47 protein-coding genes and 2 pseudogenes (1 of these 49 running past the window's edge) are annotated in these 57,671 nt (G+C 48.5%); 20 read left to right on the top strand and 29 right to left on the bottom strand.

Going from position 1 to position 57,671, the window contains the following annotated elements; all coding sequences use genetic code 11:
* The 5 genes and pseudogenes from G5S52_RS20440 to G5S52_RS20420 all read right to left on the bottom strand — a co-directional run.
* Window positions 1–461 carry the 5' portion of a DUF4136 domain-containing protein gene (locus tag G5S52_RS20440; RefSeq protein ID WP_165018089.1) on the bottom strand. The gene continues 70 nt to the left of window position 1, outside the view, so the window shows 461 of its 531 coding nt (coding positions 1–461); its start codon is at window positions 459–461; its stop codon lies beyond the left edge, outside the window.
* A gap of 348 nt (window positions 462–809) precedes the next feature.
* Window positions 810–1,469: a hypothetical protein gene (locus tag G5S52_RS20435; RefSeq protein WP_165018088.1), complete on the bottom strand. Its 660-nt coding sequence runs from the start codon at window positions 1,467–1,469 to the stop codon at window positions 810–812.
* A gap of 200 nt (window positions 1,470–1,669) precedes the next feature.
* Window positions 1,670–2,418: pseudogene (locus tag G5S52_RS20430) on the bottom strand (LytR/AlgR family response regulator transcription factor).
* Window positions 2,406–3,425, bottom strand: a complete 1,020-nt coding sequence (locus G5S52_RS20425; protein WP_165018086.1) for a sensor histidine kinase — start codon at window positions 3,423–3,425, stop codon at window positions 2,406–2,408. Before G5S52_RS20425 ends, G5S52_RS20430 begins: the two are co-directional and overlap by 13 nt.
* A gap of 350 nt (window positions 3,426–3,775) precedes the next feature.
* Window positions 3,776–5,584, bottom strand: a complete 1,809-nt coding sequence (locus tag G5S52_RS20420) for a GGDEF domain-containing protein (RefSeq protein WP_165018084.1) — start codon at window positions 5,582–5,584, stop codon at window positions 3,776–3,778.
* Between the two features lie 257 nt (window positions 5,585–5,841).
* Here G5S52_RS20420 and G5S52_RS20415 point away from each other — a divergent pair, with 257 nt between their 5' ends.
* The gene (locus tag G5S52_RS20415) at window positions 5,842–7,434 is read left to right on the top strand and encodes an ABC-F family ATPase (RefSeq protein WP_165018082.1); all 1,593 of its coding nucleotides are present in this window, start codon (window positions 5,842–5,844) and stop codon (window positions 7,432–7,434) included.
* 67 nt (window positions 7,435–7,501) lie between these two features.
* Here the strand turns inward: G5S52_RS20415 and G5S52_RS20410 are convergent, their stop codons facing one another.
* Both G5S52_RS20410 and G5S52_RS20405 read right to left on the bottom strand, forming a co-directional pair.
* Window positions 7,502–9,298: a M3 family oligoendopeptidase gene (locus G5S52_RS20410; RefSeq protein ID WP_165018080.1), complete on the bottom strand. Its 1,797-nt coding sequence runs from the start codon at window positions 9,296–9,298 to the stop codon at window positions 7,502–7,504.
* 122 nt (window positions 9,299–9,420) lie between these two features.
* The gene (locus tag G5S52_RS20405; RefSeq protein ID WP_002541141.1) at window positions 9,421–9,600 is read right to left on the bottom strand and encodes a DUF2986 domain-containing protein; all 180 of its coding nucleotides are present in this window, start codon (window positions 9,598–9,600) and stop codon (window positions 9,421–9,423) included.
* 350 nt (window positions 9,601–9,950) lie between these two features.
* Here G5S52_RS20405 and G5S52_RS20400 point away from each other — a divergent pair, with 350 nt between their 5' ends.
* Together G5S52_RS20400 and G5S52_RS20395 are read left to right on the top strand one after the other, a co-directional pair.
* On the top strand, window positions 9,951–10,472 hold the full coding sequence (locus G5S52_RS20400; protein WP_165018078.1) for a DUF3332 domain-containing protein: 522 nt from the start codon (window positions 9,951–9,953) through the stop codon (window positions 10,470–10,472).
* Window positions 10,473–10,592: 120 nt separating this feature from the next.
* Window positions 10,593–10,943 carry a DMT family transporter gene (locus G5S52_RS20395; protein WP_165018076.1) on the top strand — a complete coding sequence of 117 codons (351 nt, stop codon included), beginning with the start codon at window positions 10,593–10,595 and terminating at the stop codon, window positions 10,941–10,943.
* Between the two features lie 46 nt (window positions 10,944–10,989).
* Here the strand turns inward: G5S52_RS20395 and G5S52_RS20390 are convergent, their stop codons facing one another.
* Together G5S52_RS20390 and G5S52_RS20385 are read right to left on the bottom strand one after the other, a co-directional pair.
* A complete protein-coding gene (locus G5S52_RS20390; protein WP_165018074.1) occupies window positions 10,990–11,937 on the bottom strand; it encodes a GGDEF domain-containing protein in 948 nt (315 codons plus the stop codon).
* Window positions 11,938–12,059: 122 nt separating this feature from the next.
* Window positions 12,060–14,015: a methyl-accepting chemotaxis protein gene (locus G5S52_RS20385; protein WP_165018072.1), complete on the bottom strand. Its 1,956-nt coding sequence runs from the start codon at window positions 14,013–14,015 to the stop codon at window positions 12,060–12,062.
* 326 nt (window positions 14,016–14,341) lie between these two features.
* Here G5S52_RS20385 and G5S52_RS20380 point away from each other — a divergent pair, with 326 nt between their 5' ends.
* Window positions 14,342–14,659, top strand: a complete 318-nt coding sequence (locus tag G5S52_RS20380; protein WP_165018070.1) for a hypothetical protein — start codon at window positions 14,342–14,344, stop codon at window positions 14,657–14,659.
* Window positions 14,660–14,734: 75 nt separating this feature from the next.
* On the opposite strand, the gene G5S52_RS20375 is transcribed toward G5S52_RS20380, so the two are convergent.
* A complete protein-coding gene (locus G5S52_RS20375; protein WP_165018067.1) occupies window positions 14,735–15,028 on the bottom strand; it encodes a hypothetical protein in 294 nt (97 codons plus the stop codon).
* Window positions 15,029–15,393: 365 nt separating this feature from the next.
* On the opposite strand from G5S52_RS20375, the gene G5S52_RS20370 reads away from it, so the two are divergent.
* Together G5S52_RS20370 and G5S52_RS20365 are read left to right on the top strand one after the other, a co-directional pair.
* Window positions 15,394–16,218, top strand: a complete 825-nt coding sequence (locus G5S52_RS20370; protein ID WP_235956436.1) for an alpha/beta fold hydrolase — start codon at window positions 15,394–15,396, stop codon at window positions 16,216–16,218.
* 92 nt (window positions 16,219–16,310) lie between these two features.
* Window positions 16,311–16,577, top strand: a complete 267-nt coding sequence (locus tag G5S52_RS20365; RefSeq protein WP_165018064.1) for a hypothetical protein — start codon at window positions 16,311–16,313, stop codon at window positions 16,575–16,577.
* Between the two features lie 69 nt (window positions 16,578–16,646).
* Here G5S52_RS20365 and G5S52_RS20360 read toward each other — a convergent pair whose 3' ends face one another.
* The 5 genes from G5S52_RS20360 to G5S52_RS20340 form a co-directional block, all read right to left on the bottom strand.
* Complete coding sequence (locus G5S52_RS20360) at window positions 16,647–17,420, bottom strand: substrate-binding periplasmic protein (protein WP_165018061.1); 774 nt, start codon at window positions 17,418–17,420, stop codon at window positions 16,647–16,649.
* Window positions 17,421–17,569: 149 nt separating this feature from the next.
* Entirely contained in the window at window positions 17,570–18,616 is a 1,047-nt protein-coding gene (locus tag G5S52_RS20355) for an endonuclease/exonuclease/phosphatase family protein (protein ID WP_165018058.1), read from the bottom strand.
* 145 nt (window positions 18,617–18,761) lie between these two features.
* Window positions 18,762–20,018: a quaternary amine ABC transporter ATP-binding protein gene (locus G5S52_RS20350; RefSeq protein WP_165018055.1), complete on the bottom strand. Its 1,257-nt coding sequence runs from the start codon at window positions 20,016–20,018 to the stop codon at window positions 18,762–18,764.
* Entirely contained in the window at window positions 20,011–20,910 is a 900-nt protein-coding gene (locus G5S52_RS20345) for an ABC transporter permease (protein WP_165018051.1), read from the bottom strand. The genes G5S52_RS20350 and G5S52_RS20345 overlap by 8 nt, the downstream gene beginning before the upstream one ends.
* A gap of 167 nt (window positions 20,911–21,077) precedes the next feature.
* Complete coding sequence (locus G5S52_RS20340) at window positions 21,078–22,070, bottom strand: ABC transporter substrate-binding protein (RefSeq protein WP_165018048.1); 993 nt, start codon at window positions 22,068–22,070, stop codon at window positions 21,078–21,080.
* 438 nt (window positions 22,071–22,508) lie between these two features.
* Between G5S52_RS20340 and G5S52_RS20335 the strand changes: the two genes are divergently transcribed.
* Both G5S52_RS20335 and G5S52_RS20330 read left to right on the top strand, forming a co-directional pair.
* The gene (locus tag G5S52_RS20335; RefSeq protein ID WP_165018045.1) at window positions 22,509–23,285 is read left to right on the top strand and encodes a response regulator transcription factor; all 777 of its coding nucleotides are present in this window, start codon (window positions 22,509–22,511) and stop codon (window positions 23,283–23,285) included.
* A 24-nt stretch (window positions 23,286–23,309) separates the two neighbouring features.
* Entirely contained in the window at window positions 23,310–24,941 is a 1,632-nt protein-coding gene (locus tag G5S52_RS20330) for a sensor histidine kinase (RefSeq protein ID WP_165018042.1), read from the top strand.
* A 90-nt stretch (window positions 24,942–25,031) separates the two neighbouring features.
* On the opposite strand, the gene tnaA is transcribed toward G5S52_RS20330, so the two are convergent.
* The 7 genes from tnaA to nhaC form a co-directional block, all read right to left on the bottom strand.
* On the bottom strand, window positions 25,032–26,498 hold the full coding sequence (gene tnaA, locus G5S52_RS20325; protein WP_165018039.1) for a tryptophanase: 1,467 nt from the start codon (window positions 26,496–26,498) through the stop codon (window positions 25,032–25,034).
* A gap of 399 nt (window positions 26,499–26,897) precedes the next feature.
* Entirely contained in the window at window positions 26,898–27,896 is a 999-nt protein-coding gene (locus tag G5S52_RS20320; protein ID WP_165018036.1) for a DUF2955 domain-containing protein, read from the bottom strand.
* A 17-nt stretch (window positions 27,897–27,913) separates the two neighbouring features.
* Window positions 27,914–29,038: an HlyD family secretion protein gene (locus G5S52_RS20315; protein ID WP_165018033.1), complete on the bottom strand. Its 1,125-nt coding sequence runs from the start codon at window positions 29,036–29,038 to the stop codon at window positions 27,914–27,916.
* A 188-nt stretch (window positions 29,039–29,226) separates the two neighbouring features.
* Window positions 29,227–29,991 carry an enoyl-CoA hydratase-related protein gene (locus tag G5S52_RS20310; protein ID WP_165018030.1) on the bottom strand — a complete coding sequence of 255 codons (765 nt, stop codon included), beginning with the start codon at window positions 29,989–29,991 and terminating at the stop codon, window positions 29,227–29,229.
* Window positions 29,992–30,006: 15 nt separating this feature from the next.
* On the bottom strand, window positions 30,007–31,344 hold the full coding sequence (locus G5S52_RS20305) for an FNR domain-containing protein (protein WP_165018027.1): 1,338 nt from the start codon (window positions 31,342–31,344) through the stop codon (window positions 30,007–30,009).
* On the bottom strand, window positions 31,341–32,969 hold the full coding sequence (locus G5S52_RS20300) for an amino acid adenylation domain-containing protein (protein ID WP_165018024.1): 1,629 nt from the start codon (window positions 32,967–32,969) through the stop codon (window positions 31,341–31,343). Before G5S52_RS20300 ends, G5S52_RS20305 begins: the two co-directional genes overlap by 4 nt.
* Window positions 32,970–33,204: 235 nt before the next feature.
* On the bottom strand, window positions 33,205–34,638 hold the full coding sequence (gene nhaC / locus G5S52_RS20295; RefSeq protein ID WP_165018021.1) for a Na+/H+ antiporter NhaC: 1,434 nt from the start codon (window positions 34,636–34,638) through the stop codon (window positions 33,205–33,207).
* Between the two features lie 641 nt (window positions 34,639–35,279).
* Between nhaC and rbsD the strand changes: the two genes are divergently transcribed.
* From rbsD to G5S52_RS20260, 7 genes are all read left to right on the top strand, one after another.
* Window positions 35,280–35,699 (top strand): D-ribose pyranase, encoded by a 420-nt coding sequence (gene rbsD, locus G5S52_RS20290; RefSeq protein ID WP_165018018.1) that lies wholly within the window; start codon window positions 35,280–35,282, stop codon window positions 35,697–35,699.
* 15 nt (window positions 35,700–35,714) lie between these two features.
* Entirely contained in the window at window positions 35,715–37,238 is a 1,524-nt protein-coding gene (gene rbsA / locus G5S52_RS20285) for a ribose ABC transporter ATP-binding protein RbsA (RefSeq protein ID WP_165018016.1), read from the top strand.
* Complete coding sequence (gene rbsC, locus G5S52_RS20280; protein ID WP_165018013.1) at window positions 37,235–38,215, top strand: ribose ABC transporter permease; 981 nt, start codon at window positions 37,235–37,237, stop codon at window positions 38,213–38,215. Before rbsA ends, rbsC begins: the two co-directional genes overlap by 4 nt.
* A gap of 91 nt (window positions 38,216–38,306) precedes the next feature.
* Window positions 38,307–39,185 (top strand): ribose ABC transporter substrate-binding protein RbsB, encoded by an 879-nt coding sequence (rbsB, locus tag G5S52_RS20275; RefSeq protein WP_165018010.1) that lies wholly within the window; start codon window positions 38,307–38,309, stop codon window positions 39,183–39,185.
* Between the two features lie 176 nt (window positions 39,186–39,361).
* Window positions 39,362–40,282, top strand: a complete 921-nt coding sequence (gene rbsK, locus G5S52_RS20270) for a ribokinase (protein WP_165018007.1) — start codon at window positions 39,362–39,364, stop codon at window positions 40,280–40,282.
* A gap of 13 nt (window positions 40,283–40,295) precedes the next feature.
* Window positions 40,296–41,312 carry a substrate-binding domain-containing protein gene (locus tag G5S52_RS20265; protein ID WP_165018004.1) on the top strand — a complete coding sequence of 339 codons (1,017 nt, stop codon included), beginning with the start codon at window positions 40,296–40,298 and terminating at the stop codon, window positions 41,310–41,312.
* Window positions 41,313–42,176 carry a patatin-like phospholipase family protein gene (locus tag G5S52_RS20260; protein ID WP_165018001.1) on the top strand — a complete coding sequence of 288 codons (864 nt, stop codon included), beginning with the start codon at window positions 41,313–41,315 and terminating at the stop codon, window positions 42,174–42,176.
* Between the two features lies 1 nt (window position 42,177).
* Here the strand turns inward: G5S52_RS20260 and G5S52_RS20255 are convergent, their stop codons facing one another.
* The 3 genes from G5S52_RS20255 to G5S52_RS20245 form a co-directional block, all read right to left on the bottom strand.
* Window positions 42,178–42,420: a hypothetical protein gene (locus G5S52_RS20255; protein ID WP_165017998.1), complete on the bottom strand. Its 243-nt coding sequence runs from the start codon at window positions 42,418–42,420 to the stop codon at window positions 42,178–42,180.
* 70 nt (window positions 42,421–42,490) lie between these two features.
* Window positions 42,491–43,261, bottom strand: coding sequence for a nuclear transport factor 2 family protein (locus G5S52_RS20250; RefSeq protein ID WP_165017995.1), 771 nt, complete (start codon window positions 43,259–43,261; stop codon window positions 42,491–42,493).
* A gap of 86 nt (window positions 43,262–43,347) precedes the next feature.
* On the bottom strand, window positions 43,348–44,271 hold the full coding sequence (locus G5S52_RS20245) for a LysR family transcriptional regulator (protein ID WP_165017992.1): 924 nt from the start codon (window positions 44,269–44,271) through the stop codon (window positions 43,348–43,350).
* Window positions 44,272–44,355: 84 nt separating this feature from the next.
* Here G5S52_RS20245 and G5S52_RS20240 point away from each other — a divergent pair, with 84 nt between their 5' ends.
* From G5S52_RS20240 to G5S52_RS20230, 3 genes are all read left to right on the top strand, one after another.
* The gene (locus G5S52_RS20240; protein WP_165017989.1) at window positions 44,356–44,577 is read left to right on the top strand and encodes a DUF2798 domain-containing protein; all 222 of its coding nucleotides are present in this window, start codon (window positions 44,356–44,358) and stop codon (window positions 44,575–44,577) included.
* Between the two features lie 87 nt (window positions 44,578–44,664).
* Window positions 44,665–45,774, top strand: coding sequence for an agmatine deiminase family protein (locus G5S52_RS20235; protein ID WP_165017986.1), 1,110 nt, complete (start codon window positions 44,665–44,667; stop codon window positions 45,772–45,774).
* Window positions 45,775–45,984: 210 nt separating this feature from the next.
* Window positions 45,985–46,344 carry a hypothetical protein gene (locus tag G5S52_RS20230; RefSeq protein WP_165017983.1) on the top strand — a complete coding sequence of 120 codons (360 nt, stop codon included), beginning with the start codon at window positions 45,985–45,987 and terminating at the stop codon, window positions 46,342–46,344.
* Window positions 46,345–46,394: 50 nt separating this feature from the next.
* Here the strand turns inward: G5S52_RS20230 and G5S52_RS20225 are convergent, their stop codons facing one another.
* The 4 genes from G5S52_RS20225 to G5S52_RS20210 all read right to left on the bottom strand — a co-directional run bounded on the left by G5S52_RS20225 (window position 46,395) and on the right by G5S52_RS20210 (window position 50,818).
* Window positions 46,395–46,745: a hypothetical protein gene (locus G5S52_RS20225; protein WP_165017980.1), complete on the bottom strand. Its 351-nt coding sequence runs from the start codon at window positions 46,743–46,745 to the stop codon at window positions 46,395–46,397.
* 73 nt (window positions 46,746–46,818) lie between these two features.
* Complete coding sequence (locus G5S52_RS20220; protein ID WP_165017977.1) at window positions 46,819–47,541, bottom strand: YebC/PmpR family DNA-binding transcriptional regulator; 723 nt, start codon at window positions 47,539–47,541, stop codon at window positions 46,819–46,821.
* A gap of 193 nt (window positions 47,542–47,734) precedes the next feature.
* Window positions 47,735–49,303 (bottom strand): glycoside hydrolase family 16 protein, encoded by a 1,569-nt coding sequence (locus G5S52_RS20215; RefSeq protein ID WP_165017973.1) that lies wholly within the window; start codon window positions 49,301–49,303, stop codon window positions 47,735–47,737.
* Between the two features lie 96 nt (window positions 49,304–49,399).
* Complete coding sequence (locus G5S52_RS20210; RefSeq protein ID WP_165017970.1) at window positions 49,400–50,818, bottom strand: carbohydrate porin; 1,419 nt, start codon at window positions 50,816–50,818, stop codon at window positions 49,400–49,402.
* 629 nt (window positions 50,819–51,447) lie between these two features.
* On the opposite strand from G5S52_RS20210, the gene G5S52_RS24070 reads away from it, so the two are divergent.
* Together G5S52_RS24070 and G5S52_RS23640 are read left to right on the top strand one after the other, a co-directional pair.
* A complete protein-coding gene (locus tag G5S52_RS24070; protein WP_235956433.1) occupies window positions 51,448–56,766 on the top strand; it encodes a glycoside hydrolase family 17 protein in 5,319 nt (1,772 codons plus the stop codon).
* Window positions 56,705–57,671: pseudogene (locus G5S52_RS23640) on the top strand (hypothetical protein); the annotation flags it as partial. The gene G5S52_RS24070 and the pseudogene G5S52_RS23640, both read left to right, overlap by 62 nt.

Genomic DNA, 57,671 nt, shown 5'->3' with positions numbered 1-57,671 from the left:
TTACTTGAAGGGGTCATGCTATCCGTCAGTTTGCGGTTTGATACTGCACGCCAAATGACTTGATTGCTCTGATTGTCCACCATTTCTACGACCAGTTGACCGTAATCTCGCTCTTCAATGCGAATTGGGGTCTCATATCTTGCGCCAAATCGGCGTGAACCGTAACCGAAGCTGATTGAAGGGCCATGTGCAATGGCTTCCGTTTTTGGCTGAACGAAATAGCGAAGCGTCACGTTGGGGGAAGTGTCGGTTTCTTTAATGCCTTTGGTGGCCATTTCACGTTCCAATGCGCGCTCAATGCGGCTGTCGTCCAGTGATACGGGAGAAGTTGAAGGTTTGACGGCGATATCGTAGGTCTGAATATCTTGATAAGCGAACTGCTGGTCAAAGTCAGTGTAAACACTTTTGGCACAGCCGCTTAGGAACAGGACTATGGCAACAGAAAATAAACGTATGGACATGACTTCGCCTCATCGTGGAATCGTGGAGATAATGCTATATACCCAAATAACTTGAAGATACTCGAATTCAGAGGCCATCAATGCGTTCAATTCGAGACAAATATCTCGAGGAATAGTGGTTCTATTTCCGTGGAATTTAACGAAGAAGTGGGCGCATTGAGGGCCTCCCTTCGGGCGAGTTGACTGACGTCGTGCTCTTTGTTGTTCCTTTTTGATGGAGATGACTACACCTGCAAAGGAACGCCGCGATCACAACGCCAGTCAAACTCGCTGAATCCTGCATCTTCAAGTTGTTTGGGTATAGACATCATTGATGGGCAGAAAGTTGCGTAAGCAAGGTGTGCTTGGTTAGTTTGTCACCAATTCCAGCGCTTGTTGGGTATAAGGATGGGTAGGTGCAAGGCGCTGCATTTCATTTGCCCATTGGGTCGCTGTGCTTGTTTCTTCCATATCAATAGCGGCTTTTACCGCTTCAATGTGTATCCAAGCACGTGGCCCGAAAGGGTAGTAACCGAGTTCTTCAGACGCCATCATGGTTTTCAGCATTTCAAAACCACGATCTCGTTGTTCGAAAGATTCAGGCAGACTAATGAAGGTGATGGCAGCAAGCGACTGTATGTAAAGCCCTTCATTGAGCCCGTAATAAGGTTTGTTAAACGACTCGTCCGATAGTCTTTTGAGTGATTTATTTAACGACTCGACACCAATTTCTGAATACTTCTGGCGGTTCCAAGGTAGCCACGCATCACGTCCTTTCATCGACATAGTACTGCCGTAATAGGCGGTCAACAGGGCATCTTCGGGATACTGGATAAGCAGGTTTTCGACGGCGCTCAGTACGTGATCCCCTGCGCTACGGTCGCCCGTGCTGGCATCTACAAAGGCGTCTTGAAGCGTCTTTTGCATCGGGCCGGCGTTAACTTGCTTAAACCACAAAACGGAAACGACAACGAATCCGACAATAGCTAACAGCGCTATGCGACTCAGCCAATTGTCCTTGATGTACATTGTCCTTCTCCTTGAGTGTTTCCTTGTCCTTTCACGACGCCAAGCTACAACAGGTTAGAGAAAAGAAAAGTGCGATGAGACCAAATGCATTTTTCGCCGATAAACCGCATTTGGACGATTTGAACCGAAAACGAGGTGATAGACACCCAAACACTCTGAAGATGCTGAATGCGAGCGTCTTCAGAGTGTTTGGGTATCGGTTACATTTGCTTGAACAAAGCGTGCGCATTTCGGCTCACGGGAAGTTGGCTCTGATTGGAAGCTACTTCAACCACCATTTGCCGGTCATGTCCTTAAATACACGATTTATCGCGGACACTTTCACGATGACAGAGCGGTGAATTTGCCAGAAGGTTTCTTCACACAGCATCTGAGAAAGGTTGCGGAGCGGAGTGCGGATGATGTATTCAGCGTCGTTAGTTACGACGGTGACGTATTTGTCTTCTGCCCGAAAGTATTCGACATCATCAACATGAATAAGATGGATATCTTCACCTTTTGCCGCTTTTAACCAAGTGAGTGGTTGTGCTGCTTTCTCCTTTGTCTGAGAAAGAATTTGGGTCAGCTCGTCAGCATTTAGCGTGGGTTTGGAGCGCGTTTTTAAGCGAGAACATGTTTTGGTTAGGCGTTTTTCATCAATGGGCTTGATAAGGTAATCAATGGCACCTTGCTCAAAGGCCTCGATGGCATAGTGATCATATGCCGTTACGAAAACGATGCGGGGTGGCTTTTTCATATCGCTGATCAGGTTTGCCACTTCCAGTCCATCCAGCCCCGGCATTCTGATATCAAGAAATACCACGTCGGGTTGAAGTTTTTTGATGAGGTCTAGCGCCTCAATACCGTCTTTCGCGCTAGCTACAACGTCAATCTCAGAAGATACGGCCCCGAGAAGCCGACTTAAGTGATGACGGAGAATCGGCTCGTCGTCCGCAATTATTGCTCGCATTGAAATGAAATCCTTGTGGTGAATCCCCCTCCATGATGGGGAATGAGTTTCAGCTGGCCTTTTTCACCATAGAGGGTTGAAAGGCGTTCCTTCACGTTCTTCATGCTGACACCATTTCCTTTGGATCCGTCATTGAAACCGATACCGTTGTCGCACACTTCAACAGTGAGCATGTCTTCCTGCTTCGAAAAACTGATTTGGATGTAGCCCCCTTTTACTGCAGGCTCAATACCATGAACCACTGCATTCTCTACGGCTGGTTGGATCAGAAAGGGTGGAATACGGGTTTGTTTTGAAATAGAAGGGTCAACCTTGATTTCAAACCCCATGCGATCTGACAGACGGATTTGTTGAATAGAGAGGTAGCTATCTAGAAGCTTTAACTCGTCGTTAAGTGAAACAGTGTCTTTGCGCTGCTGTTTGAGGCTGGCACGAAGCAAATCTGTGATTTTCTCGAGCAGCAGCTTGGCTTTTGGGGCATCGATATCTATCAGCACCTGAATGTTAGCAAGCGTATTGAATAGAAAGTGGGGTTCCATCTGACCTTGTAGGCTTTTGAGCTGACTGTTTATCAGAGCTTTTTCCTGCTCGGTTTGCTGGAGTTTTGAATCTTTTAGTTCATTCTCGGCCCTTCTTGCCCGCTCCCGCATGATAAAGAAACAAGCTGTGAATATAGCTACTGAAACCGTAAAGATAAGCGTAGGAAGCAAGACTTCAGGGCGCCAAAATCCACGATATTGGTATATCCACAGCTGCATGTTCATGGTGCCAATGATCGATCCTGTCGCAATAGCAATTGCGGTGCGTACCGGGTTTGACCATTGGGGGAAGTTTCGCAGCAGAAAAACGTGGAGAAAGTTGAAGGTGATACCGTAGCCAAGTGAAATGGCTAGATGATAGAAAAATGCGCCGCCGAAAAGAAAGCCTGTAATGTATGCAATTACAGAACAAATTCCGATGACGACGAGAACGCGCGTGCGCTCTAGGTATGCGATTGTAGGGTTCATTGTGCTCTATCTTTCCTAACAAATGCGATGTTAGTTTTTATTGTTTTACCGTGAAATACCTATCTGTCCTTATATTGGTGAAGATGCTCGAGAATTTTGATTCTCGATTCATTGTTATGGGTAGAGATGTTCTAGTTGTTGGGCTAAAAAAGAGGCGCAGCATAATTCATGCGCGCCTTTCGATAAGGTATTTCGGATGCACAGTAGCTTTTCCGTAAAATAATTAAGGAAAAACAACCAACACGCTCACACTAACCCATTTTGTGAAGACTGTTAGGCCAATGCGATAAAAGCACCGATATGAAGATGATCGGTGCTATTTGGGAGTGAAGGGAAGTTGCAGCGGACGCTTAACCGTTGCTTGAGGAACCCGGCTCAGAGTGAGTGGCGATAACGTCTGATCGGGTGTCGTTTCCGCCTTGCCTCTCCGCATCTATTCTCATCATTTCGCTGGTATTGAACATGTGCTGTGGGTTTATACGCTCACCACTGGCTTCGAGAGATGACAAGCCGATGCTAAGGGTGACAGCACCTGTTTGGGACAGGACGAAAGGCAGATTTTTGACCTTCAGTTGATCATGTAGCTTTTGACAGACTATGTGCGAGTTTTCTCGGCTCGTATGGGGAAGAATGATGGCGAATTTTTCATCCACCAAATGGGCAAGTACATCGGATGAACGCTGGCAGGTTTCGGAGATCACTTTGCTGATGTCTGTCAGTACAGTATTCGCGGCTTCTTCTCCTTGGGCTGATTTGTATTCCTCAAATTTATCGACGGAAATCATCAGCAAGCTGAGAGGGGTTTTGTAGCGGCTGGCTCTGCGAAGCTCTTTATCGAGCATGTCATTGAAGTGACGGAAATTGCTCAATCCTGTCAGTTCATCAATCGGATTTACTTCTTCTAGTTGGTGCGTGACATCGTCCAGCGCCTCCTGATTCAAATCCAGTGCGTGTGTCAGCTCTACATTCTCATCACTGATCTGGTGGATGGTTTCACTTTGTCTTTTGGTCAGTAAAGAGAAGGCAAGCACCAGTGAGGCTAAACCGAAGATAATCACCAAAGTAGTCAAGGCTTCGGTTTTGTATTCCTGCCAGATCGGCGGTTGGTAGTTAATGAAGCGGGTGCCCTCTGGTAGGTCGTCGCGAGATACCTTGTGCTTCTCCATGGATTCAAGGTCAAAAAACAGTGAGGCAGGTGCTGACATGGCGGAAGGAAGGGGCGTTGCAACATCCTTTGAAAGCACTTCGAGTGCCAGCTGAGCCGCAGCTTTACCCTGGCTATAACCTGTGACTATCTGACCGCCTATCGCACCGTGACCGATATGGGAATGCCAATAGGTATAAACAGGGAACGGAGCGATAGACGAAAGGAGTCTTGCCGTTTCTGCTGGGCTGTATTCGGAACCATCGGATTTAGGCAGGGTATTGCTCAAAAGGAAAATCAGCGAGTGTGCTGGAAACTGGCTTAACTCTGCGTCCAATGCTTCTATAGACTTGTCGACGATGATCTCAGTATCAAGGATATCGGCGTAAGCAGGAAGCACGCTCTCCCTCACGATGTCGACAACACGTTTGTTATGGCCTTCGTTTGTGGTTCCCACAAACACAATAGAGCGGGCGTCAGTGTGCTGGGACAAGGCGAGGTCCACGGCATTTTTATAATCGGTGTACTCGGAAATCCCTGTGGTATTGATAGCGGTGTTTAATCCATCGGCTGGGTAGTCTTTCAGAGCGGTATAGAGGATGGGTTGTTTCGGGAACAGCTCCTTTTGATGGAGAAGCGCAAAATCTAACGCGGCATTGTCAGAAGTGATGACCAAATCGGTGGCATCGGCAACTTGTTTGATTGCCAAAAGCTCGGCGACTTTTTCACTGACGGTTTCCTCTTGATATCTTAATGTGTCGAGATAGACCACGGAAAGATCGATCTCTGTCCCCATTGCATCGAAGGTGTCGCGAATGCCACTTTCGATTTCGTCACTCCAACCATAACCGCGGTGAAAGGCGTTGATATGCAGCACCTGCTTGGCACCAGCGTCTGCTGAGGCATTGGAAGACGCAACGGCAACCAACAAAGTGGAGAGAAAAGCCCCCAAAACCACACCAAGCACGGGCAGGGTATTCAAGCGGAAGAATGTCGAGATGATCTTTGTATTCATAGCGCTCTCAAAAGTGTTCAGGACTGCCAACGGTTGTATTTAATTTGAGACAGAGTAATCCAGTAAGTGTAGTTACAAATTCTCTGAATTTGGGGCCTTGCAGGCCGAATGTGGGAGCTTGGGACTTGGCGCAAACTTTTGTTGTTAAACCGGGCTGTGAATGACAGAAATGTGACTTGTTTCGCTGTTTGCTTGAAGTACTGGAGCGAACTCTGTACCCTTGCGGCGTTTTCCATTCTCAGTTCAGGATTATTGCCTTGCTTAGTACAGCTAATATCACCCAGCAATTCGGCGCCAAGCCACTTTTCGAAAACATTTCCGTAAAGTTCGGTGAAGGTAACCGTTACGGCCTTATCGGCGCGAACGGCTGTGGTAAATCAACGTTTATGAAGATCCTGAGCCGTGAATTGGAACCAACCAGCGGTAATATCAGCGTTGATCCTAATGAGCGTGTTGCCAAGCTGAACCAGGATCAGTTTGCCTACGAGAACTTTACAGTTATCGACACGGTTATCATGGGCCATAAAGAGCTTTGGGCTGTGAAACAAGAACGTGACCGTATCTATTCTCTGCCAGAAATGAGCGAAGAAGACGGCATGCGTGTAGCTGACCTGGAAGTGGAATTCGCGGAGATGGACGGCTACATGGCAGAGTCCAAAGCGGGTGAACTGCTGCTGGCGGTAGGTATTCCTGTTGAGCAACATTACGGCTTGATGAGCGCGGTAGCGCCGGGCTGGAAACTGCGTGTGCTTCTGGCGCAGGTACTGTTTGCAGACCCAGACATCATGCTGCTTGACGAACCAACGAACAACCTGGATATCGATACCATTCGTTGGCTGGAAGATACGCTGAACGAGCGTAACTGCACCATGATCATTATCTCGCACGACCGTCACTTCCTGAACTCAGTGTGTACCCACATGGCTGACCTGGACTACGGTGAACTTCGCATTTATCCAGGTAACTACGACGAATACATGACAGCAGCGACACAAGCGCGTGAGCGTTTGCTGGCAGACAATGCGAAGAAGAAAGCACAGATTGCTGAGCTGCAAACCTTCGTTGCGCGTTTCTCTGCAAACGCCTCTAAAGCAAAACAAGCGACTTCACGTGCGAAGCAAATCGACAAGATCCAGCTGAGTGAAGTGAAGGCATCAAGCCGTCAGAACCCATTCATTCGTTTTGAGCAGTCAAAAGAGCTGTTCCGTAACGCACTGGAAGTCGAGAATCTGAGCCAAGGTTTTGAGGCTGATTTGTTCGCGAACTTCAGCGGCATTTTTGAAGTGGGCGAGCGCGTTGCGATCATTGGTGAGAACGGCGTGGGTAAAACCACTCTTCTGAATACGCTGGCAGGTGTGCTAGAGCCACGTACCGGTGAATACAAGTGGTCTGAGAATTCAAACATCGGTTACTACGCGCAGGATCATGCTCATGACTTTGAAAAAGACATGAACCTGATGGAGTGGATGAGCCAGTGGCAGCAAGAAGGTGATGACGAGCAAACCGTTCGTGGCTTCCTTGGCCGTATGCTGTTCTCTCAAGATGACATCAAGAAGTCTGTCAAAGTGCTGTCTGGTGGTGAGCAAGGACGTATGTTGCTTGGCAAAATCATGATGCACAAGCCAAACATGTTGCTGATGGACGAACCAACCAACCACATGGACATGGAATCTATCGAATCGTTGAACACGGCATTGGAGCAATTCAAAGGCACATTGTTCTTCGTATCGCATGACCGTGTGTTCGTAGACTCGCTGGCGACCCGCATTATCGAAATCCGTGATGGTAAGATCACTGACTTCAAAGGAACATATTCTGAGTTCCTGAAATCACGTGGTATTGAAGGTTAATCCCACCTTCATTCACGCAAAGAAATACACCCGCTTCGGCGGGTGTTTTTGTATCTGGAATCAAGTGCTAGATTTTTTCGACCAGCGCTTCAAACGCTTCGATACGTTTTTCAGCAATCTGGATGCTTTGCTGCCAGAACTCCGGCTTAGTCAAATCCACGTCCAAATGGGCTTTTGCTACGTCTTCTGCACTCATTCTGCCTGTGTCTCTTAGCAGGGCTTTGTAATCACCGTAGAATGCAGCACCTTTCTCTGCGCGTCTTGCGTACACACCGGTACTGAACAGATAACCGAACAGATACGGATAGTTGTAGAAACTGATTTCTGCGATGCTGAAATGCAGCTTGGTTGCCCAGAAGAGGTCGTTAGGCTCTGACATGGCATCGCCATACCATTCATTCCAGGTATCTGCCATCAGCGAGCGAAGTTGTGCTGGTGAGCATTCGCCTTGTTGTCTTTTCTCATAGAAGGCTTTTTCAAACCCATATCGGACCGGAATGTTGAGCATGAGCGCAACGGCGGTTTGGGCTTCTTCCCACAGCATCAACAGCTTGTCGTGGTCGCTTTCTGCCTGCTCGAGCAGCGCATCACGCACCACGTTTTCTGCAAAAATGGAGGCGGTTTCTGCCAGTGTCATTGGGTATTCGGTTTCAACAAATGGCATGTCGCGCATCACCCAGTTATGGAATGCGTGGCCCAGCTCATGGGCAAGCGTCAATACATCAGACATGCTGCCGCCAAAACTCATAAACACCAGTGGGGTGCGGGTTTTGGCAATCTTAGTGCAGTAGGCACCCATGCTCTTGTTAGGTTGAGGCGCAGCATCAATCAGGTTTTGTTCAACCATCATGTCAACGAATTTCGCCATTTCAGGGTCGACGCTGTCGAAGGCTTTGCGGATGATCGCAATCGCGTCATCAAAAGAATAGTTTGCTGGCTTGGATGCACCGAATGATGGCATTGCTGCCATTTCATCCCAAGGTTTTAGCTGCTCTGTGCCGAACACTTTTGCCATCGCTTTTGCAGCGCGACGGGAAAGATCCTGGCTAGCTTTGGTGACATCCAGCATGGCGTCCAGTGTCGGTTGCTCTATACGGGCTTCTTCAAGCGCAGGGGCGAGGAAATGCAGTGGCTTGGTGTGGCTGCGTTTTTCGTACTCGGTGAGTCGATTGCCTGCGAGGGCATTCAGGATAGCCGCAAAGGTCACTTCCTGTTTTCCCATCGCTTCGCGAATGGCATGCCAGGCTGGCTCGCGTCGATAGGTATCTCCGCCGTAAAGCAGGCTTGCTGCCTGTGACAGCCCCATCTCTTCTTCGCTGCCATCTGGGAATTTCAGGCTGACTTTCAGTGTGCCTGTGATGTCGTCGTAGAGACGGCCCCAAGCGTTTTTCCCGTCGACCTGCATGGCTGAAAGCAATTGCTCCTCGGGAACGGAAAGACGGAAAGCTTGCTGCGCGCGCAGTCGGGAAAGACGAAACGCATGGCGCTGATAGCTACCTGTGGCATCGGAGCCCGCCAATACATCTTCAAAGAACACATCGTCGCAGGAGGATAGCTTGTCTTCAAATGGGCTGAACGCTTGATTGAGGCTGGAATCCATCACATCGGTTTTCACCACGACAGCCTTGGCTTCTGCATTAGTGGCATCCACGGTTGAGAGGCATCCTGCATAGCTTGAGACAGATTGAAGCAATGTAGAGGCTTCATCCAACAAAGTCAGCGCATGCTGACAGTTTTCAATGGTATCCGGTGAGAGGTTCTTCAGTGCTGCAATGTTATCGCTGCAGCGCGCGAGATCGTTTTGTAGTGTAGTGTCTTGAAGGCTTTGGTAGACGAACGAAAAGTCCCAACTTGGTGCTGACATGCCTTTCTCCTTTTCATTTTGGCGCGATCACTCTATCGCAATATTCTATGTCATGAACAGGAGAGGGCAGGGATCAGGTTGCATTCCATTGCATGGGGGAAGAAAAACGCGCGTGGTATCACTTACTCAGAGGTTTGTGCTTGCTCTTGATTCTCGGTTGACTCGGCTTGCACTTCCTCTGCCGCCAGCTTTTCACGCTCTGCTTTGGAAATGTAGCGCGGCTTATTACTTTTGTTCAGCTTGGCTTTTTGTTTCTTATCTTTCTTTTTCAGCGTTTGGATGATTTTCTTTTTACGGTTCATGACGGCATCTCAGAGATCGAAGGTGGAGGATTGTATAAGAAAGTCTGACGGCTTGCACTTGACTTGAAGGCTGTGAGGGGAAATTCACTGGTTAAAATATAAGCAAACGAACGAATCCGGATTTCCTTTTGTTAATATTTGTCGTGTGAATAAGTGAGATTCGCTCCGTTAATGAAAACAGACGGATACGCTCAGCCATTAACGACGAATTAACCGCGCTGACATTGCTCTTACAAACGTCTGTAAATCAGTTGTTGCCAGACTAGTGAAGGTGTTCATTTTCGCCTCTTTTCTTCGTAAAAATACACTGTATACTTCGCCGACTTTTTAAACTCGCAGTGTGTAAAACGATGAAAAAATTTGCAATCAAAGCTGTTGCGGCAGCAGTTCTGACAGTGTCTCTGACAGGTTGTATTGGTCAAATGGCAACGTCAGGTGCAGTGATGAAACTGAACCTGTCTGCAGTAGACAACCGCTATGCTCGTGCAGGTCTGTACGTACTGATGAGCCCAGTTTACGGCGTAGCTGCAGCAGCTGACCTGTTCATCTTCAACTCAATTGAGTTCTGGACAGGCACCAACCCAATCTCTGGCAAATCACCAGCGGTTGCTGATACGCCAATGAGCGCTGTTATCAAGATCAACCAGAAGCTGGACAAAGATCTGACCACCGCGCCAATCAAGATTTCTGCTGCTGACGTTAAGCAAATCAACGACAAGTCTCTGGAAATGTCTGTTGCATACGCAGATGGCTCGACGCAAGTTCTGCGTGGCGAGAAAGAAGGCGAGATGGTGAACTTCTTCCTGAACGACGAATTCATCACTGCAGTTTCTGTAGAAGAGCTTAACGAATACGCTGCGAACCGCGTATAATCGCAAGCTTATCGTTACCCATGCTGCTAGCTAGGTATGGGTGTAACGGGCCCCGCATCGTCGGGGCTCCGTTATTTGTGAGGCAGGAAGCCAAAACAATCGCAACCTGCTTGAGACATTATGCTGAAACTCCTCACCACATTACCGCCGCTCGTCACTTTATCCGTTGCTATTCTGTTTGAGATTGTTGCAACCTCGATGATGCCGAAAACCCAGTCTTTCACTCAACCCATTGCAACGACCACCGTGCTGCTTTGCTACACGATTTCATTCTATATGTTGTCGATTACTGTGAAGACAATGCCTCTGGGCGTGGCCTACGCTATCTGGAGTGCAGCGGGCATTCTCTTGGTTTCGCTGGTGGCGTGGATGTTTTATGGGCAGCAACTGGATTTGGCTGCAATATTGGGAATGTCACTCATCGTTGCAGGTGTGGTTATCATCAACCTGTTTTCGACCGTGATGCACTGATCAACGTTGAGAAACCAAATGTGAGCGTTTTCGGCTGTAGGCACAGCTAACCTTTAGCCTTGAGCGCCAGATTGCGGGCTATATCCAACAGTTGTCCAAAATCATAATCGCCTTCAGGCTCTGCCCAAGAGACACCGACATAGTAATCCAGCGTGTAGGGCAGGCTGTTTTCCACTGAATAGCGGTCAACGCGCTCTTTAAACCTGTCCAAAATATCCTGAGTGTTTGCGATAGGGGTGTTGCTCATCAGCACGGCAAACTTGTCGCTTTCCAGCCTTGCCAAGACGTCTGAATCGCGAAAGCCAAATCTCAGCAACTCGGCAAAAAAGACCAAAGCCCGGTCACCTTCTAAATTGCCCTGAAGCTGGTTAATTATTTTCAAACCACGTAAATCGAAAAACACGAGTGACGCTGGCGCATTCAGGCGTTCGCACATGTTGAGGCTGTTTTGGCATAGGACTTCAAAACCGTGCTCATTGAGCAGGCCGGTCAGTTGGTCCTGCGTGGTTAGTTGCATTGCGGCCAATTCATTCTCAACCAGATCGACGATATCTTTCATACAGCGTAAATCGTCGCCGTCAAATCCTCTTGGCTCGTCATCAGCAATGCTCAAAGTGCCAAGTAATGAGCCACTCACATGTCGAATAGGGTAGCCTGCGTAGAAGCGGATTTTTGGGTCGCCAAGCACCAGTGGATTATCTGAAAATCGCGGGTCTGCATGGGTATCGTCAATCACCATGGGATCGTTATCCAGAATGGTGTGAGCACAGAATGTGATGTCTCGAGGGTATTCTCTTGAAAGGCCAATCCCCGATTTTACCCACTGGCGATTGGTGTCAATAAAGCTGATGGCGGCGATTTTTGTACCGAACATCTGTTTGGCGAGTCGGGTGAGCCTGTCAAAGCGCTCTTCATTACCGGTATCAAGAATATTGAGGTGATGCAGCACCTGCAGGCGGTACGTTTCATCGACTGGCAATTCTGGCTTTTTCATAGTGAACCCGATGTTTGAGTGTTTTCATTAATATAGCAGTAGTTTGTTGATGGCAGAGGGAAGGCTTGGTGCAAAGAAGCAGGGGCGCCGAAGCGCCCTGCTAGGGTGAACAGACCCTAGTGTTATGCGCGCGCCAGTTCCAAGTCGACTTGTTCGCCGGTCTCTTTTTCCTGACGTGGTTGAGGTTGGGATTGCCCTGTAAAGGTCCCCACCAGCTTATCCAGCTCGTTGGCGAGTTGCTCTATAGCCGACGCTGAGAGGTTTGATTTCTTCGCTGCATTGGCGGTGTGTTCTGCCAGTTCAACAATCGCCACAATATTTCTGTCGACGCTCTCTGTCACCACTGTCTGTTCTTCGGAAGCCGTGGCGATTTGTAGGTTCTGACCGGCAATATCTTCAATTTGCGAAACCATGGCAGCCATGACTGATGCACCTTCACGCGCTTGTTCAACGCTGATTGATGCCATTTCACTGCTTTGGTTCATTAAGTCGACACTATGGCGGATCCCATTTTGCAGCTGTTCGATGATTTTGGTGATTTCGTCTGTGGATTGATGGGTTTTCATCGCGAGCTCGCGAACTTGGTCGGCGACAACAGCAAAGCCGCGACCCTGATCGCCCGCGCGAGCCGCTTCAATGGCGGCGTTCAATGCCAGAAGATTGGTTTGTTCCGTGATAGAGCGGATAACATCAATCACCGAGCCAATTTCTTCGCTGTCGGCGTTAAGCCTCTGCATGTTGTCGCTGGCGCTGCGCATACTTTCCGAGAGCTGGTTTGCTTTGGCTGAGGTTTCGCTGTTCACCGCCCGTCCTGTTTGCGCTGAATCCTGGAGTTCTTTTGCTACGTTTGCCGCTGTTGATACGCTTTCCGCAATCTCGCGGCTGGTAGCTGTCATTTCCGTCATGGCTGTCGACACTGAATCCGATTCTGAACGTTGCTTTTCTGCATTAGTGGCGGTATCACTCGCCATGGTCAGGCTGCGTCTTGCATTGCTTGAAAGTTCTGAAGAGATACCTGCAATCTTCTCCATCGTATGCTGGAGACTACCGATAAATTGATTGAAGTAAGATGCCATTTCAGACAACTCATCTTTACCACGGAGGTTCATGCGGACCCGCAGTGAGCTTTCGCCTTCGGCGATCTTTTTCATTAAGGCATTCGCAACGGAAACTTTGTGCGTGACCAAACGGGTAATCAGTCCAAGTGTCAGGCAGACAACAATCGCCAACGCGCCGCCGATCAGCGTCAATCGCTTGGTAACACTTTTCTCCCGGATATCGATGGCGGTAACCAAGTCTTCACTGAGCGCTTTCATTTGTCTCTCAGCTTCTTGAACCGAGGCACGCAAACTTCCATGCAAACCACTCTGCGGTGTTAAGCCTATGTCTTCCATGCCAGCTGCCAATGTATTGAAGGTTTTGTGATATTCACGCAGTGCGGTTTCTATAATAAGACGGTTGCTGGCGGGCATATTACTCGTCGCGATGGCAGGAGATAGTTCATCCATCAGGGCGTTGAATTTATCGACATACTGAGTGTCAGAGCGCAGTAGGAAATCTTTTTCGTGGCGTCTTAACATCAAAAGCTTGTTGTAGAGCATGTCGTTATCCACTTTCTGGATTTCTCTTTCAACCCGATGGGAAGCAGCACGAGCAGTGCCTTTCAACCCTAAGTCGAAAGAGGCGCCAATCTCCATACGCTGGTCCACCAAGGCTTCAAAGTCTCTGTGGTACTTCTCCAGTTTGTACAACATGGCATCAATGGCTTCATGGCCTTCCATATCGAGAGCGTTGAGTTTCGCTTTCGCAGTAAGCAACTTCTGGGTCAGCGCGCTGTATTCGTTTTCAAACCTTTCTTTGTACTTGGCTTCTTTGCGGGCCATGAAGTCTTTCTCATGGCGTCGAAGCATTAATACCGAGGTTTGGCTTTTTAGAATTTCTACGGATGCGCCATCCAATGTCTCCAGCTCACTGAATGATCGCTGGAAAGAAATGGCGAATACGGCAACAGAAAAGAGTATGAGTAAAACGACACTCGAGAGTTGTGCTTTGATAGTTTGTGGTAATGCCAATCGCATGATTTCTCCTGTCTTTTTTCTCGTTCCAGCTCGATATGGGTGAAATGGCCTATATAAGTTGTCTTAAATATAGGACAGCTCTGGCTAACTTCACGGAAAATGTTGCAAAAATATTACACATCACATTTTCGCTGCGATTCTATTCACGCCTATCGGATGCCGAATGAGGAAAAGTCGGGATGAGATGAAGTTTCGTGTATGACGTATGTGCTTTAAATATCGAAATTTTTGTTGGAGTTTTTCGAATCTGTCATCTGGCTTAATGTGGGATGCAGTTCTATCTTTAGGTTGAGTGACGTGTGAAAAGAAATGACGGAGAGGTCATCATGAAAAAAACAATGATTGCGTTAAGCCTGTTTGCTGTTTCATCTGCTGCGAGCGCAGGGATGATGAACGATGATGTCAGTATGAGAGTGGTCGCTGCGGGACAAGGTGCATGGGTGAAAGTGCTGCAAAACGGCGAACCTGTTGAAGGGGCGACGGTGATATTGAAAGGCGCTTCGGGTGAGTATGTAACGCCTGAAAATGGCCTCGTCTTTGTTATTTCTGATGAGCCATATAGCCGCAGTGCAGTCTTTACCGCCAAACTTTCAAACGGCGAAGAAGTGCAGAAGCGCGTGTTGCTCCCTCGTGATCACGATTAATAATCCGGGTCAGACAGAAAACAAAAATCCTGCTTAATAGCAGGATTTTTTTTGCCTAGAAAGCGGGATTACGTATTAATAAAATTCTTTATTGGCAACGAAGCACTGCTCATAACCATCATTCCAGCCGTTGGCATAGCGTGGCTCTTTGAACATACGCTCAGGGTCCTGGCGGTAGCCGTCTTTGTTGGTTCGTGCCGCTGTGACTTTGCTGTGGCACCCGTCGTCATAGCCTTCCATATATGGCGTACTGAAGCCTAAATCTGCTAGTTGCTCATGGCGTGATGTTGAGCAGCCGATCAAACTGGTTGCTGCGACCATGAGCAATGTGGCCTTGAGAGCCATAATGATTTTTTTGTGAGTTTGCATGTCATACTTCCTCTTATTGACATGGGAATAGACAGCCTACCTTCACAGTGTGTTCTCAAGCTGTCTCATAAGTAACTATCTGCACATGAGGAAGTGAAAAGGTCAGCGAAGTCTTGTTTTTAATACCGAAAACTGGACGCAAAGAAGGTCGAGGTTGGAGAAAAAAACGGATTGAAGCGGTCTATACCCAAACGACCTGAAGATGCTTGAGGCCCTCCCTTCGGGCGAGTTGACTGACGTCGTGCTCTTTGTTGTTCCTTTTTGATGGAGGTGACTACACCGGCAAAGGAACGCCGCGATCACAACACCAGTCAATCTCGCTGAATCCTGCATTTTCAGGTTGTTTGGGTATACAACGAAAACGGATGATAGTCGAATCCGGCTATCGTGTAACAAGGAGTATTTCTACCATGGTGAAAAAGCCGTTACTCAATGCCTTTCTTATTCTAATGTTTGTGGCTTCCCCAGGCGTTGCAACGGCAGAGAAAATTGAAGTTGGTGCGTCAAACATCGCTGACGCTTCGATAAAAGTGTCGGGTAGTCCCAATGCTGAAAGTCGAGTGGTGTTTATTCATGGTTCACCGGGAAGCAAAGAAGCGTATGACGACTACTTGTCACACCCCGCATTACAGCATCTGGAACTTGTTTCGGTTGATCGCCCCGGTTTTGGTGAGTCTGGTCGTCCGGTAGAAACGTCCATTCAGAGACAAGCGGAAGCGCTGATGGGATTGCTAGAGGATGGCAAAGAAAACTGGGTGGTAGGCCATTCTTTAGGCGGGCCTATAGCGTTGCAACTGGCCTTGTTATCACCAGACAGTGTGAATGGCTTGTTGTTGATCGCATCGGCGTTTGATCCGCAATTGGAATCCCCTAAATGGTATAACCACTTAACAAACACCCTGGTGGCGAACTGGATACTGCCGGACGATTTGCTCAAGTCGAACCGAGAAATGATGGTATTGGATAAAGAGTTGGAAAAGTTAGCAGCGAAAGACTGGTCGCCACTTAACATGCCGGTTGTTTTGGTGCATGGGGCGGAAGATGATTTGGCCGATCCCGGCAATTCGCTATTTGCGAAGGCAAAACTGCCAGAGGCAGAATTAAAAATGATGCCAGATGAAGGACACTTCATTTTGTGGGAAAATGTGCCGCTGTTGGTGGACCAGATAAACAACCTGGTCAGTAAATAAATGTAAAGGCCCCTTGATATTTCACCCCTTAAGCCGCATGTTAGGGAGGAGTGATACGAAGCCAACACGATTTTAATCCACGGGAAATTACTATGAGACAAATCCTGACCGGTGTGGTTACCCTTATTCTTGGCTTCTTTACTTTGGTGTTTGCAGCAGTATTTGGCCTTCTGATCTCAGTGAGCGCATTAATTGCAAAACCATTCGTCATGAAGAAACTGCGCAAAGCGCAAGAGCAACAAGCTGCTCAGTTTGAGCAGGCATATAGCGAAACACGTGAAACGCCGTTCGGCCCTAAACAACGCCACCAAGGGCAGACGATTGATGGTGATTACCAAGACGTCACCAATAACCGATAGACACCAATGAACACTAAAACGCCGCCCAGTGGGCGGCGTTTTTTGATGTCTAGTTAGGGTCAGCAGCCCCTATGGCGATGGATTGACGGAAAACGGAAAGTACTCCCATTCATATTCATCGTAGAGCCTTTTTATCTCGCCCTTGTTCAGTAGCTCTTCGAAACGCTCATCATATATCCGGCGTAATTCCTGACCTTTCTCTGTGTCGGCAAACCCTGGATAGAGCTTGAGATCCATGATGTTGGCCATCTCAAACTCATCACGATTCAAATAGCCAAGTTCAAACTCTTCAATCAGTTCTTCTCTCGCATCCAGTAAGACATCCAGTCTGTCTGAATAAACCATTGAAAGACCTTGACGCCGGGATTTGACTTCGTGGATGGTAAATTTGGTGTCGATGTAATCATTGTAGTCATAGCCCTTTACCCAGCCGACCGTTCTATTTTCCAGCGTTTCTTCGCCTTTCCAGGCCGGTATCACCGAAGCTTTGTAGGCAGCTGAGACTTGTTCGGCATCAAAATGCCAGTAGGGGTAGAGGACCTGTTCTTGCTCATCGATATAAGACCCTAGAAAGGCGTCCATTCTTTTTGTTTGCACGAGGTAGATACTGCGAGAGTAGGTGGTGGTGATGGTTTTGATGCTGTAACCAAGCGGCTCGAAAACGCGGCGCATGATCTCGAAATATAGGCCAGAGCCGTCTTTTTCTGTCGCATCCTCCCAAGCCTCACTCACTAGAATAATTTCTTTGTCGCCGTGTGTGTTAGCTGTGCTGGGAAGGGCGATAAAGGCAGCGAGTGTAAAGGCAAAAACGCAGGCCAGTTTCCTAGCGAATAGAGAAGTCATTACGAGCTCCTTTAAATGCAGTATCGACAACGAGACATTCTTATAAGCTTAATCAAGATGATGATTTTCGCGAGAAATCATGGCGGATTTGAAGTGAGAAACTGCGCCCTCCTGAAGTAAAGCACGGTCTAGGGTAGAGTTTGAAAAAGCTACTGGCGAAGAGAGATAGTGACGCTGACAATGGCGTGGTCACTGCTGTAAGTATCCTGATCGAACTTGGGGTTCACCAGATGGGTGTCTTCGCAGTGAAAATCACCGACTTCAGCGATGCTTGCGGGATCACCACTGTTGAATTCACTGGAAAGCAAAATGTAATCCAGCACCGATCCTTTGGCGTGGAAGTAATGGGTTGGAGGACGCTCTAACCCTGTCTCTCCGGTACTTTTTACGTACAAGTCCCAACTGTCGTGAAGTTGGTAGTGTGAGAGAGGCATGTCGGCCATGTCATCCGTGATGGAACGCAAACCGGAAACGTGGAAGGCGCGCAGCACTTCTGAACGGAGGTCATCGTTGAAATCGCCCATCAAAATCGCAGGATTATTGGTGTGAGATCGGCGCTCGATGATGCTGTTCATCAAGTGACAGGCTTCTGAGCCACGCTGAATCGCGGATGCCCATGAGCCTGTCATTTCCGCCTGCATGGATTGAGCGAGCTTTTTCGATTCACCCTCATCCGCCGTGTCTTCCATGATTGGACGCTTAGACTTCAGGTGAACGACGTATATATCGGTCTGACCAAGAGATGGCAGCTCCAAGGTCGCAAACAGAGGCAAACGGCTGTATTCGAAATCCTGTTGGATCCCCATACGTTGAGATACTTCTGGGTCTGCTTGAAGGGGAAGGGCACTCAGGATCGGATAACGGGATGCCAGACACACAACGGGACTTTTGTAGATGTAATCTTCAAGCGGTTCTGGCTCATCCACCACTGAAAAGAAGCGATAGCCCAGAGGTTCTAGCAGCGCTTTGAGCGCAGACGCACTGAAGACTTCCTGAAAGGCAATGATGTCAGGTTGGTAACTGCCAATATAACGATTCAGCCAAGCACGCTTCTGACGCCATTGGTCTTCGCTGTAAATATTGCTGAATTCGTAAAATGCGCCCGGTGGCTCGATAAAGTTGAACAGGTTTATCGTCGCTAGCTTTAGGCCGAAGGCGCTGTGTGCGTATGAGCTTTTGCTATTGGTTGCGAACACGATACCGTCTCAGGAATGATAAATATTCTTCTAGTATAGCGAAGTCTGACGTGGGACAGAGGTTGATATGTTGAATAGTAGACACGTGCTGGAATAAAAAAAGCGCTTCAAATTGAAGCGCTTTTTAGGTGGGAAAGAGAATAAGTTAGGCGGATGCCGCCTCAGGCTTTTTTGCTTCCGCGTCGCTATCCTCCGAGTGACTTGCCGATTGATCGGAAAGTACTTCGACCAAACTCGCTCTTGATAGCTCGCCTTGAATTTCGCCATCCTGATCCAGTACTGGCAATGGAAGCTCATGTTCCAGCGTGTCTGGGATCACTGCTTCAATCAGTGCATCACTCTGGATGCCTGGCACCTCTTCAAGAACGGCTTCATCAATAGCGTCACCGTGGCGGGCTGAATCTACCGATTCCAGTTTCTCCATGCTCAGAGCACCTTGGTAACCGTCATCATTCACGTAATAACCGTGTTCCGCTTTGGCCTTGCGCATTTCAGCCAGCGCTTCACCAATAGTTTCAGAGCTAATACGCAGACTTTGCGGTTGCATCACCGTATCTACCGTGAGTGCACGTGCTCGGTTGACGTCTTTAACGAATGCTTCGACATAGTCGTCAGCAGGGTTGAGCAGGATATCGACCGGACGCCCTTGCTGAACAAGTTTACCATCACGCAGGATGGCAATGCGGTCGCCCAAACGAAGTGCTTCATCCAAGTCATGGGTGATGAAGATAATGGTCTTGTGGAGCTTTTCCTGAAGGCCAATCAACTGATCCTGCATTTCACTTCGAATCAGGGGGTCGAGTGCGGAGAAAGCTTCATCCATCAGCAGGATTTCAGCATCAGTACACAGTGCGCGGGCCAGGCCCACACGTTGTTGCTGACCACCGGACAGTTGAGACGGATACTGCTGTTCGTACCCACCCAAACCAACAGTATCAAGCCAATCAGTCGCTTTCTTCTCTCGTTCAGCCTTGTCGACACCTTGCACCTGCAAGCCGTAAGCGACGTTTTGCAGCACTGTGCGGTGAGGCATCAAACCAAAGCGTTGGAAAACCATCGACATTTTATGACGGCGGAAATTCTGAAGGCCTTTCTCATCCAGCTTCATCACGTCTTCACCTTCAACGATGATCTGGCCTTCAGTTGGCTCAATCAAACGGTTGAAGTGGCGGATCATAGTGGATTTACCCGATCCGGAAAGGCCCATAATTACGAAGATTTCACCGCGTGCGATGTCCAGATTGATGTCCTGAAGACCTACCGTATGGCCAGTGTCTGCCAGAATATCGTCTTTGGATTTACCGGCTTTCACATCCGGCAACACCTTTTGAGGATTGTTGCCGAAGATCTTGTAGAGGCCTTTAATCTGGATCAGCGGTGTGCTGTTTTCAGTGTTACTCATTGTGGCCTCCGCTCAGGTGCTGCTGTGAACGTTTTGCGTAGCTTTGAGATACGCGGTCGAAGATGATTGCCAGTGCGACAATCGCGAGGCCGTTAATCAGACCTAAGGTGAAGTATTGGTTAGTGATCGACTTCAGTACAGGTTGGCCTAGGCCTTTCACACCGATCATTGAAGCGATAACTACCATAGCCAGTGCCATCATGATGGTTTGGTTGATACCCGCCATGATGGTTGGCATCGCCAGCGGTAACTGAACACCAAACAGGCGCTGCATTGGGCTTGCACCGTATGCTGTGGCGGCCTCAAGCACCTCTTTGTCGACCAACCGAATACCGAGGTTGGTCAGGCGTATAACTGGTGGAATGGCGTAGATAACCACCGCAATTACGCCAGGGATTTTACCGATGCCCAGCAACATCACGACAGGGATCAGATAAACGAAGGCTGGCATGGTCTGCATGACATCAAGCAGCGGTGTGACCATGGATTGCACGCGGTTTGAGCGAGCCATCGCGATACCGATAGGGATGCCAAGGAATATGGCGAGCATGGTACACACTAATATGATGCTCATTGTGCGCATGGTGTCTTCCCACATGCCGAAATAACCGATAGCGAGGAAAGAAAAAATAACAGCAACACCGAGCTTCCAGGAACGGCTGGCCATATAAGAAACACCCGCGAGAATAGCGATCATCAGCCACCAAGGGGTGCCGAGAAGCAGTTTTTCGAACCAGATGAGAAATTGGAGCAGCGGGTCGAAGAAAGATTCGATGGTTTCACCATAGTTCCGCGAAAATTCGCGATAGGCGCCATCAAGTGTTTTACGAATCGTCAGAAGATCGGAGCGTGACATCTCCGGAAATTCTGTCAGCCAAGAATTGTCTGCCATAACAGTACAGCGTCCTCTGCGTCTTTAGAATATTAGAAACTATATACCCATCGTCAGTGGGTAAGTGCGGACGTACATAGAGAGCCAAAAGATACGTCGCATTTATAGATTAGGTTGTCGCTAAAAATTGCGGGCTGAAAAAGCAGCCCGCAAACAGTGTGGTGCGATTACAGTGAAGATTTGATTTTCTTTGCCACTTCAGGTGTTACCCATGCGCCCCAGATGTCTTCATGGTTTTCAAGGAAGTACAGGGCAGCGATTTCACCGTCAGCCTGATTCTCTTCCATCCATGCAAGCAGGCTATTTAGCTGTGCGTTGGTGAATGAACGGTTGGAGAGGTAACTAACCGCTTCTGGGGAGTTCTGTGCAAAGCTCTCGGTGATCACCGTGTCTACCGCTGATGGCGGGTACATGGTCACTTTTGGCTCGAGACAGTCTGCATTGGTAGTACAGGTTTTAAAGTGGTCTTCGTCAATGCCTGATCCGAAGTCAACTTTCACCATTTCGTACTTACCCAGAACCGCCGTTGGTGCCCAGTAGTAACCAAACCAGCCTTCTCCACGCTCGTAAGCTTTCGCGATTGAGCCAGACAGACCAGCGCCTGAACCTGGATCAATCAGTTCGAAGCCTTTGTCTTCCAGACCCATTGCATTGAACAGGTTGCCAGATGAAATTTGACAGTTCCAGCCAGCAGGGCAGCCATAGAAAGCGGATTTTGATGGATCTTCTGGATGTTCAAACAATTCGCGGTTCGCAATCACACCTTCAATAGTTCCAAGGCTAGGATCTTTTTCTACCAGATACTTAGGTACCCAAAAACCTTCTTCGCCACCGTCAGAAAGTACGGCACCCGCGAAACGGAGTCGGCCTTCCTCAACACCGCGATCAAGCGCGGCTTTCAGGGAGTTACTCCAAAATTCAGGTGCGATATCTGGTTCGCCTTTTTCGATCATTGAAGTGCCGGTAGGCATGGTGTCGCCTGGAACCAGCTCTGCGTCACAGTCGTAGCCTTCAGCAAGAATGATGCGGTCAACATTAGCGATGAGGCTTGCGGAGTTCCAGTTCATATCTGCGATGGTGACTTTGCCGCACTCTGCCGCAAAGCTGCTCATTGGCATAGCTGAAAGCAGCAAGCAGGACGAGGCTAAAAGTTTTTTCATGGAAGTTCCCTCTCATTTTAAATGACATGATAAATGAATATAGCTCTAATCATTTATCCGGCTGATATTGCACTACGTTACATATCCTTTCTTGGTTTAAATAACTGAAAAATATGAATGCAATGAAACTAATCATAACAAGTTTGTATCAAAAATTCTTTAGTGCTGTTACCTATTTGGTGTCAATTCGCTCGCGTTCTAAGGATATTTCGGCAGATAAAACTAGTTTGGCAATGCGATAACTTGATGATTTGAATGTGTAAATGTCAGCACCAAAAGAGTCTGATGTAAGAAATGTAAGAATCAGTGTTCAGATTGAAGAAATGTGCGAGTGTTATCCGATTTTCAACGAAAATCGTGAAATTTATCTGCCTATTCTAGGTTCATTGGGAGTGATGATCACCAAAGGTCAACAGACCCTAAGAATGGGAGCTCCCTATGCAACAATCAGTTTTGGTTCTGGAAGATGACGCTGATATCGCAGGCCTTATTGCCTTGCACCTCAAAGTGATGGGCTTTGAAGTCATTAAAGGCTCTTCATTAGAGGAGGGATATCGTGCGTTGGCTAACGAAAACATCGCCGCTATTGTTTTGGATAGAGGTCTGGATGATGGAGACGGTAAAACGTTCTGTGAGTTTCTCCGCCAGCAAGAAAACGGTATTCCCGTATTGATGTTGACCGCGTTGGATTCTGAATCTGACATGGTGGAAGGCTTTGAAGCCGGTGCAGATGATTATCTTGCCAAGCCTTTCAGTGTGATTGAGTTTCAGGCAAGGGTAAGGGCACTGATGCGCCGCGTTTCCCTTCATAGCCAGTGGCAGTCTGGATCAGTAAAAGAATTGAAGTCTAACAGTTGTGAGATGAGCAGCGAGCATTCTACTGCGCTACTTTTCCAGCATCTGGAAATCTGTCCTGAAACCCATAGCGTCAAGTTAGAAGGTCGTGAAATCGACCTGACACCAACAGAATTCTCCTTGTTATGCTGCCTGGCAAAGCGCCCCGATCGCGTCTTCAGTAAAGACGAATTGCTTAGCCGGGTATGGAACACCGATTACGACGGATATCGACACACTGTGTGTTGCGCTATCAACAGGCTACGTAGCAAATTGGAAAGTAACCCTGCGGCACCTAAATACATTCACACGGTTTGGGGAGTCGGCTACAAGTTCCGTGAAGCCTCCGATCCGTCCATGATCCAACGGGCGACCATTTAACCGATGAGGGACGGGAGGTAAATATTGGCGTTTAAAAACCGTCTGCTGTTATTCACCTTGATTTGGTTCTTGTGCAGCGCAGCACTTTTAACCCTGCTAAGTGTGTCGGTGTGGCAGCAAAATGAACAGCGCTCGCGGCAACTGCTGCATAAAGATCTTGCGATGCACATGCGGGATGATAATCCCTTGATGGTCGGTGATGACTATAGTCCGGAGGCGCTGTCCTCTATCTTTCACACTTTGATGTTGCTGGGCCCTGACTTTGAAATCTACTTTCTTGACCCTCAGGGCAATATCACTACCTCTGGTCCTCCTATAGAAGATGTCATTCGTTTGCAGGTAGATGTTGAGCCTATTAAACAGTTTCTTCGCGGAGAGCCGTTCCCTGTTTTAGGAGAAGATCCCTTATCTCAACAAGGTGAGAAGGTGTTCTCTGCGGCACAAATTGATGCTGACGGACAGGTGGCGGGTTACCTCTATGTTCTTATTGGCAGTCAGGGTTACAACGCCTTTGCCGATACCGAAAATTTGCTTCAGTACGCACCGGTTGTTGCTGCTGCGTTGGTCGCGATTTTGCTCTTCGCTTTAGTGGTTTATCGCATGGTTCATCGTGGAATCATCACGCCGGGAAGGCTGATGGTGAAGCAGATAGAAGAATCAGCGAAAACCGAATTTCGAGTTTCTCCCCCGCTGTATCTACGGTCACCGGAACTTCAGGATCTGGCGAATCAATACCGCAGAATGATGGCGGTTATCCAACAGCAATTTATTCAGCTTAGGGTGCAAGAAGCACAACGACGCGAGCATTTGGTGCAACTGAGTCACGACCTGAAAACGCCTTTGGCGAATATTCTCGGGTATCTCGAAACCTGGCGAATCCAGCATGATGAAGGTCGGGGCATGATCGACACGGCTTACCACAATGCCCAGCGCCTGCAGGGACATTTAAAAAGTCAGCTTGAAGCTGCGAGATCACCATCCGCAAAGATTGTGCTTTCTTATCGAGAGATTGATGTGCGCGAGCTATTTGAGGATGTTCGCCACCGTTTCGAACTTCAATTGAAAAAGAAACAGGTCGATTTAGTGATAACGGTTTCCGAACCCTTAAATGTGTTCGCAGATGAAGTGCTGATAAATCGAGTGTTCGACAACTTAATGGAAAATGCCATTCGACATAGCCCTGCACGCGCTTCCATTCTGATGGACGCGGCCAAGGCCAAGGGAGCGAACATTAGCTTTTGCATTGAAAACGCCGTCGATGAAACCAGTGACACTGGCTCATTGGGTATGGGAAGCAAGATCGTGGATGCCATTCTCAGTCTGCACCAAAGTCAGCGCCAAGTGTCACCACCACAAGTCGCTGAAATACCGCGTTACCGCGTCTGTTTTGTATTGTCCTCCGTCATGGCGAAACCGAGAGCCCAGATCAGAGCGGTGCCAACAGCAATGGACTTTGAAGAGGATTCTCCGCCCTTACAATCGGATTATCCGCCAGTCAAAGCGGAAACCTCTGACGAGGAGGAAGGCACACAAAGTGAAGACATGCACCTCTCTACCAAAGAAAGGAACGGGCACCCGGTGACATTACCTTCATTCAGTGCGGTTTCCAAAGATGACGACGAAGGGACGGCGTCAGGAAACAATAAGGCCGAGTAATCGGCCTTATTGCGTTACCGGTGATTCAACCGATTAATGAGGGTAACTTGCCTGCCATGGCGAGGAAATGGAAAATTGCGGTGAGCACACCTACGACACACTTTCCAGCTCAGCAGCGTTGTGCTTTTTTACTTCCGCTGGCCCCACTTCTTTGAGTCTTGCCGTAAAGTGACGGAGGACGGAAGGTTCATACGTAAAGTCGAGTCCTTTCACATTGTGCGCATTTTTCTTCACTTCACCGAACGCTTCAATGATGAAGTCCATGTGTGATTGGGTGTAAGTCGCACGCGGGATGGTCAGACGAAGCAACTCAGCCGGACATGGATGTTGTTTGCCAGTGGCAGGGTCGCGACCCAGAAGCAGTGAACCGATTTCCACTGCCCGGATGCCGGCAACTTTGTAAAGCTCACACGCCAATGCATGTGCCGGGAATTGGTCAGAAGGAATGTGTGGGAGCAACTTACCAGCATCGACAAACGCCGCATGACCGCCAGCTTGTTGGCAAACAATGCCAATCGCTTCCAAGCCATCAACCAGATATTGAACCTGCTTGATGCGGTATTCCAGCCATTCCTGACGCATACCGTCATAAAGGCCCACAGCTAAGCGCTCCATCGCGCCACCTTCCAGTCCGCCATAAGTTGGGAAGCCTTCCTGCACCACGCAAAGGGTGCGGCATTCCTGATACACGTCCATGAAAGCGTCGTCTTTGAAGCACAGCAGTCCGCCCATTTGAACCATGGCATCTTTCTTCGCTGACATCGCCAGGCCATCCGCATATTTGTAAGCTTCGCGGGTGATTTCAGCAATCGTCCAATCTTTGAATCCGGGTTCGCGTTGCTGGACGAAATAGGCGTTTTCCGCAAAGCGCGCCGAGTCCATGATCACCGGAATGTCGTAGCGTTTGGCAATCTCATACACCGCTTTCAGGTTAGCAATAGAAACCGGCTGACCGCCCGCGGAGTTACAGGTAATGGTGCTCACAATGTATGGCACGTTGGCAGCGCCAGCGTCGAGGATAGCTGCTTCCAGCTTTTGCAGATCAAAGTTGCCTTTGAAGTCAGCGGTGACTGAGGTATCAAACGCATCTTTGGTATAAACGTTTTTAGCAACACAGCAGTTTACCTGAGTATGGCCTTGTGTGGTGTCGAAGAAGTAGTTCGATAGCGCCACCATTTTGCTGCGATCCAAACCTTTCTCTAGCTCGCGCTTTTTGATCAACACAGGAATGTAGATTTGCTCTGCACCACGCCCTTGGTGGGTTGGAATGGTGAGGTCATAGCCGAAGATGTCCTTTACCGCGTTGGACAGCGCATAGTAGCTACGGCTACCGCTGTAGGCTTCATCACCGCGCAGCATAGCTGCCTGCATTTCCTGAGTGAGAGCGCCTGTACCACTGTCCGTCAGCAGGTCGATAAACACGTCTTCACTGTCCAACAGGAAGGGGTTCATACCCGCTTTTAAAATGGCTTCTTCGCGATACGCACGGGTGGTGCGTTTTACTGGCTCAATCACACGGATACGGAATGGTTCTGGGAGGTGTTTGAAGTTTTCCATTTTTTCTACCTTAAATTTTTATCTGACGGAAAACTTGCCAATTATTCATTTTATTTAGGCACTAGGCTTCCGTCAGGAAATTAATCTGATTTCGAATTTTTGCATTAGGTTTAATTATCGAAGCAGTAAGCGTGACAATACGAAAACACTATTAAGTGAATCGGGTTATTGATACGACTTTTCGATAAGTGCGCGCAGGGACTGCGCAAAAGGAATGCTTATGCAGGGAAGAAAAAAGCGATTTTGTAGTCCTGAGTACACCAGCGATTTAATTTATTCACATTCATCATTTTGACCAACCTGAAACTCATTAATTCAAGCTAACGATAATACTGTCGTTTAGAAAGTTATAACTGTCATCAATAAAAAAATCAAATTGAGAAGACGTCGACAAATCTTTTATCCAAGCTGCCTTTGGTAAGGCTGAAGCAAAATTAAAACACCGGTTCCCAGCAGCACGGCAGCCATGATGGACAACAACCTCTTGCCGTCTTCGACAAAAGCACTTCCGGCGTTTTGGGTAATACCATAATAAATCAGGACGACGAAGCCAGAATATAAAAGCTGAATGGTGTTGAAGTTGGCGCGCTTGGTGGCGGCATGGATTCCCATCAACAAGGCACAGATGATGGTCACACTGACGTGCCCGACAAGGTTGGTTTGAAGCAGATTCATTAGAAGTACTGGAAGGGCGTAGAGAAAGCCAGCATATGTCGCCAATAACCTCCGAACGCCGTAATTGTGGCCAGCGGAGGGATCCGGATCTTTGATGATTAGCGCAACAGTAATGGTGACTATGGTGCTCTGAACTAAATCAAAGCTGATCGCATTCACCAGCACAATGAGTACCACGGCAGCTTTGAAAGCGATATGCCAGATTTCCGTGTGAATCGGCTGGTGGGGAGCAGGAACAGGATCGGGTGCAATAGGGTCGCCGCCCGGCACCAGAAAATAGCCGAGGTAGGCAGTAAAACCCGCAATCAGTATGTTCTTCATTAAAGCCAGCGGGATCTGACTGACATCGAGGCCTTTCTGACGGGAAAACACGGCAATCATCGCGGTCGATACAATCAAGAGCGTTGCCAGTAAATCCTGAGGGTTTTCACGTGCGCGCTGCATGCACCAGTAAAATACTACAAACAGTACACAGTAATAGACCAAGGGCTGGTCTATCAGAAGGTTACTCAAGGCCCCCTGAAACCAGGCGGTGGCAAACAAGATGGCTGCCATCAGAAACACCATGATAAGAGGCGGAGGCTTGGATGATGTCGTCAGGAATACCGCACAAATCGCAGGTGCAAGAAGCGGAATGTCTGTGCCAAAAACATGCTGCCAGAACAGAAGCAGCACAGGAAAAACAGCAACACGGATGATTCCGTTACCACTGTTTCTAAACATGGCTTGATGAGGCATAACTAAGAGACATAGCTCAGGTAGCTCCAGAGCCAGGTCCAGGCATCCAGTAGCAACTCACCAATGGTGGACTGCCCAGGGAAGAAGCTGACTGTAGCGCGACCGCCGTAGCGAAGCTGGATATCTGCCGGCAAATCAAAGTAGCGGATATTGACGGGAAACCGCTGCGAATGCTGTATGCCAGTAGGGGAGTCAAACAAACCACTGTTGCCATCGACTTGCAGGCTGCCATTACCGCTGCTTCCCCAGCCAACGGAAGTGACTTCTCCATGGAAAATCTCGCCGGGGTAGGCGTCAAACACAATCTTAACCACGGTACCTTTCTTCACGTAAGCCAAAGAGTTCTCCGTGACCATGGCAGTGAGCCAAAAATGACGATTATTGATAAACGTCAGGAGCGGTTTACCTGTCGCCGCAAAGTCACCCGCAGACAGGTTCATGTTGGTGATCACCCCCGCGGCGGGCGCTCGGATATCTGTATAGGAAAGGTTGAGCAGTGCTTGGTCCAAATTGTTCAAGGCGGTTTTTACTTGTGGGTTGTTTTCTCCTTTGGGGCCCAGTTCCTGTTGGGCTTTAGCGAGATCAGCCGTGGCCTGAGCCAGACTCGCTTTAGCGGCATCAAGAGAAGCCAAACTGTCATCCAGTGTTGCCTGACTGACGACGCCAAGTCTTGCCAGTGCCATGTTTCGCTCCGCATGTTGTTTGGCATTACTGACCTTAACGCGGGCGGCAACTTCATTGGCTTTCGCAGCATCAATGGCGGCGGAATCGGCATTCACGGATTGTGTGGATTGTTGAAGCGCCAGTCTTGCTGCGTTGACATTTAACTCGAAAGGTTGCTTGTCGATGGACATCAAAAGTTGGCCACGTTTGACCTCTGCATTATTGAGGATAGAAATGGCAGAAATTGGCCCTGAAATCTGCGGACTGATCCGTATCAATTGTCCATTAACGCGGCCATGATCTGTCATGGGCGTGACGCGATCTGCCCACAGCGAATAGCACCAAATAACCAGCGCAGCCGCGATCAGGTAGTAAGTGAATCTGCGTGCGCTGCTGGCGGCTTTGGGCTCATTGGCATTTGTGGGTGGTTTGTTCGCCTCCTGCGGCGGATTGCTTTCATTCATTGAAAACGCCTCGAATACAGATCAGAAAGGGCTGCTGAGGATACTCAACAGCCCCTAATAACAAAAAGTTGCATAGGAGAGTGTATCGAGACGCGAAATAGGAAGTTGTCTAAAGTTAGATACTCGGTGCTAACCCAGGTTAAATAAAAAAGCGCCCAGGACAGGCGCCAAAAAACAGAAGCGAGATGTCAGTTTCCAATGAATTGCGGTTGTCGTTTTTCGATGAAAGCGTGCATGCCTTCTTTTTGATCTTCCGTAGCAAACAGCCCATGAAACGCGCGGCGTTCCATTCGAACCCCATCTTCCACGGACAGTTTTTCTGCGTTTAGCACGCACTCTTTTGCCAGTAGAACCGCGGGCTTGCTATATCGCGCGATGGTTTTAGCGGCTTCGAGCGTTTCTTGCATTAATTGTTCATCTGGCACCACACGGGAAACCAGTCCTGCGCGTTCTGCTTCAACGGCATCCATCATTCTGCCAGTCAGGATCATGTCCGTGGCTTTGGACTTTCCGACCAGTTTGGTGAGGCGCTGGGAGCCACCCATGCCGGGAATGACACCGATAGTCAGTTCAGGCTGACCAAACAGTGCAGACTCAGCAGCGAATATGGTGTCGCACATCATGGCGAGCTCACAACCTCCTCCCAGTGCATACCCAGACACGGCAGCAATGATTGGCGTGCGGATACGGGTAAACGCCTCCCAGCCTCCAAAGTAATCCGTCGCTGTCATTTCCTGATAGCTCATATCTGCCATTTCACTGATATCAGCACCGGCCGCGAAGACTTGCTCAGAGCCCGTCACTACGAAACATCCGACATTTGGGTCAGCGTCATAGCGTGTTAATGTTTCCATCAGCTCTTCGAGCAGTGGCGTACAGAGTGCGTTGCGTTTCTCTGGGCGGTGCAGCCGGATGATGACTACATTGCCATCGACTTCTGTTTTGATGTTCATCGTCAAAGCCTCTTATTAAGAATCCCAAATGGCGCCGTAAGCAGGAATGCCGCGGCTTTCCATGCCATACACCACTTGTCTGGTCAGTTTCTGGTTAGAGATACAAATCACAGCTTCCGCATCAAATGCCTGATAGGCGGCATAAGCGAGTTGCACCATATCCGGTTTGCCAAGCTCGTCGGTATCCCATATCAGAGCGTCTGGCTGTGCAGCGAGAATTTCATCGACGAGGGCATCGCCGTAGGTTTTTCTCGGATTACGCGTTGACCACACCAACTGCATCGGAAGCTTTTGGGCTAACAGGTGAGGGAGACATGGCCCAATGCCGCTGCCTGTTGCCACGTACACCACACGTTTGAACAGCACTTCAATGTTCGCCACACCCGCCGTCGGAATGCCTTTCACCCAAACGTGGGAAGGTTTGTCGTCAATCAGCTTACCTGTCCAATCTCCGGCGCGTGACACGGTCAGGCGATAGCCAGGTTCATCCGGTGAAGGAACGTTCGCAAAGTGGTGCCATTCCATCAGAGGTGAACGGCTTATTGCCATGGAAGAGCCAGCAAATGGCGTGACTCCATAATTGAACTTCAACAGCGCAACATGGTTAGACGGCGTGGTGATCTCAACGGGCACCCTGCGAAGTCGAAGCCAGGGCAGAAGAATGCTGAAGGTCATGATACTGAGCAGCCAGACTGAAGGGGTTTGCAGGGCAAAGTCCCACAGTGGTTGCGTTGGATTCTGGTCACTGGCTATCGACAAAGTTTGCACCCAGAACAGGATAAGCACGGACCACCCCGCAAAGCGGTGAGAGGCTTCAAAGGCATTGTGATATTTCTTGCGAATGTTTGGCATTGCCATCGCAATCATCACCACTAGCAAGCCAATGATACCGAGCGTCGACCACAGGCTGAGATCTGACACTGGGCTGAGGGCGTGCATTTTTTGGTAGATGATGGCACCTGTAAACAGCGCAAACCAAAGGCTACCGTTGATAGCACAGCCAGAATGCAGACCACCGTGGTGATAGATCTTGCCCAGATGCCACCTGATAGAAAGCGGCCAGGTCACAGGCGCACGGGTTGCCAGCCAGAACAAAAAGTTGATCGTGTATTGCTGGCGAACCAGCACCGCCACAAAGAAATTGCCGATCACCATGTTACTCAGGCTGGTAAGGTCGAGATGGTTTCGGTCAAACCAGTTTCCTTCCGTCATCCCATAAACCAGCCAACCAAGGTTGACCAGTGAAATGATAATCACCAGACGAACATAGTGTTCCAATGCAGGATATTTCCACATGCGTTGCAGTAACCCCTGCTTTGCCGGTAATTCGGTTTCTGAGTAGGGAGCCATCATGCGTCACCTTCCTTGGCTGATTTCATGGCGTTGTCAAAAAGAGATAGCAGTTTGCGTTTGTCGATTTTTCCCCGATCAGTGAGGGGCAACTCGTCACATACAATCACTCGGATAGGAACGGCGTAGTAAGGAAGATGGGCAGCTACATGGTCGATTGCAGTTTGCTCATCCACACTTGATGGCACCACGAAAGACGCTAAGTGCCTGTCGTCGACTTTTAGAGTGACAGCCAGTCGGCATTCAGGCAGGTTTTCCAGATGGGAGGAGACTGAATCCAACTCGACACGGAAACCTCTGACTTTGACCTGATCGTCGGTGCGCCCAAAGTGTTCCAGCTCTCCCTCGTGGTTCCAGCGCCCCAAATCGCGAGTGCGGAACATCACATGTCCATCACCAAGGAAGGGGTCAGGGCGATAACGCGCCTGACTCAGTTCGACATTGGCGAGATAACCTTTGGTTACACATATGCCGCCTGCCCACATCTCGCCCACTTCACCAATGCTGCAGGGCTCGAGGTTATCGTTCAGCACATACACAGTGTTGTTCGGGGTCGGTTTACCGATGGTGAGTCGGTCACCGGGCTTGAACAGTTTTGCCGTATTAATGATGGTTGTTTCGGTCGGGCCGCAGGAGTTGTAGAAATCGCATTTCGCCCCCCAGGTTTCTGCCAGTGGCACTGGGCAAGGTTCGCCCGCTACGGCGACCGTTCTTACGTCGGGGCATGCCTCCGGGTTTATCTGTCCCAGAATCGAAGGTGTCGCAATAATCACGTCAGCGTTGCTGGCAGCTTGTTGAATGGAGCTGTCTCGGATGAGGAGGGTCGCGCCATGACACAATGCAACATAGATTTCCCATGCAGACATATCAAAAGCAATGCTCAGGATTTGCCCGACTCGCATGCCCGGTTTCACACCAAGGTTTCCCGGTGATGTCATGACGATATTGGCGACATTTTTGTGTGTCACCTGAACGCCATTGGGCCTTCCGGTCGTGCCAGAGGTGAACAAGACAAAACAGACGTCATTGGGCTTGGTAATACGCTTTCCACCTGCTTCCATAGACTTAAATTCAGGCGATTTAAGTAGGGTATCCAGTTCTAAGCGGATGGTGCCGTCGGCTTCGGGCAGGTCGTGCTTATGTTTGGAAAGGGTAAAGACGACCCGGATTCTGGCGACATCAATGATATGTGAAAGCTGGGATTTCGGCGCGACACTGGCATGTTGGGGCACATAATTGGCGCCAATCTTCAAACAAGCCAGCATGCCTACCAACATGGGAATTGAGCGTGAAAGGAAAATGCCGACTGAGTCGCCGGATTTTACTTTCAATCGTTGCAATAAGGTGGCGAGCTTTTCGGCCTCTGCGTCCAGCTCACGATAAGAAATCGTTTGTCTGCCATCAATTGCGGCAATTGCAAAAGGAGTTTCCCTAGCATGGTGTTCGATTGCCATGCTCAAAGTGGGAAACGACGGTTTAACTGAAGGACCTCGGCCAAAAGAGACAAACTGCAGGCGCTCTTGCTGACTGAGCTTTCCAAGTGGTGATAGGTTGAAGAACTGTCCTGGCTCGTTGGTATTGCTGCCAGGTGTTGGCGGACAAAATACCGAATTAACAAGAACTGTCATGGATTTACACTCCCTAGAGCTTGTTTGGCTGAATACCTTCAGCGCTGTTTCACGTTGCTTTAGGAAAGGTTAAGGAACAAATCTCGCGAAATTCTCACAGAGAAATAGCAAATCACTCTTCGTTCGAAATTTTTGATGAGGAAGGCAGGCATTGGTGTTGATAGGAGAGACATTTTTATATTTATAATGATAAAAAGGCTGCCCATGGCAGCCTTAAAGGTATATTGGAACTACATCATATATTTCGATCAACTGAAGCTTCTGGTGCTTCTTGCTGATCGTCAATCTTCCACATGGTCCAACCCATTACACCAAACAAAATGGTCACGAGTGGGGAAATCCAACAGAAGAAATTGAATGGCAAGTAGGCCAAAGTAGCAACGCCCAAGGTGGCTGCCTGATATGCACCGCCTGAGTTCCAAGGAACTAGGTTTGCCGTGACGGTTGCGGAGTCCTCCACCGCTCGGGAAAGGTTTTCCGGTGCCAAGCCACGTTCCCTGTAGGCTTCCGCATAGCTACGCGCACTCATAACAATTGCCATGTATTGGTCACACAAAATCAGGTTGGCACCAATACCGGTGAGTACAGTAGAGACAACAAGCGAGCCCGTCGATTTAGCCGCAGCAAGGATCTTGTCTGCAATCACGCGAAGCTGGTTAGTCCGTTCCATCACACCACCAAACATCATGGCAACGATAATCAGGCTGATGGTGTACATCATGGAATCCAGGCCACCGCGTGACAGTAGCGAATCCACGTCGCCGATACCGGTTTCAGAGGTATATCCACCAAAGGCCACGCTCGCAATAGCATTGTAATCAGCACCCTGCAGACCAGCCGCGCATATCGCACCAGCAATTACACCCAGTGCAATTCCCGGAATAGCGGGCATCTTCTTGTACGACACAAACAGCACCAGAAAGAGAGGAAGGAATAAAACGGGGTTAATGAAGAAGGTACTGTCCAGTGTCGTCAGAATACTATTGATGCGTTCAATGTCGCCGCCTGATGCGCTGTATTTCAAACCCAACACCGCTTCGATAACCAGCGTGATCGAAATGCTCACGCCCGTGGTGTAAGACATGTGTTTGATGTGAGTGAACAGATCCGTGCCCGCCATGGCTGGTGCCAGATTGGTGGTGTCAGACAGAGGAGACATTTTGTCGCCGAAGTAAGCGCCGGAAAGTACCGCACCAGCAACCAATGGAAGCGGAAAGCCAAGTCCGCCACCCACGCCCATTAAAGCCACACCGATGGTCCCAGTGGTACCCCAGCTAGTACCAGTCGCGAGCGAAGTGACAGCACAGATAATCACACAGGCAGGAAGGAAGATCTCCGGTGCCAGTATTTGCAGACCATAGTAAATCAGTGTTGGAACCACACCGGCGAGGATCCAGACACCGATGAGGGCGCCAACAATCATCAGAATGATCATCGCTGGCAGGGCGTTGTAGATGCCATTCACCATGCCAGATTGAATATCTTTCCACGAAAAGCCACAGCGAAGCGCGACGACACTGGCGACGACCACACCCAACAACATGGGAACTTGTGGGTCGAGTCCGTAAATGACGATGGAAACGCTGATGCCAATAACAAGGGAAAGGAGTGAGACGATAGCCTCCCAGAACATGGGCGCGCGGGCGCCCTCTGGAATATCAGTCTTCATGTTACCTCCAGATGTTTACATATATAGACTGAGGGTGCGGTGGTTTCTTATTGGAATTCACCGCGAAGTTTGAGGGTCAGTAGTGTTGCGTTACTTATCTGGGACGAGTGAGTAGCGGTTTCGGCGGGTGATCGTATCCGTCTTCAGTGGGCATGGGTTTCGTCCTGTTGCTCACTGTGAAACATTGTGCTGCGCATTGACCTTTTATGGGTAAAGCCTTACTGCCTCAAGGTTCATCGTAAGGCGCTGCCAGCGGCTTCGGAGTTCTATAAGTGAGATGCGTTAATAAAATGTTTAACTTTTTTGATGCTATGTATTCGCTTTCTGTTGAAAGCGCTATCTAAGGCTTCTTTCCCTTTTAGCCGATTCAACCCCCCGTTCTTTGGCATCGTTTTTACTGTGTTCAACTTTGGACAACACGGCGTTTTCCGAGAGTACTGCTGACAGTGAGTCAGCTCAAATTTCCCTGCCCAAAAACCTAAAGATCAGAGATCAAAATCACGCCTGAATATTTATTGTAGAGACGCATCGAAACGTTTCGATTATTGTCAGCGAAACGTTTCGATGGCCGCTTTTTCAGCTTGATTCCCAAGAAAAGCTGGTGACCCATCGACAATTAGCCGCTGTTAGAAGGTTAAAGAATGAAAAAAAGTACCTTACTGAACTCTGATATCGCGCACCTGGTTTCTACGCTGGGCCACACCGATGAATACACCATTTGCGATGCTGGTTTACCCATTCCCCAACATGTCGCGCGCATAGATCTCGCGTTGACTCATGGCGTTCCAGGCTTTTTGGAGACGGTTCGTGTCGTGCTGACGGAGTCCCAAATTGAAGGGATTATCTTGGCAGAAGAGTTCGCAACAGTAAGCCGTGCTTGCCATGAAGCACTGATTCAGGAAATCCGAAACGAAGAAACGCGCAGCGGAAAATCGATTTCAATCCAATACCTTTCGCATGAGGAATTCAAAGAACGCACCAATGACAGTCATGCAGTGATTCGCACTGGTGAATGCACACCTTATGCGAACGTGATTTTTCAAGCTGGCGTGGTTTTCTAAACGCTTTGGATTTGAGTGAGACGAGGACATTCCTATGACTCAGCAATATTGCAACTCAGTGAGATTGAGAAAGCTTTTCCCGGCGTGAAAGCGCTGGATAAAGCCAGCCTCAACGTTTACCCAGGCCGTGTGATGGCGCTGATGGGAGAGAACGGTGCAGGTAAGTCGACGCTGATGAAAGTGCTGACTGGCATCCACGCGTTGGACGGTGGCTCGATTCATTACGAAGGCAAAGCTGCAGCATTCAAAGGCCCACGTGATTCGCAGCAGGCAGGTATCAGCATTATCCATCAGGAACTGAACCTGATCCCTGAACTGACGATTGCAGAGAACATTTACCTGGGCCGTGAATTCACTGGCCCATTCGGCCGCGTGCTTTGGGACAAGATGTACGCCGAAGCCGATAAATTGCTGGCACGACTGAACGTGAAACACAGCTCGAAAACCTTGTTGGGTGCGCTGAGTTTGGGCGAACAGCAAATGGTAGAGATTGCCAAAGCGCTGTCGTTTGAATCTAAGGTCATCATCATGGATGAACCAACAGATGCATTGACTGACACCGAAACAGAATCGCTGTTCAAGGTCATCAATGAGCTTCGGGACGAAGGCTGCGGCATTGTTTATATCTCTCACCGTCTGAAAGAAATCTTCACTATTTGCGATGACATTACTGTGCTGCGCGACGGCAAATTTATTGGTGAATGTCAGATGAAAGATATCGATGAAGATCGCCTGATTGAAATGATGGTGGGCCGCAAGCTGGAAGAGCAATATCCGCGTATTGCCGTGACCCATGGTGACACTTGTCTCGAAGTGAAAAACGTTTCCGGTGCGGGTGTGAAAGATGTCAGCTTCACCCTGAAGCGCGGCGAGATTCTCGGTGTGTCCGGCCTGATGGGCGCAGGCCGCACTGAACTGATGAAGGTGATATACGGCGCGCTTTCACGCGACGGCGGCGACATCATACTCAATGGCAAAACCGTTAACCCAATCAGCCCACGTGATGGATTGATTAACGGTATTGCTTACATCTCTGAAGATCGAAAAGGCGATGGCCTGATTCTGGGATTGTCGGTGAAGGAAAACATGTCGATTTGCTCTCTGGACAAGCTGAGCAAAGGTATGCAAATCCGCCACAACGACGAAGTCATGGCCGTCGACGATTTCATCCAACTCTTCAACATCAAAACGCCAACCCGGGAGCAGCTTATCGGCAATTTGTCTGGTGGTAACCAGCAGAAAGTCGCGATTGCCAAAGGCCTGATGACCAAGCCGCGCGTGCTTATCCTCGACGAGCCAACCCGCGGCGTTGATGTAGGTGCCAAGAAAGAAATTTATCAGCTAATCAACCGATTCAAAGCAGAAGGTATGAGCATCATTCTGGTTTCTTCCGATATGCCGGAAGTGCTTGGAATGAGTGACAGAATCATGGTGATGCACGAAGGCCGTATTACCGGGGAGTTCGATGCCAAAGATGCCGATCAAGAAACATTACTGGCCTGCGCTGTAGGTAAATACGTTAAGAAGGATGCAGCATGAATAGTAACGCCGTAACCCAATCAAAAGCTGAAGGTAAAAAGCTATTCAGCAAAGAGTGGTTGATAGAACAGAAATCTCTTATTGCGCTTCTGTTTCTGATTGTCGTGGTGTCGTTTTTAAACCCGAACTTCTTTACCGTCGACAACATCCTGAACATTCTTCGCCAGACGTCGATTAACGCGATTATTGCGGTAGGTATGACACTGGTGATCCTGACTGCAGGGATCGACCTGAGTGTGGGTTCAGTTCTCGCGTTATGTGGCGCATTTGCCGCAACACTGATTGCGATGGAAGTGCCTGTGCTGGTGGCAGTGCCAACCGCGCTCTTTGCTGGTGCGGTATTGGGTGCGATTTCCGGCATCATCATCGCCAAAGGCAAAGTGCAGGCGTTTATTGCCACGCTGGTCACCATGACACTGCTGCGCGGCGTGACCATGGTTTACACCGAAGGCCGTCCAATCTCTACCGGGTTTACTGATACCGCTGATGCATTTGCCTGGTTCGGTACTGGCTATGCACTGGGTATTCCGGTTCCAGTCTGGTTGATGGTGATTGTATTTGCAGCGGTCTGGTACTTGCTGAACCACACCCGTTTTGGTCGCTACATCTACGCGCTTGGTGGCAACGAATCTGCTACCCGCCTGTCCGGTATCGACGTGGACAAAGTGAAGATCGGTGCTTACGCCATTTGCGGCCTGTTGGCAGCGCTTGCAGGCATCATCGTGACCTCACGTCTTTCTTCAGCACAACCTACCGCAGGTATGGGCTACGAACTGGATGCGATTGCTGCAGTGGTGCTGGGTGGCACCAGTCTGATGGGCGGTAAAGGCCGCATCATGGGTACCCTCATTGGCGCGCTGATCATCGGCTTCCTGAATAACGCCCTGAACCTGCTGGACGTTTCCTCCTACTACCAAATGATTGCCAAAGCGACAGTGATTCTCGCAGCGGTCATGGTCGACAACAAAAACAAGTAACCCTACGAATCCAATATTAAACCAACGATTTACGTGTAGAACGCGCCAGTGTCCCCCTCGCTGGCGCATCAAAAACAAAAGGATGAAGACAATGAAAAAACTATCCATGCTTATCTCAGCCGCTCTGCTTTCCTCAACCGTTTCCGTGGCTGCACAAGCGCAAGACACCATGGCGATTGTTGTGTCTACACTGAACAACCCCTTCTTTGTCACTATGAAGGAAGGTGCAGAGAACAAAGCAAAAGAGCTGGGCTATGAGCTGATTGTTCTGGATTCCCAAAACGACCCGAGCAAAGAGCTTTCGAACGTGGAAGATCTAACCATTCGTGGTGTTAAAGCGATTCTTATCAACCCGACGGATTCCGCGGCAGTTTCTAACGCTATTCGCATTGCGAACCGCAGCGAAATCCCTGTTCTGACATTAGACCGTGGTGCACAGCGCGGCGAGGTGGTGAGCCATATTGCGTCTGACAACGTGGCTGGCGGTGAAATGGCAGGCAAGTTCATCATGGAGAAAGTGGGTGAGCAGGCCAAGGTCATTCAGTTGGAAGGTATTGCGGGTACATCAGCAGCGCGTGAACGTGGCGAAGGCTTCATGAAAGTGGTGGATGGCGGTTCAATGGAATTGCTTTCGAGCCAGCCTGCTGACTTTGACCGCACTAAAGGTCTGAACGTCATGGAAAACATGCTGGCAGCTAACCCGGATGTTCAGGCGGTATTCGCGCAGAATGATGAAATGGCATTGGGCGCATTACGTGCCGTGCAAGCGTCAGGCAAAGACGTAATGATTGTTGGCTTTGATGGCACCGATGACGGCATTGCAGCGGTAAAACGTGGCAAACTGGCAGCAACTATTGCTCAACAGCCTGAATTGATTGGTGCTATTGGTGTTGAAGTGGCAGATAAAATGCTGAAAGGCGAGCAGGTTCAGAAATCGATTCCTGTTCCATTGAAAGTGGTCACTCAGTAAGCCTAATAGGGAAAACCCCAGCCAGACCCTCCCTTGAAAAGGGGAGGGCGTATTAGTCCTCGGATTTTGAGGGGGAGTGCAGAACCGATTGCTTTAGATTCTTGATAAAGAGCCTAAATCACTCAGTTTTTTAGTACAACAATAAGGTCTCCCTGACGGAGGCTGAGGATAGCGCGATGAATAAGTTAGTGGTTTTAGGGAGCGTTAACGCAGACCATGTATTGCAGGTGCCTTCTTTTCCCCGTCCGGGTGAAACCCTGCATGGTCGCAATTATCAGGTTATCCCTGGTGGTAAAGGTGCAAACCAGGCGGTGGCTGCAGCGCGTTTGAAAGCTGATATCGGCTTTATTGCCTGCGTGGGCGACGACCCATTCGGCGTGAACATTCGCGAAAGTTTCAAGTGTGATGGCATCAATATCGGTGGCGTGAAAATGCAGGCAGATTGCCCAACAGGTATCGCCATGATTCAAGTCTCTGATAGCGGTGAAAACAGCATCTGTATCTCTGCAGAAGCTAACGCTAAATTGACGGCAGAAGCCATTGAACCAGAGCTTGAACGCATTCGACAGGCCGAATACTTGCTGATGCAATTGGAAACGCCGCTGGATGGTATCGAACTGGCTGCCCAAATTGCCAAGCGACATGACACCAAAGTGATCTTGAACCCTGCTCCAGCCCGCGAATTGCCTGAAAGCTTGTTGGCTTGCATCGATATCATCACGCCAAACGAAACAGAAGCAGAAGTGCTGACAGGCATGAAGGTGGAAGATGATGCTTCAGCAAAAGCGGCAGCGGACATATTGCATGGGAAAGGCATCGAAACCGTGATGATCACGTTGGGCGCGAAAGGTGTGTATGTCAGCCAGAATGGCGAAGGTCAAATCGTGCCAGGATTCCGTGTAGAAGCTACGGATACCACCGCAGCAGGCGACACTTTCAATGGTGCATTCGTGACTGGTCTAATGGAATCAATGCCTTTAGAATCAGCGATTAAGTTTGCTCACGCAGCAGCGGCAATCTCTGTAACACGTTTTGGTGCTCAGACTTCGATTCCAACTCGCGATGAAGTGGACGCATTCCTAAAAGAACATGCCTGATTAAGGAGAAGACATGGCGACAATGAAAGACATCGCGAAGTTAGCCGGTGTTTCAACCTCGACCGTTAGCCATGTCATCAACAAAACGCGCTTTGTCAGTGATGAGATTGCAGAGCGCGTGAATAACGCTGCGAAAGAACTCCGTTACACTGCGCCGTCTGCTTTGGCGCGCAGTTTCAAAACCAACCGCACCAACACCCTTGGCATGATTGTGACCACATCAACCAACCCTTTCTTTGGTGAGGTGGTAAAGGGTGTGGAACGAAGCTGCTATCACGCAGGCTACAACCTGATCCTCTGTAATACCGAAGGCGATGCCCAGCGCATGAAAGCCTCTATTGATACGCTGATGCAAAAGCGTGTCGACGGTTTCATCCTGATGTGTTCAACGCTTGAAGGGGAGTATTCCGAGATCCTTGAAAAGCTTCAATCCGTGCCTGTGGTGGTGATGGACTGGGGGCCAATCTCCCTGCCATGCGACAAGATTCAGGATAACTCCCTTCGTGGTGGCTATTTGGCGACCAAGCATCTTATCCAGCAAGGACATAGAGAAATTGGCTGCATCACTGGGCCTTTGGTTAAGCATCAGGCGCAAATGCGCTATCAGGGCTTCAAACGTGCTATGAAAGAGGCGGCTCTTAGCATCAACCCGAAATGGGTAGTGGAAGGCGATTTCGAATGTGAGGGTGGATATCTGGCTCTGGCAAAATTCCAGAACAGCGGTAAGTTGCCCTCCGCAATTTTCGCGGGTAACGACATGATGGCGATGGGACTTATTAACGCTGCCAACGAACAGGGGATTTCCGTTCCAGCAGATTTATCCGTGATGGGATACGATGACATCCACTTGGCGAAATACATGACGCCTTCGCTCACTACCGTTCATCAACCCAAGTATCGTCTCGGAAAAGCCGCGGTCGATGCTTTGATTCAACGCATCAGTGACAGTGGTAGCGAACCTCAGGTCGTAGAGTTAGAGCCAGCCGTCGTCGAGCGAGGTTCGGTAACGGAGTTTTTAGGAGAAAGGTAAATGGAGAAGGTTGGGAAGTCTGCACTCATTGTAGAAGGTGGCGCAATGCGCGGCGTGTTCTCGTGCGGCATTCTTGATTACTTCATGGAGAAAAACTTCTCGCCGTTCGACAGCTTCTGGGGTGTATCTGCAGGCGCCAGCAATCTGGCAGCGTACTTGGCTGATATGCCGGGAAGAAACCTGAAAATCTACCTAGATTACAGCCTTCGCAAAGAATTCCTGAGACCGGGTCAGTTCGCTATGGGTGGTGACTTAATGGATCTGGACTGGATGTGGGAAGTCACGCTGGAAGAGCTTGGTATCGACAAAGACGTTCTGAAAGCAGACCCAAGGCCGTTTTTTCTCGGTGTCACCCGGCAGGACAATGGCGAACCTGAGTACCATACACCAGACGTTGAAATGTTGGCTGAAACCATGAAAGCCAGCAGCGCGTTGCCGGTGATGTACCGACACGGTGTGGAACTGAATGGCGTGAGATACGTCGATGGTGGCGTGGCAGATGCAATTCCTGTTGCAGAAGCGATTCGTCGCGGGGCTACACAAATCATGGTGCTTCGGAGCCGTCCGGCAAGTTACAGAAAATCTGAGCCTAAATTCGACGCTTTAACTAAACATCTACTCAAAGATCATCCAGCATTGATAGCGCCGATGCTGACGCGACACATTCGTTACAACGAAACGCTTGAACTGATCGAACATCCGCCTGAAGGGGTGGAAGTTATTCAGATTTGCCCACCGGAAGATTTCAAATTGAAGCGCCTTAGTAGGGAAAAGGCGCCTCTTAAAAAGGCCTATTACCTGGGTTATGAATCAGGCAAAGAAGCCATGATGCGTTGGGATAAGCTTAGCCAGAATTCTCTCTGACTCAGTAATGGAAAACATGGTCTCGGCTTTCCGCGAATCCCTCGTAAACGTTTGAGAAACGCTTCGGTGCACTGACTTTCTTTTTCTTGGCCCGCTTTTTCACTGGGCGCATGTTCATGCTTTCTAAGCGAGCCAACTCTTTTGCGTGAAGCTCAGCCTGTTCAATAAACGTATTATCTTTCAAGGCTGCTTTACGGCTTTGGTTAACCCGTTCAAGCAACTGGTCAAACTCTTTCGTATTCATGAGCACCTCCAAATGATACTGTTTATATATACAGTATCATTTGGAATCTCAGTGTCGTCAAGTGTTTAAATCAGAACTTCCCATTCTGATTGTTCCAAATCTCACGCGGGGGGATTTCTTCCACGGTATCCCAATGTTCGACCACTTTTCCGTCTTCTAATCTGAACAGGTCATAAAAGGCGGCATGAACACCAGCGCGCAGGCCTTCGCAAGCAGTGAGTACAAAGTTACCTTCTGCAAAAGTGCGGTGTAGTGTTTGGTAATGAACATATGGCGAGCCATCAGGCTGATTTTTCAAGAGAGCTTGCTTTAGCGAGTTCAGATCATCACTGAGCTCAGGGCTATGTTCTTTATAATCAGTGGCATTGAAAAAGAGAGGAATCACATCGGGGTTTTGAGCTATCAATACTTGATTAACGAGATTGATGACGGTTTCGCGATTGGATTCGGTTTTCTCGAAATCAGTGACTTTTGTTGCGCCATCAATCATGCTTCGGCCAGAAGCATTGCTGGGCTGCTTGAGCTCTAAGTTGTCCCAATGCTCGACAGTTTTATCCCCTTCAAATCGGAATACTTCAAAACAGATTTTTATGCTGGAAAAGTCATACTCGGTATGGGCAAACACATAATCGCCATCTGAGAAAATGCGCAGAATCTCAACATGAGGGTTAGTCTTTGCCAGTTTCGCAAACAGCTCAGCTAACCCGACATCACCTTCCTTTGTCATAGGGTTGTGCTGTTTGTACTGGGTTTCATCGACAACTTTGACGGCTTCAGCATCGCCATGCTCAATGCCTTTCTTGAGGAGATCGTGAATCCATTGTTTGCGTTGCTCGCTCATTTCAATGCGTCCTTTCATTAGCGCCTTGTTTCCCCGAGTCTAGCCGTTAATGATTGCTTTTATTGCTTAAATTTTGATGCACAAAGTCAATTCCCCTTCGTGCCACCATGATAGGCGTCGGTGCCATATTTAATCGTCTTTGCAGCAGTGAGCAGGGCATCAACCAGCAAAGTCAGCGCGCGAGGCTGATGTTGACGCTCGCGATAAACCAAATAGGCGGTTCTGTCGGCTCGTGTATATTCCGGTAAAATCTCAACGAGCTTTTTATTGCCAAAGGTATGACGAAGAGGAAGAGACGAAACGCCAATACCTTGCTCCACAGCAGTAATCACTGCCGCTATGTCATTGACAACTAACTTGGGGCGTATAGCGATAGTGTGCTCAAGGTTCTGTTCGCGATATAGATTGATGTTCCAGACTTTATCTACGGCTATCCAATCTGCTTGCTTCAACGCTTCAACAGTTGCGATCTCACCATGTTTTTCGAGATAACTTTGGCTGGCAAAGAAGCCATGTCTGGCTGTAAAAAGTGGCCTGGCAATGAAGCTTTCAAGACCAGTTAGATCGAAAGTCATTAAGAGATCCCTATCTGTTGTCGGGATCTGCTGTTCTTGGCTTAAAATAATCTCAAGTTTTACCTTGGGATAATTCTCAAGGAATCGACTAATCACATCCCCAACAAACCCATGATAGAAGTTATTTGGCATGGTCACCTTGAGGTTGCCAAACACCTCGTTGCTATCTTGTAGAATTTGCTCAATCCCGGATTCAAGTTGCTCCATGCTGCTAATGAGTTGTTCATAAGCTCGCTTTCCTGACTCTGTCGCAACGAGCTCTCGTCCTCGCTTCTCCAGTAATCGAACATTGAGCCTTTTTTCCATCGCGCTGATCCGGCGAGACACAGTAGAAGCGGGTAAACCCAATGACTTACATGCCGAAAGCAGCGAGCCATCACGGATGATTTGGCAAAAGAGATAGAGATCGTCAATATTTCCAAAAATGGAATTCATGGTTCAAATTGTGCCTGTATATCTCGTTTATGGATTTATTTATCTTAAGTCCAAAGGCAAAAGCACAGCAAGTTTGAGGTGAGAATGGAAAGGAAACGTTTTTGGATAACAACAGCACTCAGCACATTAGTGATGGCAGTCACTATGTCTGGATTGATCTCCGGCTACAAAATGGGGTTTTCTGCTGATTGGCCCGAGGTCTGGGGGCAAAGTTTTGTGGTTGCTTGGCCGTGCGCATTTTTATTGAGTGTGACTGTGTTGCCGAAAGTCAGGGAGTTCTCGGAGTGGTTGGCGGAAGCAATTTAAACCTCAAAGATGACAGTTAGGCTTTTTTACGCAATATTTAGTTAACCCTCTGTATTTGATAGATATAAAGTTGATTGCACGCCTTTTATGATTTCTCGTCGACGATTTATTCAACAGGCTGGTGCAGCGGCACTCACGTTGCCTTTTGTTCCTGGCCTTCATGCAACAGAAATAACGCGCCCGAATCGTGCGGCTTGGATAATGCCTGATGAAGCGGCGCCTCACGAGCGCACATGGATGGCATTTGGGGCATCAGCGCAAATTTGGGGAGAGAGATTACTTCCTGCGGTTCAAAAAAATCTCGCGGACATTGCGCTGACGATTGCCAAATACGAATCCGTTTCCATGTTGGTACGAAAAGAGGATATGGAAATCGCTCGGGCCTTGATGGGAGACAAGGTTGATCTAATCGAAGGTCAACTCGACGATTTGTGGGCGAGAGATACTGCGCCATTATTCGTATTGAACGAGCAAGGTGACAAAGCTGCTGTCGATTTCAATTTCAATGGGTGGGGAAACGAGCAACAACATAGATTGGATGCTTCTGTGGCAAAGCAGATTGCCCGTCTTAGTCATACTCAACGTATTCAAGCGCGAATTGTTATGGAAGGTGGCTGCATAGAGGTAGACGGGCAGGGTACCGCTATTATTGCTGAAAGCTGTACTCTTAATGCAAACCGTAACCCTGGTATTTCTAAAGCCCAATTTGAAGATCTTCTGATGCCGCTTTTAGGGTTGGAAAAAATCATTTGGATCCCAGGAATACAAGGCCGCGACATCACAGATGGGCATACAGATTTTTACGCTCGATTTACTAGTCCAGGCAATGTGGTCGTTGGTATTGATACCTATCCAGAATCCTATGAATACGAGCTTACCCGAGAGCATTGGGAGATTTTGTCAGCAGCGACCGATGCACAAGGAAACAGGTTGAGCCTTCATGCTCTGGAAACGCCAGATACGATTCGTGAAGAGTTTGACAGCAAAGAGTTCGCAGCTGGCTATGTCGGTTTTTATGTTTGTAACCATGCAGTGCTCATGCAGGAGTTTGGTGACAAAACTGCGGATGCGAAAGCCAAAGCAACGATGGAGAGACTTTTCCCAGAACGCACTGTGGAGGCATTAAACGTAGATGCCATTGCTGCGGGCGGAGGCAGTATTCACTGTGCAACTCAGCAAGAGCCTCAGATAATCTAGTACCGTAAAACGTTTTCTCACAACCATTTGCTAGATTACTTTGCTATTGGAAATTTAGATACTGGAAGTGTAACTGATAAGGCCACTATTAATTGAGCGTTAAATTTGCCTAATTTCACAGACAAAAAAGATAACGGTGTAATGCATAGTATTTGATGGTGTGGGTTTGTATACAGGTGTTTATTGGAAAAATAAATATATACAAAGATCATGAAAATCAAATTTCAAAGAACGCTTGCTTCGCTGTTACTCCCTTTATCTGCCGTATTAAATCTCGCTAGTGCATCAGAAAATATCTGCACAAAACCAACTAAAATGTCTGATATCAGCGCTAAATGCGTCGTGACGGATAATTCCTATTGGATGCCTGATAAGTTAGTTATTAACTTGACTAGCGCATGTGCCGAACGTGTTTTTGTCAAAGCTTGTATGAAAAATGGAAATGATTGGGGAAGGTGGGAATGCAAAGCTATTCATCTTTCTAACAACCAAGTATGGGAATCGCAAATTAGCGCCGAATTGGTGTGGTACGAATGGGCTTGGGAAAAGGTAGAGCCGAAAGCGTGTTGATACGCGGGGTATTGGAAAGTAAAAAGCCAGAGCAGTGCTCTGGCTTTTTCTTAGCTGCGTTTAGGTTGCTTGTAAGTACGACCAGCTGCAGCGTAGGTATCGCGGTTCTTGATGTCGAACTGAGTGAAGAAGAACCAGGCGATAAATACAATCACATCATCGCCCACGTTCATCACATGCTCGACAAACTCTTGTTCTTCGCCTTGATCATTTTCTTCAGTGAAGACGTGATAAACACGGTTTTCACCTTCAATTTCTGCCAGAGCGAACTGTCCTGTTAGCGCGTTAGCTGCTTCAGCAACCGCCTCGTCTTCGCAGACTTTAAGCATATCGAGGGCTTCAGGAAGGCTGGCTTTTTCGCAAAGGGCTTTGACCAGCGCTTCAAAATCTTTATGTTCCATGGTGGAGCCTTAATGTAGTCAAAAAGTAAAATGCCCGGTCAAACCGGGCATTTCGAACGCAAACGTTGAGGAGTTACGCCTCGATTTCTGCGTTGTGGTATACGTTTTGTACGTCGTCACAGTCGTTCAGCATGTCCATAAACTTATCGAAAGTTGCAACATCGTCGCCGCTTACTGCAGTCATGGTTTGTGGAACGAAGGTGATTTCTTCAACGTCGATAGTGACTTCTGGCATTGATTCTGTCAGTGCGCTTTTCACTTTGAAGAATTCAGTGTGAGGTGCAAATACAGTAATTACGCCGTCTTCACATTCGATGTCAGTCACGTCAGCGTCTGCCATCATCAGCGCTTCCAGTACCGCTTCTTCGTCTTCACCAGCAAACTGGAATACAGCTTGGTGATCAAACATGTGAGCAACAGTACCTGGGCCACCAATCTTTGAGTTGGTTTTCACGAAGCACTGACGCACTTCCATATAGGTACGGTTGTTGTTGTCAGTTAGACAGTCAACGATCACTGAGCAACCGCCTGGGCCAAAACCTTCGTAGCGCGCAACTTCATAGTTTTCACCGCCGCCGCCAGCTGCTTTCTCGATAGCTTTGTCGATAACGTGCCCTGGCACCTGATCTTTTTTCGCTTTCTCGATTATGCGCTTAAGCGACAGGTTTGAATCTGGGTCGCCACCGCCGTTTTTCGCGATAACGTAGATTTCTTTACCGTACTTTGAGTACAGCTTAACTTTGGCGCCTTGTGTTTTCGCCATTGAAGCTTTACGAACTTCGAAACTGCGTCCCATGGGGAGTCACTCTCTTTGATATGCGTTTATTGAAGTGGCAGGGATTTTATCAATCACCCGCAGGGTATTTCCAGCACTAAAAGCGCGATATGGAAGGGTTTTGCTGAGTTTGATCAAGTCTTGTGCGGCTTACACAGCCTGATACAAAAGAAAAGGGAGGCATTCGCCTCCCTTTGGGTTTCAAGAAGAGGGACTATTTCTTCTCGTATCTAATGTTATCGAGCTGCAGAACCATTGGTCCTGTTGGCTCCATAACAAAGATATTCTTCAGGCCTTCAACATTCGCTTTCGCACCTGGTGCAAAACGGTTGCCGCTTTCAATCAGTTCAGCGAAGTTGATGCGAACCTCTGTCCATTGACCGAGTGGTGGCACTTCTACATCGATGTCACTCGATGCTGGCCAGCCGCTGTCGACACGAACAAGAATATTCGATTCTGGTGCTTTCTCTTCTACCAATAGGTCAAAGACCAGCTCACCACCTTGCATCCATTCACCCATATTGACTTCAGGTGATTCGAAGTAGAAGTTACCGATTTCACCAGTTTTCTTCATGGCTAGCACATCACCACGGCCTTCAACAGGCTTGGTTTCTGTGTAGATCTTGAACTGTGGATCGTACTCTTTCGAACGCAGGTGTTTGTCTGGCTTGTCACCAAATAGCACAAACTCTGGGCCCGTCGCGTAATCCGGACCTGGGATGATGATCTCAGGTGCAGGTGTACCCGCAATGAATTGCGCGGTGTCCTGAACAGTCGCACAACCTTTTCCAGTTACTCGGTCTTTTGAACATTCGTAGACGCGAACGTAATCGACTTCCATGGTTTGTGGGAAGATAGATGGGTCGATACCGCCTTCGTTAGCGTTCGACGCCCAAGAACCACCAATTGCGAGGTTCAGGATCATGTGGAAACGTTGGTTAAATGGTGCATCAGATTCACCGGTTACCCAGCGACCACCTTCTTTGTACTGGCTGTACCAGCCGTCAGAACGCTGTGTTGCGTAGTGGATATCATCGATATACCAACGCATTTCGTCCTTTTCCCACTCCAGAGAGTAAGTGTGGAAACCATCTGCAGGGTTTACGTGATTTGGAAGGTGATATTCCGCTGCGGTACTCACGTTATCCGGCCACTCACGACCATAGTGAATAGTACCGTGAATACGTGCTTCTTCTTTACCTGCTTCAGCGCCAAGTTCATCAGTGGCGGTTTTGAGGTTAACCGCTTCAACGATATCGATTTCACCAGAGGCTGCCCAACCGCCGTAAACGTAGTCAGTCGGCAACATCCAAATCGCTGGCCATGTACCCTGGCCAAATGGCAGTTTTGCACGAACTTCAAAGCGACCATACTTCCAATCGCCTTTGTTCATGGTACGCAAACGCGCAGAGGTAAAGGGTAGGGTCGCCATGTGACGGGTTTTACCCTCTGGGTCGGAAGGCCCAGTAAACTGGTAGTCACGAGCGACTATGTGCAGCTTGCCGTCTTCTACAAACGAGTTCACTTTACGATCGGTATAACACTGGCGTTCCGCGTTACCACCACCGTAACAGTTCTCTTCGTGGCTCCACTTCGATTTATCAATCGCATCGCCACTGAATTCATCATTCCAAACGAGTGTCCAGTCACTAGAAGGGCGAACCATCGGGGCACTGGTATCTGGGCCAGCAGTTACTGGCTGATAAACTTTCGACTCACAACCAGCTACAGCAGTTACTACTGCTGCAGCCACTAATGCGCGTCGATAAGGGAAATTAGTCATTATTGTATCCTTACACGTCGGCAATTCAGGTTAATTGCGCAATACATTCAAACACTTTCGGAGCTACCTTAAGCGTAGCCTTCTAAATCCAAAGGCTTACCAGTAGGCATCCGCCTGAATACCGAAGACAAAGTCATCGCTAAGTTTCACGTTTGGATCTGTTTCGTCGCCTGTTGTCCAAGACAGCGGCAGGTAAGTGGCGGTAAAGCGAATTTCTGCTGTAGACAAACCATCTGATAGTACAAAGGTTGGTGCTACAGTGACCTTTGATTGATGCCAAGTACCACCGTTTTGCGTGTTTTCGTAGTAACCCACTTCTGTTTGAACAATGAAGTTGTCTTTAACAGGGAAGATATTGCGCATCATGGTTGAGACCCAATAGTTGTAACCACCGTCTTCCCCCAAGTCATTGGTGCCTTCATCGTTGTATTGAGCTTGGATAGATGGGAAGAAACCTATCCCCTGACTATTGGTATAACCACCCCAAAGCAATACACGAGCGGAGAGTGCATCATCTTCACGGTGAGTGATCAAATAGTAAGGGTCTCCGTAGAAGTCTCCCCATTCTCCCTGATGGTAACCTTGAGTGAGCGAACCTGGGCGGAGTGCAGAATAGTCGGTGATAGTACTGCCGAGCAGATTACCAGAGCCTAAGCCCTGTCCCGCTTGTGCGATAGCATAGGAAAAGGCGTTACCTTTAAGGCCGAAGAAATCCAGCATGTGATAGATGGCCGTGACGTCATAACCTGTATCCGCCCATTCTTTTAGCTGGCCGGTGTTTTCTTGAGCACCCAATCCCCAGTTATCTGGTAGGTATTTATAGTTACCCATAACAGTCAATGCACCTAACTGATATGAAAGGTGGAAGGTGTGCATTGTGTTGTTTTGGTTGTCTCTTATTTGGTCTCTTAGATCATCTGGTATAAAAGCGTCATTTAACGTTTTGTCTACATCTGAGTTTGTGGTGAAAGCAGCGTCTAGATAATCATCATAATCACCAAATTTTAGGCTTGTTCCTCTGTCGCTTGAGATATAAGCAACATCTATAAAGCCATCACCTACTTCATAGTCCTGAATACCCACACCAATCCCTTCGAGGTCGGTATAGAAGAAATCGGTCATGAAGATGTAGTTTTCTTCGCCGATCTTCCGCTTGCCCGCCCAAAGAGTACCCGAATCAGTAACTCCATCCATTTCCAAGAAGCCGATAAGGTCGTCAAACTCAGTATCACCAACGCCTATGTTTATTCGAAGTTGCTGAGTTTCACCTATATCAGTAATTGTGGTGAAGCCGAAGTTACCGTCGTTGTCGGACTCAAGTCCGAGTCTTCCCAGAAATTCTTTCTGGCCTCCGATATCTGCTTTTTTAAAGTCGTTTTCTTTGCTGGCGAAAAAGCCCGCACGGAAATAACCGTGAAACTCGACCTCATCTATGATGGCTGCATTGGCAGTTGGTGTACTCGAAAGTACTGCCAAAACGCTAGCAATCGCCATCGACATTCTGGACTTGTTCATTCTCACTCCGTAAGAGGTTAGGTTACTCCTAAAGAAAGCGCTTTCTTTTTGATTTTCATAAGTGTCTGAAATTACTGCCTTACTATAGGGCACCAACAATATAATAAAGTCCTATAAATTTCAGTTTTGACTAGAAAAGTTGACCTCATGCACGTAAAGATGACCAAGTCTTCACCGAGTTTGATTGAAGAAACCGCTAGTCAAAATAGACACTATTCACGAGTTTGTGTAACTGCAAACTATGAAGCAGTAAAACATCGATTCATTCACATTATTTTTACATTTGAATTCAAAATCCAGTGCCTATGCAGCTTGTTTGTTATTGAATGGCTGCTTTTCTTACATAAAGACCTGGGTGTTTCATAAATGATACTTTAAGTTGCATTGCACAAATCTAAGTGATCAATCAGGCCTAATTGCCATCAAAATTCATCAAACTATTGTGTTGAACCATTGGTTAACAATATTTTTACATTATGCGCAAAGTTTAAGCGTTGGAAATTAGGCCGGGTACGAACGGCTTAATTTTGACCATTACATGAAAGCGCTTTCTTTATTGGTTCGGCACCTATCACAAAGCAAGATTTCTCGGCCTTTGCAGGGATCTCTTAAATACAGCGGCGATGACCATGAAGCCTCTGTTGGATGTAGGATTCAAAATTACGGACGGCATGATGAAAAACTTCTTAGCTAAAACCCTTCTACTCGCGTCCGTCGCGCTGAGTGGTTGTGGAGGTGGGGGTGATGAACCACCGAAAGGTGAGTCAATCGTTGGTGATAGCACCAAAACTCCCCAATCTTATATTATCCACGGCACAGATGGTCTTAACGCTAGCTTGAATCTGGCTGCTTTCGGATGGGAGCGAGACGATAAGACTGATCTTACTGGTTTCGTAGGTGCTACCAGCGACGCTATCGTGGTTCTTGCTCCACCTTTTGAAGGGGGGGGCGGTAACGCTGAGACTTGGGGTTGGGGTGGTTCGGTCGCTACGACCGACGACACCTCAGTAGAAGGTGCTACCAGGAAAGGCGCTTTGGACTTAAGTGGTTACGAAAATGGTTACCTCACTTTTGAAATTGCCGGTAATTTAACTCAGCCTATCACTGTAGGCTTTATTACAGGTAAACCGGCTGATGACCCAGAAGCGATTGGTGCTGACAATACCCGTCCAACTACCGAAAATGGAGTGGTGATTGAGCCATTACCGGATGGAGCTGTTCCTCAGTCTGACAAGAGGTATTTCTCTGAAGCTTGGCAATCCTACACCATCGCCATTTCTGAGTTGATCAATGGAAAGAACATTGATTACACGGATATCACTTCTCCACTCTTCTTCAAAGGTACGGGTAACGAGAATGTTGCTGGCTTAGGACTTGCAGTTCGTCGAGTAGCATTTGCGAAAACGAAAGAAGATATCCCTACTTTCGTCCAGCAATTTGCTCAGGGTCCGATTACTTCCCGTGGTGTGATCTACTCTAACGAAGCTAACAGCAACCTTTCTTTTAGCTTCTGGGGTGACACTTGGGGTAGTGGTACCACAGTTACATCGGTAACCGACTCAACTTATCCTGATACTCTAGAGCTGGTTAGTGGCACCGGTTGGGAAGGAACAGACAATGCGGCTATTGCTTGGGGTAACGACGATGCTAATGCAATAGATACATCTGAATACACCTCTTTGCGATTCAAAATTAACACATCAGATTATCTGTCTTTCAGAACGTCAGTGGGATCAGTGACTCGCGGAGCAAACAACAATCTCGAAACATCATTCGATTTTGCAGACTACAGCACGCCTTTGGAAAATGGCTGGGTACAGGTCGAGGTGCCATTTGAAGGCGCAACAGATATGACTTGGCTTGGTCTGATTTTCCCAGATGAAGCGGGAACACTTCTGATCACAGATATTGAGATGGTAGCTCGCGCAAAATCTGACGGTGGTAATGACGGCGGCACCGATGGTGGTACTGACGGCGGCACCGATGGTGGCACTGACGGCGGCACCGATGGTGGCACTGACGGCGGTAGTGGTTTTGCTACAGCGCCAGAGCTAGCAGCTCAACCAGCACCGACCGGTAGTTACCCTGTATCAAGTGTGACCAATGGTGATGCACCAGGTCAGCCAGTACTGGGGACTGCTGAACTCCCAGCTATTTCTTACGGTGCATTCCGCACTACTGAGCGCACAGAAGCTAACGTACCAAGCGTTGAAGATCTGAAAGAAGACTTGAAGATCATGCATGCATCTGGTGTTCGTATGCTTCGTACCTACAACACACAAGGTTTCTCTGACACTGAGAACCTGTTGATGGCGATTAGCCAGCTACAGCAAGACGATCCAAGCTTCGAAATGAATGTGATGCTTGGCGTTTGGATCTCTGCCCTCAATGCTTTCTCTGATCAACCAATTGATCACTCTCAAGAAAGCCCTGAAAACCAGGCTGAAATGGACAAAGCTGTTGAGTTTGCTCAGGCGTATCCAAACATTATCAAAGTGATTGCTGTTGGTAATGAAGCAATGGTTGAGTGGGCGAGCAGCTACCGTGTAGAACCTCGTATCATTCTGAACCGTGTCAATGAGCTTCAAGCATTGAAAGCGAACGGCACCATTAATGAAAATATTTGGATCACAAGCTCAGAAAACTGGGCGGTTTGGGCGATCAACAACGATTACTACCGTGGTCATGAAGCAGACATTAAAGCATTAATGCAAGCGGTTGATTACGCGTCTGTTCACGTCTATCCGTTCCACGATACGCAATTTGACCCAGAGTTCTGGCGAGTACCTGTTGAAGAGCAGTCTCTAAGTCGTCAAGAACAAGCTGATAAAGCAATGATCCGCGCGTTTAATATGGCATTGACTCAGTTCAAAGCCGCGCAGGACAGTGTCTTGGCAGTTGATGGCACAAAACAGGTTCACATCGGTGAAACCGGTTGGTCAACGCTATCCAGCGAAGCTTATGGTGCTGGTGGTACCGGTGCTGCAGATGAGTACAAACAGAAAGAGTACTTTGATGCAATGACTGCTTGGGCAGCTGAATATGGCGCGTCTGTGTTCTTCTTCCAAGCATTTGATGAGCCTTGGAAAGGTGATTCAAGCAACCCGAGCCACTCAGAGCAGCACTTTGGTCTGGTCGATATTAACGGTAACGCGAAATACGCTATCTGGGATTTGGTTGATGCAGGTGTCTTCGACGGTATTACCCGTGGTGGCAACCCAATCGTTAAATCTAACGGCGGCAACGCACAAACTGTTATTGACGGCATCTTACCTATCCCTTACGCATTCAATGCGGGCGGCGCAATTGAAGGCGATGAATACACGATTCACAACGGATCATTGAATTCAAACCTGACTGCAGTTGCATGGGAAAACACTGCTTGGCTTGCAGATAACTCAAACAGCCAAGTGCTTGAATTAACAACACCTCCAACGGCTGGTGTGGCAAAAGATTGGGGTTGGGGGGCAAGTACTGCAGTATCCGGCAGCTCTGGTCAAAATCTGACTGGTTTTGAAACTGGTTACTTGATGTTCGACATCAAAGGCACGACGACGACTGCTATCAACATTGGTTTCCAGACTGGTGTATTTGGAGACAATACACGTCCGCAAACCAGCAACAGCGTTGTCTTTGGTCCTGGTGGTTACTCAGTCACAACAGATTGGCAGTCTTACGCTATTCCAGTTACTGAACTGACAAGCGGAACATCACCTGACTTCACTGATGTAACATCACCAATTTTCTTCCAAGGTACTTCTGACGACGGCGGCGTGCTGGAATTGCGTAATGTTCGTTTCAGCAAGACCGGTGAGGATAATGGTGGTAGCACAGGCGGTGGTACTGACGGCGGTGCAACTGGTGAGGTTATTGACCAAGCGTACATTGCATACAGTGGTCAAGAAGACACCTTTGCGATGGAATTCTGGGGTGATACCTGGGGCAGTGGCACTACTTATCAGCAAATTACCGGCGAAGACTATGCCAAGACATTTGAACTGACCAGTGGTTCTGACTGGGGCGCACCAAATATCGCTATCGCGTGGGGTAATCAAGATGCCAACGCTATCGATATCAGTAGCTACACTCACGCACGTTTCAAAGTCAAAACCACGGATTTCACCAGCGTTGATGTGTCAGTGCAAAGCGCTACACAAAGTGAAGTGAAAACGAATCATCAATTGACTGATGGCACTGCGCTGGCAAATGGTTGGGTGGAAATGGAAGTTGCACTTCCAGATTTCACTGACATGACTTGGTTCGGCATCCTGTTCGTGGGCGAGGGTACGGCGCTGATTGCCGATGTTGAATTCATCGAACGTGGTCAAGCAACATCCCCTACGAATGAGTCCGCTTTCATTGCGTACAGTGGACAAGACGACACTTTCTCTATGGAGTTTTGGGGTGACAACTGGGGTAGCGGTGCTGTATTGGCTGACCTCAGCAACGCGCCATATTCCAAAGCATTTACTGTGACTAGCGGTAGTGAATGGGGTGCTGATGCTGCAGCAGTAGCTTGGGGTAACCAAGATGCAAATGCAGTAGATGCCTCTGCTTATTCTTACCTGCGCTTCAAAGTGCAGTCAGATGACTATTCTGCAGTAGAGATTTCATTCCAGAGCGCAACTCAGGACGAAGTTAAAAACACTTATAACTTCTCAAGTGGCGAAGATCTGGGTAATGGCTGGATCCAAATGGAAGTGCCTTTCCCTGCATTCTCAGACATGACCTGGATTGGCTTAATCTTCAACGGTGCAGGCTCAGTAAACTTTGCTGATGTCGTACTGGTTTCTGTGAGTGGATCTGATGGTAACACTGACGGCGGTACCGATGGTGGAACAGACGGTGGCACTGATGGTGGTACAGACGGTGGTTCTGGCTCTACCGAAACTGGTTACATTCTGTACACCGGCCAAGACGCTACTGTAACCTTTGAAGATGTGCAAGCATGGAATGGGGCAACCATCGATAGTGTTACAGGTGGTACTTACGACCCTGCTCTTAGCCTGACTGTGACAGACGGGTGGGGAGCACTGGCGTGGGTAAACAACTCATCACCTATCGATCTTACTCCTTATACTCATGCAGTATTCAAAGTACTGACTGATTCCGAACAAGTTCGTGTATCAATCATCAGTGAAAGTGAAGGTGAGAGTGCGAATGATTATGCACTCTCGACAGGCACCGCTTTGTCTGGTGGCTGGGTACAGATGACTGTCCCTCTACCTGACTATACAGACATGACAACATTTGCTGTTGTATTGGGAGAAAACGGTACACTACAAATCGCTGATGTTGCGTTTGTGAATAATGGTGGCGGTAATACTACGCCTCCAGAAACCGCGTACATCATGTACACAGGTCAGCAACCCAATATTCAGTTTGATGATGTTCAATCATGGAACGATGCAGGTATTCAAAGCATGACGGGTGGTACTTACGACCCTGCGCTTGAACTCACTGCTACCAATGGTTGGGGAGCGCTGGCATGGGTGAGCAACATCAACCCATTAGACATTACTCCATACACACATGCGCAATTCAAAGTACAGACAAGTCTGGACCAAATTCGTCTGTCAATTCTAAGCCAGACTGACGGTGAGAGTGTCAGTGATTATGCTCTCTCTACAGGTACTGACCTAGGTAATGGTTGGGTACAGATGACAGTACCTTTGCCTGCCTATACAGATATGACGACGTTCGCTGTCGTGCTTACTCAAAATGGTTCACTGCAAATTGCAGATGTTGCATTTGTAAACAATGGCGGCAATACAACAGCTCCAGAAACTGGGTATGTTGTCTACACTGGCCAACAGACCAATATCGCCTTTGACGATGTGCAATCTTGGAATGAGTCTGGCATCGAAAACATCACAGGTGGAACGTATGATCCTGTGCTCGAAGTCACGGCAACTAATGGGTTGGGGCGCGATCGCGTGGGTAAGTAATCTCAACCCTGTCGATATCTCGTCATATACACATGCGCAGTTCAAGGTTCAAACAGATCTTGAGCAAGTTCGTGTGGCTATCACCAGCCTGAGCCAAGGCGAAAACGCAAATGATTACTTGCTTTCGTCTGGCACTGCCTTGGATGGTGGTTGGGTTCAAATGGAAATTCCATTGCCTGACTTTGACGATATGACCATTTTCGCCATGGTATTGGGAGAGAATGGAACTATTCAACTGGCTGATATTGCGTTTGTAAACAATACCGATGGTGGTACCGACGGCGGCACCGATGGTGGCACTGACGGCGGCACCGATGGTGGCACTGACGGCGGCACCGATACGACAAGCGAAGTGGGTTATCTGTTCTACACCGGTCAAGAATCTAATCTGAGTATTGAATTCTGGGGTGACAACTGGGGCAGTGGTTCTAGCTTCACCGAAGTCACAGGCGGTACTTATAGCCCGGCGTTTGAAATTACTCACGGCTCAAACTGGGGCGGAGACTTCGGTGTGATGGCATGGGGTAACGATGCAGCGAATGCTATCGATATCTCTGGCTACACCCATGCACGTTTCAAGGTATTGCCAAATGCGTACACAGACGTAGAAGTCTCGATTCAAAGTGCGACTCAGCCAGAAGACAAAAACCAGTATTCGCTATCAGCAGGTACCGCACTTGCTGATGGTTGGGTACAAATGGAAGTGCCTGTTCCATCATTCACAGACATGACCTGGTTTGGTTTGATTTTCCACGGTACTGGCACCATGCAGGTTGCCGACATCGAGTTTGTGAATACAACGACAGGCGGCGGTACTGACGGCGGCACCGATGGCGGTACTGACGGCGGCACTGACGGCGGCACCGATGGTGGCACTGACGGCGGCACCGATGGTGGTACTGACG

The organism is Grimontia sedimenti, assembly GCF_011045095.1.
Taxonomy (GTDB): domain Bacteria; phylum Pseudomonadota; class Gammaproteobacteria; order Enterobacterales; family Vibrionaceae; genus Enterovibrio; species Enterovibrio sedimenti.
Note: the sequence above shows the minus strand (reverse complement) of the source record. Positions and strands in the feature narration are given on the sequence as shown.

Coding starts and splice junctions, on each gene's coding strand:
- G5S52_RS20420 (WP_165018084.1), bottom strand. CDS start 5,584: ATGAATACAAAGATCATCTCGACATTCTTCCGCTTGAATACCCTGCCC.
- G5S52_RS20300 (WP_165018024.1), bottom strand. CDS start 32,969: ATGACAGTTCTTGTTAATTCGGTATTTTGTCCGCCAACACCTGGCAGC.
- G5S52_RS20435 (WP_165018088.1), bottom strand. CDS start 1,469: ATGTACATCAAGGACAATTGGCTGAGTCGCATAGCGCTGTTAGCTATT.
- G5S52_RS20260 (WP_165018001.1), top strand. CDS start 41,313: ATGGAGAAGGTTGGGAAGTCTGCACTCATTGTAGAAGGTGGCGCAATG.
- G5S52_RS20385 (WP_165018072.1), bottom strand. CDS start 14,015: ATGCGATTGGCATTACCACAAACTATCAAAGCACAACTCTCGAGTGTC.
- G5S52_RS20360 (WP_165018061.1), bottom strand. CDS start 17,420: ATGACTTCTCTATTCGCTAGGAAACTGGCCTGCGTTTTTGCCTTTACA.
- G5S52_RS20335 (WP_165018045.1), top strand. CDS start 22,509: ATGCAACAATCAGTTTTGGTTCTGGAAGATGACGCTGATATCGCAGGC.
- G5S52_RS20305 (WP_165018027.1), bottom strand. CDS start 31,344: ATGATGGCTCCCTACTCAGAAACCGAATTACCGGCAAAGCAGGGGTTA.
- G5S52_RS20395 (WP_165018076.1), top strand. CDS start 10,593: ATGCTGAAACTCCTCACCACATTACCGCCGCTCGTCACTTTATCCGTT.
- G5S52_RS20215 (WP_165017973.1), bottom strand. CDS start 49,303: ATGACTAATTTCCCTTATCGACGCGCATTAGTGGCTGCAGCAGTAGTA.
- nhaC (WP_165018021.1), bottom strand. CDS start 34,638: ATGAAGACTGATATTCCAGAGGGCGCCCGCGCGCCCATGTTCTGGGAG.
- G5S52_RS20230 (WP_165017983.1), top strand. CDS start 45,985: ATGAAAATCAAATTTCAAAGAACGCTTGCTTCGCTGTTACTCCCTTTA.
- G5S52_RS20400 (WP_165018078.1), top strand. CDS start 9,951: ATGAAAAAATTTGCAATCAAAGCTGTTGCGGCAGCAGTTCTGACAGTG.
- G5S52_RS20345 (WP_165018051.1), bottom strand. CDS start 20,910: ATGGCAGACAATTCTTGGCTGACAGAATTTCCGGAGATGTCACGCTCC.
- G5S52_RS20310 (WP_165018030.1), bottom strand. CDS start 29,991: ATGAACATCAAAACAGAAGTCGATGGCAATGTAGTCATCATCCGGCTG.
- G5S52_RS20320 (WP_165018036.1), bottom strand. CDS start 27,896: ATGTTTAGAAACAGTGGTAACGGAATCATCCGTGTTGCTGTTTTTCCT.
- G5S52_RS20265 (WP_165018004.1), top strand. CDS start 40,296: ATGGCGACAATGAAAGACATCGCGAAGTTAGCCGGTGTTTCAACCTCG.
- G5S52_RS20255 (WP_165017998.1), bottom strand. CDS start 42,420: ATGAATACGAAAGAGTTTGACCAGTTGCTTGAACGGGTTAACCAAAGC.
- G5S52_RS20350 (WP_165018055.1), bottom strand. CDS start 20,018: ATGAGTAACACTGAAAACAGCACACCGCTGATCCAGATTAAAGGCCTC.
- G5S52_RS20225 (WP_165017980.1), bottom strand. CDS start 46,745: ATGGAACATAAAGATTTTGAAGCGCTGGTCAAAGCCCTTTGCGAAAAA.
- G5S52_RS20365 (WP_165018064.1), top strand. CDS start 16,311: ATGAGACAAATCCTGACCGGTGTGGTTACCCTTATTCTTGGCTTCTTT.
- G5S52_RS20380 (WP_165018070.1), top strand. CDS start 14,342: ATGAAAAAAACAATGATTGCGTTAAGCCTGTTTGCTGTTTCATCTGCT.
- G5S52_RS20375 (WP_165018067.1), bottom strand. CDS start 15,028: ATGCAAACTCACAAAAAAATCATTATGGCTCTCAAGGCCACATTGCTC.
- G5S52_RS20390 (WP_165018074.1), bottom strand. CDS start 11,937: ATGAAAAAGCCAGAATTGCCAGTCGATGAAACGTACCGCCTGCAGGTG.
- rbsD (WP_165018018.1), top strand. CDS start 35,280: ATGAAAAAAAGTACCTTACTGAACTCTGATATCGCGCACCTGGTTTCT.
- G5S52_RS20235 (WP_165017986.1), top strand. CDS start 44,665: ATGATTTCTCGTCGACGATTTATTCAACAGGCTGGTGCAGCGGCACTC.
- G5S52_RS20210 (WP_165017970.1), bottom strand. CDS start 50,818: ATGAACAAGTCCAGAATGTCGATGGCGATTGCTAGCGTTTTGGCAGTA.
- rbsK (WP_165018007.1), top strand. CDS start 39,362: ATGAATAAGTTAGTGGTTTTAGGGAGCGTTAACGCAGACCATGTATTG.
- G5S52_RS20370 (WP_235956436.1), top strand. CDS start 15,394: ATGATAGTCGAATCCGGCTATCGTGTAACAAGGAGTATTTCTACCATG.
- G5S52_RS20340 (WP_165018048.1), bottom strand. CDS start 22,070: ATGAAAAAACTTTTAGCCTCGTCCTGCTTGCTGCTTTCAGCTATGCCA.
- G5S52_RS20425 (WP_165018086.1), bottom strand. CDS start 3,425: ATGAACCCTACAATCGCATACCTAGAGCGCACGCGCGTTCTCGTCGTC.
- G5S52_RS20315 (WP_165018033.1), bottom strand. CDS start 29,038: ATGAATGAAAGCAATCCGCCGCAGGAGGCGAACAAACCACCCACAAAT.
- G5S52_RS20240 (WP_165017989.1), top strand. CDS start 44,356: ATGGAAAGGAAACGTTTTTGGATAACAACAGCACTCAGCACATTAGTG.
- G5S52_RS20250 (WP_165017995.1), bottom strand. CDS start 43,261: ATGAGCGAGCAACGCAAACAATGGATTCACGATCTCCTCAAGAAAGGC.
- G5S52_RS20220 (WP_165017977.1), bottom strand. CDS start 47,541: ATGGGACGCAGTTTCGAAGTTCGTAAAGCTTCAATGGCGAAAACACAA.
- tnaA (WP_165018039.1), bottom strand. CDS start 26,498: ATGGAAAACTTCAAACACCTCCCAGAACCATTCCGTATCCGTGTGATT.
- G5S52_RS24070 (WP_235956433.1), top strand. CDS start 51,448: ATGAAGCCTCTGTTGGATGTAGGATTCAAAATTACGGACGGCATGATG.
- G5S52_RS20405 (WP_002541141.1), bottom strand. CDS start 9,600: ATGAACCGTAAAAAGAAAATCATCCAAACGCTGAAAAAGAAAGATAAG.
- rbsB (WP_165018010.1), top strand. CDS start 38,307: ATGAAAAAACTATCCATGCTTATCTCAGCCGCTCTGCTTTCCTCAACC.
- G5S52_RS20245 (WP_165017992.1), bottom strand. CDS start 44,271: ATGAATTCCATTTTTGGAAATATTGACGATCTCTATCTCTTTTGCCAA.
- G5S52_RS20410 (WP_165018080.1), bottom strand. CDS start 9,298: ATGTCAGCACCAAGTTGGGACTTTTCGTTCGTCTACCAAAGCCTTCAA.
- rbsC (WP_165018013.1), top strand. CDS start 37,235: ATGAATAGTAACGCCGTAACCCAATCAAAAGCTGAAGGTAAAAAGCTA.